This window comes from Scandinavium sp., assembly GCF_032012665.1.
Lineage (GTDB): Bacteria > Pseudomonadota > Gammaproteobacteria > Enterobacterales > Enterobacteriaceae > Scandinavium.
In genome coordinates, this window is the sequence record NZ_DALZVG010000016.1 from 1 (window position 1) to 56,816 (window position 56,816).

Here is a 56,816-nt window from a genome sequence, read left to right on the forward strand (position 1 = left end):
CGAACAGGCCTCGTCGTGAGGACAGAATTTGTCTACGGGCGTGGGGTCAGTCCACTTTTACTTTCTGACTCCTGCACGCACTGCCTGCCTCATGCCTGAGACCAGAAAGCCTCAAGCACCCGCCGCCATTCTACGCTGTGCTAAATCACCGGGAAGATAAGTCTGCTGATTTTACGAGCAAGCTCGGAAAGAATCGTAAGGGAAGGATTTTGCGGATAAAAAAACCTCCCACCGGGCGGTGAGAGGCTGGAGATCTTATGCTGCAACCAGGCTGTCGATAGCGGTTTTGGCATCGGTCTGCGCTTTGGTGGCGACTTCTGGCCCGTAAGCGATACCTTCAGCAAACACGAAGTTCACGTCGGTGATGCCGATGAAGCCCAGGAACAGCTTCATGTACGGTGCCAGCAGGTCGGTTGGGGTGTCTTTGTGGATACCGCCACGGCTGGAAACTACTACCGCACGTTTGCCTTTTACCAGACCTTCCGGACCGTTTTCGGTATAGCGGAAGGTCACGCCAGCGCGAGCCACCAGATCGAAATAGTTTTTCAGCTGAGTCGGGATGTTGAAGTTGTACATCGGTGCGGCAATAACGATCACGTCATGCGCCTGCAGTTCGGCAATCAGCTCATCGGAGAGCGCCAGCGCTTCCTGCTGACGTGGCGTCAGTGGTGCATCGCTCGGACGCAGTGCGCCAACCAGTTCACCATCCAGTACCGGGATTGGCTGTGCAGCCAGGTCACGAACGGTAATCTGATCGGCCGGGTGTTTTTCAGCCCACTGATCAACAAAATAGTCGGTCAGCTGACCAGACTGAGAGTACCCTGCCAGAATACTGGATTTGAGAACTAATACTTTGCTCATGGGTGTTTCCTTTTATGAGATTGACGGGCCCGTGCCCTGTTGCTTGTTGACACTCTATTCACAATCCTGTCGCAGGGATAGCGCAATATATCGAAGCCTTCGTTCAAATTTATTGATGAAGGAAAGCGAAGCCCCGATATGGTAATCTGACACAATCAAAACAGAGACACTTTCCCGGCAGTGCGCTGCCCGATAAGACTATGACAGAACAACATAAACTGACTTTTTCTCAGCTGCATGAACGACTCGACGGCCTGATGCTACGCGACAAAACGCGCTTCGCCCGCCGTCTGCATGGCGTGAAGAAGGTTAAAAATCCTGAATCACAGCAGGCCATTTTGCAGGAGATGGCGCAGGAGATCGCCCAGGCCGCAGGGAAAGTCCTGCTGCGCGAAGCGGCGCGCCCTTTGATTACCTATCCGGAAAACCTGCCGGTCAGCCAGAAAAAGCAGGATATTTTCAACGCCATTTGCGATAACCAGGTGGTGATTGTGGCGGGGGAAACCGGTTCGGGAAAAACCACCCAGCTGCCGAAAATCTGTATGGAGCTGGGCCGCGGGCTGAAGGGGCTGATTGGTCACACCCAGCCGCGTCGACTGGCGGCGCGAACCGTTGCTAACCGTATTGCTGAAGAGCTACAAACCGAGCCGGGCGGCTGCATTGGCTATAAGGTCCGCTTCAGCGACCACGTCAGCGATAACACGATGGTTAAGCTGATGACAGACGGGATCCTGCTGGCGGAAATCCAGCAGGATCGCCTGCTGATGCAGTACGACACCATCATCATCGATGAAGCTCACGAGCGTAGCCTGAACATTGATTTCCTGCTCGGCTACCTGCGCGAACTGCTGCCAAAACGTCCGGATCTGAAGATTATTATTACCTCGGCAACCATCGACCCGGAGCGTTTCTCAAAACATTTCAATAACGCACCGATAATTGAGGTTTCCGGGCGTACCTTCCCGGTGGAAGTACGCTACCGTCCGATAGTTGAAGAGGCGGATGACACGGAACGCGATCAGCTGCAGGCCATTTTCGATGCGGTGGATGAGCTGGGGCAGGAAAGTCCGGGCGATATCCTGATCTTTATGAGCGGCGAGCGAGAGATTCGTGATACCGCTGATGCGCTGAGCAAGCGCGATCTGCGCCATACCGAGATTCTGCCGCTTTACGCGCGCCTGTCGAACAGCGAGCAGAACCGCGTGTTCCAGTCACACAGTGGAAGGCGGATCGTGCTGGCAACCAACGTCGCCGAAACCTCGCTCACCGTGCCGGGTATTAAATACGTGATCGACCCGGGTACCGCACGCATCAGCCGCTACAGCTATCGCACCAAGGTACAGCGGTTGCCGATTGAGCCAGTTTCTCAGGCCTCCGCTAACCAGCGTAAAGGGCGCTGCGGGCGCGTCTCCGAAGGGATCTGTATTCGACTCTATTCGGAAGATGATTTCCTGTCGCGTCCGGAATTTACCGATCCGGAAATTCTGCGCACTAACCTGGCGTCGGTTATTTTGCAGATGACTTCGCTGGGGCTCGGCGATATTGGCGCATTCCCGTTCGTGGAAGCGCCGGATAAGCGCAATATCCAGGACGGCGTGCGTCTGCTGGAAGAGCTGGGCGCTATTACCACTGACGAACAGCAAACCGTTTATAAATTGACGACCATGGGTCGCCAGCTTGCCCAACTGCCGGTCGATCCGCGCCTGGCACGCATGGTGCTGGAAGCACAGAAACACGGCTGTGTGCGTGAGGCGATGATTATCACCTCCGCGCTGTCGATTCAGGATCCGCGCGAGCGTCCGATGGACAAGCAGCAGGCCTCTGATGAAAAACATCGCCGCTTCCACGACAAAGAGTCGGATTTCCTGGCGTTTGTGAACCTGTGGAACTACCTCGGCGAGCAGCAAAAAGCGCTGTCGTCGAACCAGTTCCGACGCCTGTGCCGCACGGATTACCTCAACTACCTGCGCGTGCGCGAGTGGCAGGATATCTACACTCAGCTTCGCCAGGTGGTGAAAGAGCTGGGTATCCCGGTGAACAGCGAACCGGCCGAATACCGCGAAATTCATATCGCTCTTTTGACGGGGCTGCTTTCCCACATCGGCATGAAAGATACCGATAAGCAGGAATTTACCGGCGCGCGTAACGCCCGATTCTCCATTTTCCCGGGCTCCGGCTTATTCAAAAAGCCGCCTAAGTGGACGATGGTGGCTGAACTGGTGGAAACCAGCCGCCTTTGGGGGCGCATTGCCGCACGCATCGATCCGGAATGGGTCGAGCCGGTGGCGCAGCACCTGATTAAGCGCTCATACAGCGAACCGCACTGGGAACGCTCACAGGGGGCGGTGATGGCGACGGAGAAAGTGACCGTCTACGGTCTGCCTGTCGTGGCGGCACGTAAGGTGAACTACAGCCAGATTGATCCGGCGCTGTGCCGTGAGCTGTTTATCCGCCATGCGCTGGTGGAAGGTGACTGGCAGACGCGTCACCCGTTCTTCCGCGACAACAACAGACTGCGCACCGAAATCGAAGAGCTGGAGCACAAATCCCGCCGCCGCGACATCCTGGTGGACGACGATTCGTTGTTTGAGTTTTACGATCAGCGCATCAGCCATGAAGTGATTTCCGCCCGCCATTTCGACAGCTGGTGGAAGAAGGCCAGCCGTGAAACGCCGGATCTGCTCAGCTTTGAAAAGAGCATGCTGATCAAAGAGGGGGCGGAGAGCGTCAGCAAGCTCGACTACCCGAATTTCTGGCATCAGGGCAACCTGAAGCTGTGCCTGAGCTATCAGTTCGAGCCGGGCGCCGATGCCGATGGCGTCACGGTGCATATTCCGCTGCCGCTGCTGAATCAGGTGGAGGAAGCCGGTTTTGAATGGCAGATTCCGGGTCTGCGACGCGAACTGCTGATTGCGCTTATTAAATCGCTGCCGAAACCCGTGCGCCGCAACTTTGTGCCAGCACCGAACTACGCCGAAGCATTACTGGGCCGCGTTACGCCGCTGGAACTGCCGCTGCTGGATGCCATGGAGCGGGAGCTGCGCCGCATGAGCGGTGTCACTATCGACCGTGAGGACTGGCACTGGGATCAGGTGCCCGATCACCTTAAAATGACCTTCCGCGTCGTCGATGACAAAAACAAGAAGCTTCAGGAAGGGCGAGACCTGACGGCGTTGAAAGACGCGCTTAAAGGTAAAGTGCAGGAGACGCTTTCCGCCGTAGCGGACGACGGTATCGAGCAGAGTGGTTTGCACCTGTGGAGCTTCGGTACGCTTGCCGAAAGCTATGAGCAGAAGCGCGGTAACTACAAAGTGAAGGCCTGGCCGGCGCTGGTGGATGAGCGTGACAGCGTTGCCATTAAGCTGTTTGATAATCCGCTGGAGCAGCAGCAGGCGATGTGGCGTGGTTTACGCCGCCTGTTGCTGCTGAACATTCCTTCGCCGATCAAATATTTACACGAAAAGCTGCCGAACAAAGCCAAGCTCGGTCTCTATTTTAACCCGTACGGCAAAGTGCTGGATTTGATTGATGACTGCATCTCCTGCGGCGTGGACAAGCTGATTCACGAGGCGGGCGGTCCGGTGTGGACGGAAGAGAACTTCGCGAAGCTGCACGAGAAAGTGCGCGCAGAGCTGAACGATACCGTGGTTGAGATTGCTAAACAGGTGGAGCAGATCCTGACCGCCGTCTTCAACATCAACAAGCGGCTTAAAGGGCGCGTGGATATGACCATGGCGCTTGGCCTTTCAGACGTGAAAGCGCAGATGGCGGGGCTGGTGTACCGTGGGTTTGTCACCGGTAACGGTTTTAAGCGGCTGGGTGATACGCTACGTTATCTCAACGCGATTGAGAAACGACTGGAAAAACTGGCTGTCGATCCCCACCGCGATCGCGCAAATATGCTGAAAGTGGAAAGCGTACAGCAGGTGTGGCAGCAGTGGCTGAACAAGCTACCGCCGGGGCGTCGGGATGACGACGACGTGAAGGAGATTCGCTGGATGATCGAGGAGCTGCGCGTCAGCTATTTTGCGCAGCAGCTCGGCACGCCGTATCCGATTTCCGACAAGCGTATTTTGCAGGCGATGGAGCAGATTTCTGGTTAAAAACCATGCCCGGTGGTGCTGCGCTTACCGGGCCTATGGAAGAAAATGTAGGCCGGGTAAGGCGTAGCCGCCACCCGGCTGATTATCGTTCCATAATTGCCAGCGTAAACCCATCCCAGCCTTTTACGCCCACGGTTTGCAGCGCCGTGCAGGTCAGGCGCGGATTATTGCCCATCATCTCGATGAATTTCCGCACGCCCTGAACGCTTTTATCAGAGCTTGCAGGATGGGTGACTTCGCCTTCGCGCACCACGTTATCGCCGACGATCAGCGTCCCCGACCGTGAAAAACGCAGCGCCCATTCCAGATAATGTGGGTTATTGGGCTTATCGGCGTCGATAAAGATCAGATCAAACGTGGTTGCCGGATCCAGCGCCGCCAGTGATTCCAGCGCCGGCCCTTCAATCACCTCCACCTTGTGCGCCACGCCTGCGCTTTGCAGATTCTGGCGGGCGACGGCGGCGTGATGCGGGCTGAATTCAAGCGTCGTTAGCCTGCCATTCTCGGGAAGCTCTCTGGCCATCCAGATTGTGCTGTATCCGCCGAGGGTGCCAATTTCCAGAATGCTTCTGGCGCCTGTCATCCTTACAAACAGCGCCAGCAGCTGTCCCTGATTGGCTGCCACGTCAATAGCGGGCAGGCCAGCCTTGTGGTTGTTCTCAAGCACGCTTTCCAGGACAGGATCGGCAGGCAGGAGCGCGTTGATCAAATAGTTATCGACAGCAGACCACGATTTTTGCATCTCTGAGCCTCACAGTGAGCGTCACCCTGACAGAGAAGACCAGCCGCCTCCCAGCGACCGGTAAAGATCGATTTGTGCCAGCAGCAGGTTGTTTTTCACCTGCACTACGCTCAGCTGCGTGGAAAACAGCGTACGCTGAGCGTCGAGCACGTCCAGGTAGGACGAATAGCCGTTGCGGTAGCGGTTTTGCGCGATGCGCAGCGTCTCTTCCGCCACCTGTTGCTGCTCTTGCAGGGCTTCCAGCTGTTCGCCGTAGCGGGTGATGGCGTCGAGGCTGTCGTTGACTTCGCTGAAGGCGCTCCGCACCGTTTTTTCATAGCTGTAAAGTGCCTGATTGCGCTGGGACATCGACACGTCCACCTGTGCATTCAGCGCCTGTCGGTTCAACAGCGGGGCGAGAATGCTGCCGCCGACGCTCCAAAGGCGCAGCGGATTATCGAGTAACCCCGACAGCGCATCGTCCTGATAGCTGCCGCTGGCGGTCAGGCTGAGGGAAGGCAACAGCTGTGCCTTTGATGAGGCGAGCGTTTCGTCAGCGGCCAGCAGCGTCCGTTCGGCCTGCACGATATCCGGGCGGCGGTTCAGCAGCGTGGACGGCAGTTGTGACGGGGCAGCCAGCGGCGTGAGCGTGGCAAACGTCTGGCGTTCCACCCTTGCCGGATTCTGGCCGAGCAGCGCGCTCAGCGCGTTTTCCTGCTGCGCTATCTGGTGCTTCACCTGTGGCACCTGGGCGCGCGTCCCGCGTAGTTCAGAGTCGGCCTGCATCAGCTCCAGTCGGGAGGTATATCCCGTTTCGTACTGCCGTTTTGCAAGGCGGTAAGCTTCTTCGCGAGATTTCAGTGTGTCCTCAGTGACCCTAAGCTGTTCGTCGAGCGACAGCAGGGTGACGTAACCTGCCGCTACGCTTGAAGCGACGGTCAGCTCGGCAGCGGAAGCCGCTGCTTTTTGCGCGTCAAGCGAGGCTTCAGCTGCTCGTGATGCGGCGCGATTCGCTCCCCACAGGTCCACATCATAGGTTGCGGTCAGGCTGCCTTTATAAAGCGTGCTGTGGATGGGTAAGCCCGTTGCTGCTGACTGAGCCCGCGCCCGGGTGCCGCTCAGCCCGGCATCGACGGAAGGGAACAGTGCGCCTTCCGTTGCATAAGCGCGAGCCTGATATTCATTCACGCGTTCCCGGGCAATCAGCACGTCGCTGTTATAGCGCAACGCCTGCTCAACGTACTGATTCAGCTGGCTGTCGTGAAAATTACGCCACCACACGCTCTCCGCCGGGCTTGCCGGACCCACGCTCTGCCGCCATGCGCCCGGAATTTGCAGGTGCGAGTCGGCTTTCTGAACAGCAACGGAGTGACATCCCGCCAGCAGCAGCGCGGCGGCAAGAGAGGATAAGCGCCTCATTTCTGTGCCTCACGGGTATCAATCGTCACCTGCACCGACATGCCTGGCCGCAGGCGTTCGGCGTTTTTCTGCCCCTCATCAACCGTAATGCGCACCGGAATACGCTGGGCGATTTTCACGAAGTTGCCGGTGGCGTTATCCGGAGAAATGGCACTGAACTCGACGCCGGTCGCCGGGGAGATGCTCTGGACCTTGCCGTGGAATTTTTCGTTATTGAGCGCATCAACGGTGAATGTCGCAGTCTGGCCAACCTTCAGCTCTGCAAGCTGTGTCTCTTTGATGTTGGCTATCACCCAGTGCTGCGGTGGCACAAGCGTGGTGAGATGCGTTCCGGCGGTGACGTAGGCGCCAAGACGCACGCTGATTTGCCCCAGTTGGCCGTCACGCGGCGCGATGATGCGGGTATTTTGCAGATCGATCTGCGCCAGCTCCAGTGAGGCTTCAGCATTGGTCACATCCGCTTCCAGCGAGGCACGGTTGACGATGGTTGACTGTAGATCCTGTCGGGACATCTCAAGCGTGGCGTTCGCCTGGGCGATATTGGCGTTGCCTTGCGCGGCGCTGGCAAGTGCTGCATCACGTTCGCGTATGGAGAGTGAACCGTCAGCGGTCAGCTCCTTCACGCGCTTCAGGTCTGCCTGCGACTTCAGGTTTTGCGCTCTGGCGTTTTCGAGCGCGGCGGCGTTGCGGGCAATGGCCGCTTCGGCGCTTTTTCGCTGCTGCAGGTTGTTGTTCAGCGCGGCTTTTTTCATGGCAAGCTGGGCCTGCGCCTGATGCACCCGCTGGCGGTAAATGCGGTCATCAATCTGGATAAGCACATTGCCTGACTTTACCTGGTCAAAATCTTTCACCTTCACGTCGGTGATGTAGCCATTGACCTGCGGGCTGATAAAGGTGGTCATGCCACGCACGTAGGCGTTATCGGTAAACTGGCTGTGGCGAGTGAACGGCGGCAGCTGCCAGGCGTAAAGAATGACCAGAACGCCGACCAGCCCGATGGCCGCAGCGGTAAACACAGAAACGATGCGCAGATTGTTGCGCGTGTGGGCCTGCTCGCTGGCGGCATCCTGCTGACTCATAACAACTCCCGTATAGCGGACATATTTATTTGTTTCCCGTCGCTTTTTTTAGCGCTAAATGTGCGGTGATACGCAGGCGCAACAGACGCCAGGCAATCCAGATTAGCGTCATGCCCGCAATGCAGGCGGTCAGCAGGTAAGTATCGTTGTAGGCCAGAATGTTGGCCTCCAGCGTGCTGACGGTCTGGAGCTGCGTCAGCGCCTGAGTGCCGAGCAGGGCGCTGTCGCCAATCTGGCTCTGAAAAAGCTGCGTATATTGCTGGATGCGCTCGGTCACCAGCGGGTTCAACGTTGTCAGCTGTTCTGCTATCAGCGCTGAGTGATATTTTTCCCGCCAGGTCTGGAAGGTGCCGAGGATCGCCGACCCCAGCAGGCCGCCGATGTTCTGGCTCATGCCAAACAGCACGGAAAAGCTGACCAGATTGCGCGGGTCGGCAATTACGCCGCCGATCCCGGCAAGCATGGAAGGGGCGAGGAAGAACGCGCTGGCGAAGCCCAACAGAAACTGACTGACCATCAGCTGTGCGGGGCGAGTAAGGCTGCTGGACTGGCTGTCCATCAGCGAGGCAACGATCATCAGCGCCAGCGAAATAACAATCGGCAACGCCAGCCGCTGCGGCTTGAGGGTCAGACAGCTGGCGACAATCCCACAGGCGATCCCGGCAAAAATCGACCACGCCAGCGGGATCATCTGCTCGTTTTGCAGCCCGACATACTGCAGCCAGCCGATAACGCCGGTGTTCTGCTCCGCCAACACAATGCGGATCAGCAGCATAATCAGCCCCAGGCGCAGAATACTCCCGCTGGAGAGCCAGCGGGTGTTGAGGAGCGGGTTGCTGCGGTTATGTTCAAAGACGATGGCGCTGATGATAAGCACTGTGGCGAGGGCGAGCGACCAGCCAATCCACGGCGCCTCAAACCACCAGTCAAGACGCCCCAGAGAGAGCACCGCGCACAGCAACGCCATGCCGGGAGCGAGCAGGAAAAACGTCACAAAATCTTTCTTTTCGAACACTTTTTTGCGATCGCTCGGCGGCAGCTTCAGGGCGATAACGCAGGCAAGACAAATCAGCGCCAGCCCCAGCTCAAAGAAATAGAGGCCGCGCCACTCGTCGAGCTGCAACAGTTCGGTAGAAAACAGGCGGGCAAGGGGGATCGCCAGCGATGAACCGGTGATGCCGATGGTCAGCCCCTTAAGGCGGTGACGCGCAGGCCAGGCCTGAATCTGGTAGTAAATCCCCAGCGAACTGAGCGCCGCGGCGACCATGCCGTGTGCCGCACGCACCATCAGGGCGCTGCTCAAATCGTTGACGAAAAGGTGGAAGAAGGTGACCAGCACGTACAGCACCAGAAACCCTTCGGTAAAGGCGCGCAGCCCGAACTGCTGGCGAAACTTCACCAGCAGCAGGTTGATGGAGACGTTGGTCATCACGTAAACCGCAGGAAGCCAGGCGATTTCCGTTGACCAGGCGGCAAACGTACCTTGCAAATTTTGCAGGTTAGCCGTCACAACGGCGTTGCCCAACGCACCGGTCAGGCAAACCAACAGACCGACAATCCCGTACGCGATACGTTTGGGGATGGGGTGTTCCGGCGTGGAAGGGGAACCGAGCAGGGCGGGCTTCTCATGGGGTGCCCAGTCGTGTGGCGCGTACGGGTCGCGTTTCGGCAGGCGCATCTTATCCCTCAGACCTTGCGGAAAATACATTCAAACCGTTAATCGTTAGTGTGCTAATGATTGTAGTCCTGTTACAAAACATTACTCAAGTGAATCGGTTAATACTGTCACAAAAACACCCTGAATAAAAAGAGCCAATCACCGCGCAGAGACAAAGCAACAGGCTCGCTTTCGGAGCCCTCTGCTGTCATCATCCGGCCAGGACGTTACCCTGACCGCTGACATACGAAAGAAGGGAGTATTATGCTGACCACCTTTCCACACCTGACTGATGCAACTCTGCAGGCCGCTAACTGCGTGGGTGAATGGCTGGCGCAAAACGATTATTCTGCGCCGCCAGTAAACGCTGAGGCGGATCTTGTGGTGCTCACAGGCAATGCGGTTATCCCGACGATTGACGCCGCGTGTCGCCTGGCCGCAGAGAACCGGACCCTGCTTATCAGCGGCGGCATCGGTCACTCAACCACGTTCCTGTATGCCGCCGTTGCCCGTCATCCGCGCTACAACACGCTGCGTACCACAGGGCGGGCAGAAGCGGCCATTCTTGCCGATATCGCGCATCGGTTCTGGAATATTCCCCGTGAGCGTATTGTTGTAGAAGATCGTTCGACTAACTGTGGCGAAAATGCCCGTTTTACGCGCGACGTTATGCAGTCATGCGGAATCGGGAGTCGCCACGCTATTGTTGTGCAGGATCCGACCATGCAGCGTCGCACTATGGCGACGTTTTCCCATGTCTGGCAGGACGATGCCAGCGCGCCACAGTGGCACAGCTATCCGGGCTATTTGCCCGTGCTGCGTAACGGCGAAACAGGCCTGACCTTTACCGATGAAGCGGAGAACGTCTGGCCCGTCGAGCGTTATTTGTCGCTGATCCTTGGCGAACTGCCGCGTATTCAGGACGATGAAAACGGCTACGGCCCGCGCGGAAAAGGCTTTATCGCACATGTTGACCTGCCTGAAAGCGTGCTGAGCGCCTGGCAGCACCTGCGCGACGATGCGCTGCTGCGTGAAGCGTTAGCCAGCCGTTCTCTTCTGTAACGTCTTATGCGTATGCCCGTTTGCGAGCCGCCGTGCTCAAACGGGCACTTCTTGTTAACGCGATGTTGCTGCTGAATCGCGTTCAGCCCGCCACTTTTATGAGATATCTCACAGATTCAGGATCATAGCGTTGGACCCTCGCCGCTGCATTTGGATATTTAACAATAAATTCACTTGTTAAAAACGATGCATTTACAGGAGCAGCGCATGACAGCACCCGTTCAACACCCTATGTATATCGACGGCCAGTTTGTGACCTGGCAAGGCGACGCCTGGATTGACGTGGTTAATCCCTCAACCGAAGCGCTGATCTCCCGTATTCCGGATGGCTCCGCCAAAGAAGCGCAGCAGGCCATTGAGGCGGCTGAACGCGCGCAACTCGCGTGGGAAGCGCTTCCGGCTATTCAGCGTGCGGGCTGGCTGAGGAAAATTGCGCAAGGTATTCGCGATCGAGCGGACGAAATCAGCGCCCTTATCGTCGCGGAAGGCGGTAAAATTCAGCAGCTGGCAGAAGTGGAAGTGGCTTTTACTGCCGACTATCTCGACTACATGTCCGAATGGGCGCGCCGCTACGAAGGCGAAATTTTGCAAAGCGACCGTCCGGGGGAGAATATTTTTGTCTTCAAGCGGGCGCTGGGCGTCACCACCGGCATTCTGCCGTGGAACTTCCCGTTCTTCCTGATTGCCCGCAAGCTTGCTCCGGCGCTGATTACCGGTAACACCATCGTCATTAAGCCAAGCGAATTTACGCCGAACAATGCCATCGCCTTTGCGCAAATTGTACATGAGATTGGTCTGCCAAAAGGTGTATTCAACCTGGTGCTGGGCCGCGGTGAAACGGTTGGGCAGGAGCTGGCGGGGAACCCGAAAGTCGCGATGGTCAGCATGACGGGCAGCGTCGGCGCGGGCGAAAAAATCATGGCGGCGGCGGCAAAAAATATCACCAAAGTGTGCCTGGAACTGGGCGGAAAAGCCCCGGCGATCGTGCTCGACGATGCCGATCTTGAGCTGGCGGTGAAAGCCATTGTGGATTCCCGCGTGATCAACACCGGGCAGGTATGCAACTGCGCCGAGCGTGTTTATGTCCAGAAGGGCATTTACGATCGCTTCGTCAATCGTCTGGGTGAGGCGATGAAAGCGGTACAGTTCGGTGACCCGGCGCAGCGTACCGATATTGCGATGGGCCCGCTTATCAACGCCGCTGCGCTTGAGCGCGTAGAGCAGAAAGTGGCGAAAGCGGTTGAGCAGGGCGCCAGAGTCGCCATTGGCGGCAAAACGCCGGAGGGCAAAGGCTATTTCTACCCGCCAACGCTGCTGCTGAACGTGCGCCAGGAGATGAGCATCATGCATGAGGAAACGTTCGGCCCGGTGCTGCCGGTGGTGGCGTTCGATACGCTTGAAGAGGCCCTGAAGATGGCGAACGACAGCGAATATGGCCTCACCTCTTCGGTCTACACCCAGGATTTGAATAAAGCGATGAAGGCCATCAAAGGGCTGAAGTTCGGTGAAACCTATATCAACCGCGAGAACTTTGAGGCGATGCAGGGCTTTCATGCGGGCTGGCGCAAATCCGGCATCGGCGGCGCCGATGGTCGCCACGGGCTGGAGGAGTATTTGCAGACGCAGGTGGTTTATTTGCAGTCGTAATTTTTAAGAGCGCCGGGTGGCGCTGACGCTTACCCGGCCTGTGAGACTGGCATAAATGTCATTTTCTGGGCAGGTCGGGTAAGGCATCGCCGCCACCCGACAAAAAGGGCTACGCTGTGCTACAACTTAGGGCGACTCTCTCCATGACGAGGTACGCCCATGACTGAAAAAGTGAATGCCCAATGCCACTGTGGCGCGGTGAAGTTTACGGTTGAGCTGGCGGACGGATTTAACACGATCCGCCGCTGCAATTGCTCTTTCTGTCGGATGCGCGGGGCGGTAGTGGTCTCCGCGCCTCTCTCCGGGATCCACATTACCCACGGCAAAGAAAAGCTGGCCGAATACCGCTTCAATACCCGCACTGCCGCCCACTATTTTTGTTCGGTCTGCGGGATTTATACCTTCCATCAGCGTCGATCCAACCCTGACCAGTATGGGGTGAACGTTGCCTGCATTGAGAATGTGTCGCCGTTTGATTTCAGCGAAGTAACCGTAGCCGATGGGGTTCATCATCCTTCTGATGGCGGTGGCGGGGTGGCCGGGATCTTACGCTATACGCCAACAAAACCCGCATGAGAGCGGGCGTTGTGGCCTTTATCTGAAAGTCGCTATCAGGCCTGGCTTTCTGACATTCTGTCACGGACATGTTGCTATGATGCTTTTTTAACGAGGTGATTATGGCAACGACTAAAAACTGGTCCCCGGAGCTTGAAGGTCTGCGCGGCGCGGCGTCGCTGTGGGTATTTCTCGGGCATATTGCGCTACTGGTGAACTGCAAGATACCGATTATTGCGGTGCCCAAGCTGGGCGTCGATCTGTTTATTTTGCTGTCCGGCTATCTGATGACCAAAAATTATATTGAGCGTCAGACGAAAGAACCGTGGGGGCAATGGCAGACCATCAAAACCTTCTGGCTGCGGCGCTATTTCCGTATTGCGCCGCTCTATTATGTGCTGCTGTTTGTTGCGCTGCTGGCCGGGCATTATCTTGGCGATATGCGTGAAATTATTGCGGGCGCCTTTCCCTCGACGGCCACCGAAACGTCGCGCTACAGCGACATCTCCTTCTTCAACGTGCTGGCGCACCTGACCTTTACGTTTGGCGATCTGCCGCAATATGCCTACAACACCGCGCTGCCGGACTGGAGCATCGGGCTTGAGATGCAGTATTACGTCCTGTTCCCGTTCATCATGCTGTTGACGCTCCGTTTGGGCTTTGCCCTGGCGATGGTCACCCTGATGATTTTTGTGCTTGCCGGGCGTTATCTGTTGCCCGATCTGTATACCGCGTTCCCGATGCCGTCGATGATCCTGATTAAGCTGCATATTTTCATTGCGGGCATGCTGGTGGCAGAGGCGGTCAGGCAGCGCCGCATTTTGTTTATTGCGCTTGCCCTGCTGGCTCCGGTGGTCAGCGCCATGATGAATATCCGTATGGACAGCATGCAGGTCTTTATTGAGGCGCTGATGATTCTGGGCATGACGGGCGTGTTGTGGCCGTGGCAGCAGCAAAATCTGATGCAACGCCTGTTCAGCGTGTTACGCGCCGTGCTGTGCCATCGCTTTTTCACCTGGCTTGGCGACGTCTCATATTCGGTTTATCTGCTGCACCTGCTGGTGGTGATGCCAGTGATTGGCCTGCTGCTCAAATATGCACACCTGGCAACGCACGGCAGCGGGGTGCGCTATCTGATTACCATCGGATTATGTTTCCCGGTCGTGTATCTCTTCGCCACCGTATTACATCGGGTTATTGAAATGCGCGGTATCGCGTTCGGGAAAAGGGTGATCCAGAACGGAAATAAAGCGGAAAAAGCGCTTAACCTGCCCTGAAATAAGAAAGGCATAAGGACAGCCTTATGCCTTTTCGCTTTATTCCTGCCTGCTTACAGCTTGACGAATTTTTCCAGCACGCGAATCAGCTGAGTCACAAAACCGTATTCGTTGTCATACCACGATACGGTTTTCACCAGCTGCAAATCGCCGACTTCGGTGATTTCAGTCTGAGTGGCATCGTACACTGAACCAAAATGACTGCCGATCACGTCGCCTGAGACAATTTCCTCTTCGGTATAGCCAAACGATTCATTGCCTTCGGCGGCCTTTTTCAGTGCCGCATTGACCTCATCCGCCGTGACTTTTTTACCCAGAATGGAGACCAGCTCCGTTACCGATCCTGTTTTCACCGGCACGCGCTGCGCATGGCCTTTCAGCTTGCCGCTCAGGGCGGGGATCACCAGACCAATCGCCTTCGCCGCGCCGGTGGTGTGCGGAATAATGTTTTCAGCCGCCGCGCGGGAGGCGCGTAAATCTTTTCCTCTTGGCCCGTCCACCAGCGCCTGGGTGCCGGTATACGCATGAATGGTGGTCATGGTGCCGACTTTGATTTCAAACGCGTCGTGCAGCGCTTTTGCCATTGGGGCGAGGCAGTTGGTGGTGCAGGATGCCACCGAAATTATGGTGTCGTTTGCATCGAGGGTATCGTCGTTGACGTTAAAAACGATGGTTTTCATGTCGCCTGCGGGGGCGGAAATCAGCACTTTTTTTGCACCTGCATCGAGATGCGCTTTGGCTTTGTCCGTGGCGGTGTAGAACCCGGTGCATTCAATCACGTACTCCACGCCTGCCGTTTTCCACGGGATCTGGCTGGCATCCTTCTGCGCATAAACTGCGATTTTTTTGCCGTCGACGATTAGCGCATCCTCCGTATGGTCCACGCTCCACGGAAAAGGGCCGTAGTTGGAGTCATGCTTCAGCAGGTACGCCAGCACCCTGGGCGACGTTAAATCGTTAATCGCCACCACTTCCTGCGTACTTTTGACTTCCAGCAGGCGGCGAAGTACCAGGCGTCCGATACGTCCAAAACCGTTAATGCCAATCTTACTCATTCATCTTCTCCTGTCGGGGTTGTCTTAATCGTCAATAAACTCCTCCAGGCTTAGACCAGTTGCTCTGCCAGGGCAACTGAACAACCGCAAATGGGCGTTAACAGTATGAAAATAGATACAGAAAAGTTAATGAATTTTTCAGGCAAGGCCGCTATGGTAGCGCTTTCATCTTCTTTCCGGAAATCAATAACGATGCGGGATAAATATTCTGGTCTGCAAATAGGCATTCACTGGCTGGTTTTTTTGCTGGTCATCGGCGCGTATTGCGCCATGGAGCTGAGGGGCTTCTTTCCACGGACTTACCGTCCGTACTTTAATATGGTGCACGTCTCCTGCGGCATCTCGATTCTGGTGCTGATGGTGGCGCGCCTGCTGGTGCGGCTGAAGCACAAATCGCCACCGATTGTGCCTAAGCCAAAACCGTGGATGACCGGAATGGCGCATCTGGGGCATCTGGTGATTTATCTGCTGTTCATTATTTTGCCGATTATCGGTCTGGTGATGATGTACAACCGAGGCAACCCATGGATTGCGTTTGGCATCACCATGCCGCACGCAGCGGAGGCCAATTTTGATCTGGCGGATAATCTCAAGGAATACCACGTGTGGCTGGCGAATTTTGGCTATTACGTGATTGGTCTGCACGCGCTGGCATCATTGATGCATCACTATTTCTGGAAGGACAATACGTTGCTGCGCATGATGCCGCGTAAGAAGTAACAGCAAGGTTGGGCGGTGTTGCGCTTGCCCGACCTGCTACCACAATATGCATTTGCAGGCCGGGTCAGGCGCTGGCCGCAGCCCGGCAAACGGAATTAGCTGCCCGGCATCGACTTACGAATCGCGCTCAGCAGGGTTTGGGCACCGCTCGACAGCGGTGAATCCACCCGGGTTAAAATCCCGATAGGTTCGCCCACACCCTGATTCGGCACCGGCAGCGCCGCCAGCGTGCCGCGGCGTAAATCATCTTTCACCGCGCCCGATGGCACAAACCACACGTAGTCAAAATCCACCGTCAGCTGGCGCGACAGCGAAGCCGACAGCGTTTCAATACAGCCTGAAGGAATTTTACAGCCCTGGCTCAGCACCAAAGCTTCGGCGTTCTGTCGTGGAACGGTGCCTTTCGGCGATACCACCACCGGCCACTCCATCACTTTGCTGAGCGTGACGGTTTCCTGCAAAAGAGGGTGGTTCGGACGGACAACCAGCTTGAGCGACTCGAGGAACAGCAGTTCGTAGTTGAGGCCGCTCATCAGCTCCGGGTCGGACATGCGCCCAATCCCCAGATCAATCTCACCTGATTTCAGCCCCGCCAGCAGCATGGTGTTATTCATGGTGGCAACCTGGAGCGTGATGTCTTTTTGCTGCTGATGGAACGGGCCTATCACTGCGGGAAGAATGCCGAGCGCGGCGGTTGGCAACGCACCAACCCGCACTACGTCACCGCTGAGGCCTTCTTTGCGGCTTAAGGCCTGCCCGGCGGTGTTCAACGCATCGAGCACTTTTACCGCGTGGGTCAGAAACTGTTCGCCGACCAGCGTCAGCTGCGCACCTAAACGCCCGCGATCGAACAGGCGCGTGCCGGTCAGCTGCTCCAGCTCGTTGAGAGTTTTAGAGAGCGCAGGCTGGCTAAGGTTGAGGGTTTCTGCCGCGCGCCCCAGCGTTCCCTGTTGAGCGACGGCGACGAAGGTATGCAAATGGCGCAAGCGAATGCGCTGACTGAAGAGACCGTTTTTTTCCATAACCGGATGTTAAAGAGAGTCAGAGATCGCAATCAAGACAACTTGTTTAAATTTGATAACTTGCTAGCAAAATATCATTAACATTTGTCCGGGCAGGGTGACGGTGAGTTATGGAAACAGCAGAAAAGACGACCCACGGCATAAGGGCATTGGACTAAAAGCGCATCAGAGATCGGAGAATACCGTTTTCGCTTCGCCCTGAAGGTGGATGGTAACGCGACAGACGACTTCATTGCCACGTGGTTTGCGCTGGCCGACAGAGGTTATCCGCGATCACAATTCAGAAATTCTTCCTACCGGGCGGAAAAGGCTTATGTACACTCCAGGTAATATTCACTGGAGACATGACATCATGGCGAACACCATCACGGCTGATGAGATTCGGGAAAACTTTTCGCAGGCTATGTCAGCGATGTACCAGCAGGAAGTTCCACAGTACGGCACGCTGCTGGAACTGGTGGCGGATGTGAACCTGGCAGTGCTTGAGAACCATCCTCAGCTACATGAACAACTGGCGAACGCCGATGAACTGGCGCGTCTGAACGTTGAGCGCCACGGCGCGATCCGAGTAGGGTCAGCCGAGGAACTGGCAACACTGCGCCGCATGTTTGCCGTGATGGGGATGTATCCCGTCAGCTATTACGATCTCTCGCAGGCGGGCGTGCCGGTGCATTCCACCGCGTTTCGTCCGGTGGAGGATGCTGCGCTGGCCCGCAATCCATTCCGCGTCTTTACCTCATTGCTTCGTCTGGAGCTGATCGAAAACGTTGAGCTGCGCAACAAGGCCGCTGAGATTCTGGCGAAACGACAGATTTTCACTTCGCGCTGCCTGGATTTGATCGCGCAGCATGAAGTGCAGGGCGATCTGACCGAAGCAGAAGCCAAAGAGTTTGTGAAGGAAGCGCTGGAAACCTTCCGTTGGCACAGTCATGCCACGGTGGATCAGGAAACTTATCTGGCGCTGCACAACGAACACAGGCTGATTGCCGACGTTGTATGCTTCCCCGGCTGCCACATCAACCATCTGACGCCGCGCACGCTGGACATCGATCGCGTTCAGCAGCTGATGCCGGAGTACGGCATCGAACCGAAGATTCTGATTGAAGGCCCACCGCGCCGGGAAGTGCCGATTCTGCTGCGTCAGACCAGCTTCAAAGCCCTTGAAGAACCCGTTTTGTTTGCCGGAGAACATCGCGGAACGCACACCGCGCGTTTCGGCGAAATCGAACAGCGCGGCGTAGCGTTAACCCCGAAAGGACGGGCGCTGTATGACGCGTTGCTGGCGGAAGCGGGCACCGGCAAAGACAACCTCAGCCATCAGCAGCATCTTTCGGAGATGTTCAAATCCTTCCCCGACAGTGAAATGTTCCTCAGGCGTCAGGCGCTGGCGTACTTCCGCTATCGCCTGACGCCTGCGGGTGAAGCGCATCGTCAGGCATTCCGTCCGGGTGACGACCCGCAGCCGCTTATCGAGCGAGGCTGGCTGGTGGCGCAGCCCATCACCTATGAAGACTTTTTGCCGGTGAGCGCTGCGGGGATCTTCCAGTCAAACCTCGGCAATGAAACTCAGGCCCGCAGCCGCGGCAATGCCAGTCAGGCAGCCTTCGAAGAAGCGCTAGGCTGCCCGGTGCTGGACGAGTTTGAGCTGTACCAGGAAGCCGAAGACCGCAGTAAACGCCGCTGCGGGTTGCTGTAAATCAGCCTTTGGCGGCGTTGCTAACGGGGCGCTAACCCGCATAAACTGGGATGAATGCGCGTAAAAGGAAGAAAACAATGCATCATCCTGCTACACCGCTGGCTCATACCCGGCAGGGTTCCCTGCTGGGTTTTACCGACGATAACACCCATTGCTATCGCGGCATTCCGTTCGCGGCTCCACCAGTCGGCGCTTTGCGCTGGCGTTCGCCGCAGCCCGTTACGCCATGGGAAGGCGTGCGTGATGCACAAACCTTCTCTCCGGCCAGCTGGCAAAATATCGACTACTGCCGCGAACTCGGCGGTGGCGATCCGGGGCGTTTCTCCGAAGATTGTCTCTATCTCAACGTCTGGACGCCTGCCGAACGCACTACTCCCTTACCGGTGATGGTCTGGCTGCACGGTGGGGGTTTTACGATTGGAGCAGGCAGTCTGCCGCCCTATGATGGAAAACGGCTGGCGCAGCGTGGTGTAGTACTGGTGACGGTTAACTATCGTCTCGGGCATCTCGGCTGCTTTGCGCACCCGGCGCTGGACGGTGAAGAGGGCGAACGCATCTGTAACTTCTCGCTGCTCGATCAGATTGCCGCGCTGAAATGGGTGCAGGAAAACATTGAAGCGTTTGGTGGCGAACGTGACAACGTCACGCTGTTTGGCGAGTCTGCCGGTGCGCGCAGCGTGCTCTCCTTACTGGCATCACCAAAATCTAAGCATTTGTTTCACAAGGCTATAGTCCAAAGCGGTTATACGTTGCCCGATACGCCGGTCGACAAAGCGCTGGCGCAGGGCGAAGCCGTTGCCGCCCATTTCGGTCTGCAAAACACGACGGCTGAACAGCTGCGTGAGATTCCTGCCGAAGCCCTCTGGCCGCTGGAAGGCGCGCTGAAGCCCGGTCCGGTTCCCGTCTGCGGCGATGCCGTTTTACCTGAGCCGATGCTGGAAACCTTCTTTACTGCACGCCAGCATCCCATGCCAGTGGTGATTGGTTCTAATAGCGATGAAGCGAGCGTCATGGCGGTGTTTGGCGTCGATCTGGCGGAGCAAATTCAGAAGCTTCGCCGCGAGCGTCGGCTGGGGCTGGGCCTGATTAAGCTGCTTTATCCCGGCGTAAAAGGAGACGAGGAGCTGGGTCGCCAGGTATGCCGGGATATGGCTTTCACCACGCTGGGATTTGTGGTGATGCAGGCGCAGCAGCGCATCGGCCAGCCGTGCTGGCGCTATTGGTTTGACTATGTGGCGCAGGCTGAGCATGACACCTACAAAAACGGCGCCTGGCACGGTAACGAAGTGCCTTATGTGTTTGATACGCTGACGCTCGCCGAGCCTGCCCGGCAGTACGTAAACGAACACGACCTTGCGTTTGCGAAGCGGGTGGCGGATTACTGGGTGAGTTTCGCCCGTGATGCGAGCACAGCAAACGACACGCTGCCCGGCCCGGTTCGCTGGCCTGCGTCGGTCAAAGGCCGCGACAGGTTGTTACGCATTGGACTGAATAAATATGCCGGTTTCAAAATGGAAAACCGCTTTATGCGCGCGCGGATGGTGCTGTTTCGGCGAGTGATGCGTCATCACGTGACGCTGGATTGAGCAGGCCGTCGCGAAACTGCGTCAGCCCGCTGGCTTTCGCAGAACTCTCGCGCAGCACCAGGCGATAGCTGGCCCCGGTTTTCACACTCATCGCGTAGGGGCGCACCAGCCTGCCGCTGAGTAAATCTTCCTGGACGAGCGTTTCGTCAGCAATCGCTACGCCAAAGCCCTGCACGGCGGCGGTGATAGCCAAATCCATAGTGTCGAAGTGTTGATTCTTTTGCATGGCAGAAGGCAGCGGTTCAGGCAATTTTGCCAGCCACAGCGACCAGTCGGTTTTATCGCGCGTGGGGTGTAAAAACGTCATGCCTGAAAACTGACTGTTTTCCGCCAGGCGGTGGCTGACGACCGGCGTCAGCGACTCCTCAAACAGCAGATCACCCGCGTTCATATGCGTGCCAAAGACAATGGCGGCATCGAACGGCTCGGTCCTGAAGTTGACCGAATGCTCGGTGGTGGTGGTCAGCGCAATCTGCATCTCCGGAAAGCGCTGTTCAATCTCAACCAGCCGCGGCACAAGCCAGCGCATTGCGCAGGTTGGGGCTTTAAGCCTGACCACGCTCTGCTGCTGGCGCGCCTGTTCGGCGACCAGCACCATCTGGTTAAACGACGTCATAAGCTCCGGATAGAGCGCGCTGCCCTGAGGCGACAGGCGCAGGCCGCGTGCCAGACGCTCAAACAGCGGAAACCCGAACCAGGCTTCCAGCGTGGCAATCTTGCGGCTCACCGCGCCCTGGGTCAGGCACAGCTCTTTCGCCGCGTGCGTCAGGTTCAGGTGCCGGGCGGTCACCAGAAAAGTTTCGATAGCGTTTAGCGGCAACTGGCTACGGGACATGCGGGCTCCAGCTATGCAATTTGGTCATGCCGAGTATGACACAGGGTCAGCGCTCAATAAACGGCAGACGTCGGCGCAGACGGCTCGTCGGTTGCGTCACCGTTTCAGCAATACGTTCGCCTATCTCTGCACAAACGACAATGCCCTGAATGAAGGGTTTATCGTGCATGAGATAAGGCAGTGCGCCAAACGCGATCCGCCCGCGCAGCGCTTCGGGTTCCGGCAGGGTGTAATCCTCCGCCACATTCGGAAAATCATCTCCGGTGGCGGCCAGCTGTTCGCGAAGATGAGGGAAGGGTAAATCTTTTATTTTCAGTGGCTTCTGTCCACGAGCGTCAATGAAGGTGTCGAACATCAGTTCGCCGTTCTGTCCGCGAATGCGCGTCCTGTCTTCCCTTTTCTCCAGCGAATAGTTTTCCCCAAGCGTCTGAATCGTCAGGATCCCTGCTTCCCGCAGCGCAAGAAGGCGGCGGATGGATTCTGAAGGGATTGCGGTATAGTTGTCGATGAACACCCGCGCCAGGCCTGCATTGAAGCGCTGTCGGTCGCGCTCATCAAAATGCGCCACGGCATCTTCAACCGCTTCATGCAGGCGAAGGATGGCATAACGCCACGGCACCGTATGCCGCTCTTGCTTGTTACGCTCGACTTCCCGCAGGTTCTCCTCCGCCCAGTCAAAGGGGTTGTGCTGCTGCCTGTCGGCAAACCAGGCGCTGGCAAAGGTGTCGGCATTCAGTTCAGATAACGTGATGTGGTCGCTCCACTGCGGGTCGGCAAGCGTAATCTCTTTTGCCATCAGCGCAAAAATACGGTCCAGCAAACCCTGACTTCCGGCGGCAATTTCCCGTGCTACGGCCTGTTCCGTTACCACTTTCAGCGGTTCGTAAGGGAGAGGGCAGTAAAAATCTGCCTCAGGCAAAATACCGGATCGCGACATCAGCGTCAGGTTCAGTGCAGTACTGTTTCTGTTGAGATTAAAAGTGACAGCGTGCTCATCCGTTTCATCGAATGCACCGTGCTGTGCCACGACGGCCATAGCAGCATCAATGGCGCTCAGCGAAAGCCCCATAATGCCGACGCAACCCGCAGGAATACGCGCCTCCAGCAGCCCCGACCACGGACTTGGGAAAAATGAACGGGTCGCCTCTTCGTCATCCGGCCAGACGTGCCCGGTGGCGATGACGGCAAGGTCGAACACGTCAGGTTCAGCAACGTTATTTATCCATAACCGGACGCCTTGCTCCGTTGCGTGCAGATCGCTCACTTCGCAGGATTCATGGACCTCAACCTGGTAGCCACGCTGTCTCGCTTTTTCCTCCAGGATGAGGAACTGCGCGCGAAAGTAGTCGCCCAGCAGAATGCGCGGCAGGAACTGGCGATCGTGCAGCGTGGACGCCTCAACGCCAAAATGTGCCAGGCGTTCCTGAGGCAGCGTTTTTAACCACTCCAGGTAGGTCATAAAGAGCGGTGGAATTTCAATGCTGGCAATGTTCGCCAGCATCAGGCGTGAATTGTCCTCGTCGGCATACGGCATGCCGACGCCGGCTTCCTCCGCGCGCTCATACAGCGAGATGGCGACGGGTGTGTTGTGCTTATAGAGCGAAAAGAAAGTGTATATCCCGGTCGGGCCGGTGCCGATGATGGCGATTTTTTTCATGGCGGTTCACCTGAGTTACCTGCATCAAGTGTAGTCGTCGATATCAGCTATGCAATTTCCTCATAGCTAGCATGACAACAATTCGATTGTCGCCGCAGAGGGCTTTCGCTTGAATAGTTATGCATATTTACTGAGAAAGGATTGGCGATGACTCTGCGTTCTCCGGTGAAAACCCGTACCAAGTTACCCGATGTGGGCACCACCATCTTTACCGTGATTGGCCAGCTTTCTGCACAGCATAACGCCATTAACCTTTCCCAGGGTGCGCCGAACTTTGCCTGCGATCCACGATTAGTACAGGGCGTAACCCGTGCGATGGAAGCGGGGCATAACCAGTACGCATCGATGACCGGCCTGCATGCGCTGAAAATCCGCATCGCGGAGAAAATTGCCGATCTCTATGGCACTCGCTACGACGTTGACAGCGAAGTGCTGATCACGGCCAGCGCCAGCGAAGGGCTCTATTCCGCCATCAGCGGGCTGGTGCATCCCGGCGATGAAGTGATCTATTTTGAACCCTCGTTCGACAGCTATGCGCCGATTGTGCGTTTGCAGGGCGCAACGCCGGTCGCCATTAAGCTGACGGTGCCGGATTTTACCGTTAACTGGGATGAGGTGCGTGCCGCCATCACGCCGCGCACTCGCATGATTATCGTCAACACGCCGCATAACCCCAGCGGCAAAGTCTTCGATGCTAACGATCTGCAGCAGCTGGCGGCGCTGACCCGAAACACCGATATTGTGATTTTGTCTGACGAAGTCTACGAACACGTCGTGTTTGGCGGCCAGCCGCATCACGGCATGGCAACGCATCCGCAGCTCGCCGAGCGCAGCGTGATTGTTTCATCCTTTGGAAAAACCTATCACGTCACCGGCTGGCGGGTGGGGTATTGTGTGGCGCCAGCCGAACTGATGGATGAGATCTGCAAAGTGCATCAATTTTTGATGTTTTCTGCCGATACTCCGATGCAGTACGCGTTTGCTGAACATATGATGGACCCGCAAACCTGGCTGTCGCTGGCGGCGTTTTATCAGCGTAAGCGCGATCTGCTGCAATCGCTGCTGGCAGAATCGCCGTTTAAGCTGCTGCCGAGTCAGGGCTCGTTCTTCCTGCTGGCGGACTACAGCGCGTTCAGTGACGAGCGCGACAGCGAAATGGTTAAAAGGCTGATTGTTGACCACGGCGTGGCGACGATCCCGCTGTCGGCGTTTTACACCGACGGCACCGATAACAAACTGATTCGTCTCTCTTTTGCCAAAGATGAGGCGACATTACGGGCAGGTGCTGCGGCCCTGTGTCAGGTTAAACCACGTTAAGGGGCGTTGGCGATGAAAGTAAAAGCACTGATCCTGGGCTTCGGCCTGATTTGCTCGGTTTCCTCTTTTGCGGCAGACGAGCTGCGCTTTGGCGTGGAGGCGGAGTACCCGCCGTTTGAAAGTCGTAACTCAGCGGGCGAACTACAGGGGTTTGATATCGATTTGGGCAACGCCATCTGTAAAGCGGCACAGCTGAAATGCAGCTGGGTGGAAAGCTCGTTTGATTCACTGATCCCGGGGCTCGTTGCGAAAAAGTTTGACGCGATCAACTCGGCGATGAACATCACCGAACAGCGGCGTAAAAGCATTGATTTCACTCAGCCGATTTACCGCATTCCGTCTCAGCTGGTCGGAAAAGAGGGCAGCGGCATGCAGGCCACGCCGGAAGGATTGCAGGGTAAAACCATTGGTGTGTTGCAGGGTTCCATTCAGGAAACCTACGCCAAAGAGCACTGGGAAAAGCACGGTGTCACCGTAGTGTCTTATAAAGATCAGAATATGGCGTGGGCGGATCTGCTGAACGGGCGTATTGACGCAAGCTTAGTGATGTCCGCCGCGGGCCAGGCCGGGTTCCTCAGCAAGCCGCAGGGTAAAGGCTTCGGCTTTATCGGCAAACCGGTGGCGGATGATACGATCCTCGGCAGCGGAATTGGCTTTGGTCTGCGTAAAGGCGACGAGGCGCAGAAAAAGCAGCTCGACGCCGCTATCGACAAAGTGCGTGCCGATGGCACCATCACCACGCTTGCGGCGAAATACTTTCCGGGTATTGACGTCAGCGTAAAATAATAACGAGAGTGTATTTTGGCCCCGGGAGTGATGTCGCTCGCCGGGTTTTTTTTCGAACGGCGTATGGGGCATCGTAGGCCTGGGTAAGGCGAAGCCGCCACCCGGCATAAAAGCCCTTCGCGCAAGCGTTCACGCAAATCAGCGATGAGCCTTTTTTATACAGACATTTACAACCGGAATCAGTCACTTCCGATCGCAATAATTTATTTCCCGGTTTGCGCGGGCAACAATTGGATTATCAGCGTTTTTTGTCTAGAGTGGGGCGCATCTTCGCGAAGTCGACATTTATAAGGACGCTGACTCAGGCATGAACCGCAGACACTTTATTAAATCCTCGATGGCTGTCGCCGCGGTGAGCGCGACAACCGGCATTGCCTCCCTGTTTTCCAAAGCCGCGCTTGCTGATGATTCGTCCATTGCCGACGGGCAAACGCGTCGTTTTGATTTCTCCGTATTGCAGTCGATGGCCCGTGACATTGCCAGCCAGCCATGGGGTGGCAAACCAAAAGATTTGCCGAAAACTCTCGCAGATCTGACGCCGCAGGCTTACAACGCGATTCAGTACGATGCAAACCAGTCGCTGTGGAACAACATTCCCGATCGTCAGCTCGATATTCAGTTCTTCCACGTCGGGATGGGCTTCCGCCGCCGCGTGCGCATGTTCTCACTGGATTCTGCGACACAGCAGGCGCGTGAAATCCACTTCCGCCCGGAGCTGTTCAAATACAACGATGCGGGCGTCGACACTAAGCAGCTGGAAGGGCAGACCGACCTCGGCTTCGCCGGTTTCCGCACCTTTAAGGCGCCGGAACTGGCACGCCGAGATATCGTGTCGTTCCTTGGTGCAAGCTACTTCCGCGCGGTGGACAGCACTTATCAGTACGGCCTGTCTGCACGCGGCCTGGCGGTGGATACCTACACCGACGGCCTTGAAGAGTTCCCGGATTTCACCTCTTTCTGGTTTGAAACCGTCAAGCCGGGCGCCACGGTCTTTACCGTTTACGCATTGCTGGACAGCCCAAGCGTATCCGGTGCCTACAAGTTCACCGTAAACTGTCAGGAAACGCAGGTGATCATGGATGTGGAAAACCACATCTTCGCCCGCAAGGACATCAAACAGCTCGGCATCTCGCCGATGACCAGCATGTTCAGCTGCGGCAACAACGAGCGCCGCACGTGCGACACCATCCACCCGCAAATCCACGACTCCGATCGTCTGGCGATGTGGCGCGGTAACGGCGAGTGGATCTGCCGTCCGCTGAATAACCCGCAGAAGCTACAGTTCAACGCCTACCAGGACAAAAATCCGCGCGGCTTTGGTCTGCTGCAGCTTGACCGCGACTTTTCGCACTATCAGGACGTGATGGGCTGGTACAACAAGCGCCCGAGCCTGTGGGTCGAACCGCGCAGCCAGTGGGGCGAAGGGGCCGTTTCATTGATGGAGATCCCGACCACCGGTGAAACGCTGGATAACATCGTCTGCTTCTGGCAGCCGAAAAAAACGGTGAAGGCGGGCGACGAACTGGACTTCAAGTATCGCCTCTACTGGGCCGCGCAGCCGCCGGTACGCTCTCCAATGGCCCGCGTGATGGCCACCCGTACCGGCATGGGCGGCTTCCCGGAAGGCTGGGCACCGGGTGAACACTATCCGGATAAATGGGCACGTCGCTTTGCCATTGACTTCGTGGGCGGGGACCTGAAAGCCGCCGCACCGAAAGGTATCGAACCGGTGATCACGCTCTCCAACGGCGAAGCAAAGCAGATTGAAATTCTCTACGTTGAACCGTTCGACGGCTACCGCATTCTCTTCGACTGGTATCCGACCAACGACTCCACAGACCCGGTAGATATGCGCATGTTCCTGCGCTGCCAGGGCGATGCGATCAGTGAAACCTGGCTGTATCAGTACTTCCCGCCCGCGCCGGACAAGCGTAATTACGTCGATGACCGCGTGATGAAGTAAGCGCCTGGCGGCACTGCGTTTGCTTGGCCTACAAAATACCGTAGGCCGGGTTAGCGCAGCGCCACCCGGCAAGCCTGTTTAGGGTTTGAGGACCAGTGGAACGAAAACGTATGCTAATCACAAGGATCCATGATGACACCTGAAAACCCGCTACAGGATGCATTGATTCAGGTTTCCGCTGAGTTAGCGCTGGAAGCCGCCAATGAGCGTTTTGTTCCCGCGCTGCACCAGCTGGTGCTTAAAAATCGCCAGTGGCTGCAGCACTCCCTGAACTGGCCGCAGTTTGTCGGTAGTGAAGAGGACACCCGGCAAAATATGCTGAGCAACCGGTTACTGCACCAGCGCGGATACGCCAAAATGTTCCTGATTGTATACAGCGGTGATGTCGTGGGCGTGCTGTCGTTTAACGCCATTGAGCCGCTCAATAAGGCCGGTTATATCGGTTACTGGCTGGATGAAGACCATCAGGGGCAAGGGATCCTGTCCGCCTGTCTTGAAGCGTTTATGCAGTACTACGCGCAACAGGGGGAAATCCGCCGGTTTGTGATCAAATGTCGCGTTGAAAATGAGCGCAGCAACCGGGTGGCGCTGCGCAACGGTTTCGTGCTGGAAGGGTGCCTGCGACAGGCGGAGTATCTCAACGGCCGCTACCAGGACCAGAATATCTACGCCCGCATTATTGAAGATGGCTTAAAGTGACCCGAGCAGCGGCGTGCGTGTGATCCGCTCGTCGCCGTTGATCACCTTGCGCCCGCGCAGGTGAATAGTGTCACCGTCATAAGCTTCGATCACTGCGTTACCGGTGATTTCAACCCGATGTTCAATCACCACATCTCCGCTGATGCGCGCGTGGCCTTCAACCAGGATTTTATCATCCAGCAGGATAGGGCCGCCGCGCAGCCAGGCGTGACCGCCAACCAGCACGTGATGTTTCAGCACGCAGTTGCCTTCCACCACGGCGTTTTCCGCCACCTGTGAACTGTAGCGCAGGGTGGGAATCGCGTCCTCGCCGCTCCCGGCCACCACGCGGGCGTTACCATAGACTTTCGCGCAGTCGCAGACCCAGACGTTGTTTACATCATTACCCTGGAGAAGTGCGGCATCGAACACTTCGGCGCGGTGCTCAATAAACGCCTGATCGACGATGGCATCGCCGTAAATTTGTGCCTGGTGAACAATACGTGAGCGACTGACGGTGGCGCGATCGTAGATTTGTAGATGCTGCAAGCTGTCACGGGTTAAGCCGATGGCGGCGATAATATCGCATTCGTTGAGAATGCGTGCATCGCCGAAAAGATGACACTCGCCGCGCACGCGGGATGACTGAACGGTGACGTTGTCACTTACTCTCGCCTGATGGCTAAGGATAGCGTTGTCTATCCAGGCATTACCTTCCACCAGCACGCCGTAAGAAAGCGTGCAGGGCTGCGTCACTCGCGCATCGCCCGTTACGCGGGCAGCGGCAAAAACCACGCTGTTCTCATCATAAATCCAGCAGTTGCCTGCCTGGCTTAGCGCTGATTCATCATCCACCCAGCCGCCCGGCGTGCCGGCTTTCACGTCGGCGAAATCTCGCAGGGCAATGATTTGCCGCAGTGAGACGCACTTTTTCTCACCATCTTCCTGATAGCTGTGGCTACGTGCGGAATCGCTCAGGCGGAATTTGTTCATCAGAATTCTCTTTATGAGGGGCTAAGATAAACGTAGCAAAGAATCTGCGTGACGCGGCGCAGAAGGTTCCTTTAAAATGCATCTTCAAATTTTTTTGAATGCTTAACATAAATGAACAATCCCTCCAGTAAACGTCCCGTTCTGCATCTGCCAGCCGGTTATTTCGGCATGGTGCTCGGTATCATCGGCATGGGGTTTGCCTGGCGCTATGCCAGCACAATCTGGCCTGTACCGTGGCTGATTGGCGACGCGCTGGTGGTACTGGCGATCGTTATCTGGGCGCTGCTGACGCTGGCGTTTTTACTGCGGCTGACGCGTTTCCCGCACAGCGTGCTCGCTGAGATGCGCCACCCGTTTGCCAGCAGCTTTGTCAGCCTGTTTCCGGCGACGACAATGCTGGTTTCTATTGGCGTAATGCCGTGGTGGCGGGAGCTGGCAGAAGGGCTGTTTGGCTTCGGCGTCGCGGCGCAGCTGTGTTACGCCGCGTGGCAAAGCGCCGGACTGTGGCGCGGAAAGCACCCAAATGAGGCCACAACGCCAGGCCTGTATCTGCCGACGGTGGCAAATAACTTTATCAGCGCAATGGCGTGCGGTGCGCTGGGTTATACCGACGTCGGGCTGGTTTTCCTGGGCGCCGGCATTTTCTCCTGGCTGAGCCTGGAGCCTGTTATTTTACAACGTTTACGCAGCGCCGGAGAGCTGCCCGCACCGCTGCGCACCTCGCTTGGTATTCAGCTTGCCCCCGCGCTGGTGGCCTGTAGCGCCTGGTTTGCCGTAAATGGTGGTCACGCGGATGTGCTGGCAAAAATGCTGTTCGGTTACGGCCTGCTGCAGCTGCTGTTTATGCTGCGTCTGATCCCCTGGTTCCTGGCTCAGCCGTTTAACGCCTCATTCTGGAGCTTCTCGTTCGGCATTTCAGCGCTGGCGACCACCGGGCTGCATCTGGGGCACGCCGCGCCTGACGGTTTTTTCCATTACCTGGCGCTGCCGCTGTTTATCTTCACTAACGCGATTATCGCTTTGCTGATGCTGTGGACCCTGAATTTGCTGGTCTGCGGCAAGCTGCTGACCCGCGTCGATCGTGACACTCTTTTACCCAACAAGGATCCCCAATGACTCTTCGTGACGAAAACTACTTCACTGACAAATACGGCCTGACTCGCACCCATTCAGAAGTGCTGCACGCGGCGACGAAAATTCAGCCCGGAAAAACGCTCGATCTGGGATGTGGCAACGGGCGTAACAGCCTTTTCCTCGCAGCGAACGGCTTTGATGTTACCGCGTGGGATAAAAACGCAATGAGCATCAATAACCTGGAGACCATTCGCCAGGCGGAAGGGCTGGAAAACCTGCGATCGAAGGAAGTGGATCTGAATGCGCTGACGTTCGACGGCGACTACGACTTTATTCTCTCCACCGTGGTGATGATGTTCCTGGAAGCGAAAACCATTCCGGGGCTGATTGCTAACATGCAGCGCTGCACGAAGCCGGGCGGCTGGAACCTGATCGTGGCGGCGATGGACACGGACGATTATCCGTGTACCGTCGGCTTCCCGTTTGCCTTTAAGGCGGGCGAGCTGAAGAATTACTACGAAGGCTGGCAGTTCGACCGCTATAACGAAGAGGTCGGCGAACTCCATCGCACCGACCCCAACGGTAACCGCATCAAATTGCGCTTTGCCACCATGCTCGCCCGCAAACCTGCTTAACGCGCGGCCAGCAGGCAGAGCTGCAGAGCGACGTTGTAAGAGGCCTCGAACGATTTCAGCGGCAAAAATTCAAACTTCGAGTGGAAGTTGTGCGCGCCGGTGAAGAAGTTCGGGGTCAGCAGCCCTTTGGCTGAGAGCGCCGCGCCGTCGGTGCCGCCGCGCATCGGCGTCGGTTTTGGCGTAATACCGAGGCTCTCCATGGCCTCAAACATCAAATCAACCGCACGACGATCTTCACCGATGGCATTGCTGATGTTGCTGTAGGTATCGCTTATCCGATAGTCCACTTTTGCCGTTGGGTAGAGCGCGGCAATCTTCCCGGCGACTTCGGCAATCTGCTGTTTACGGCGCTCGAAGCTCGCTTTGTCAAAATCACGAATGCTGGCGTGCAGCACCGCATTGCTCTGCACGGCTTCCATGCCATTAAACCAGACATAGCCTTCACGGCCTTCGGTGTGCTCCGGGGTTTCCAGACGATCGAAGTGGCTCATATAGTCCGTCGCCATCAGCAACGGGTTGACCAGCACGCCTTTGGCGGACATCGGGTGAGCGGTGACGCCGGTAAAGCGGATTTCTGCCGCAGCGGCGTTGAAGTTTTCATAAACGATCTCCCCGAGTTCACAGCAGTCGATGGTCCAGGCGAAATCAGCGTTGAAGCGACGTTCGATATCCAGCGCCTTCGCGCCGCGCAGGCCGACTTCTTCATCGGGCACGAAGGCTACCAGGATATCGCCATGGCGCTGTTCGGCCTTCAGGTTTTCCAGCAGCGTCATCACCACGGTAACCGCGGCTTTGTTGTCGGCACCGAGCACGCTGGTGCCGTCGCTGAAGATAATGTCTTCACCAGGGTAGGCCAGAATTTCAGGATGCTCTTTTACCCGCAGCCAGACGTCTTTTTGCGTATTCAGGCAGAGATCTTCACCAGTAAAACGCAGGATTTGCGGATGAATATCCGGTGACAGCCCGACGTCCACGGTATCAATATGAGTGATGAAACCAACGCGCGGCGCACCGGGAACATTGCCTTTTTTCACCGCGGTAACGGTGGCATGCTCATCAATTTCAATATTGTCCAGGCCCAGCTGTTCCAGCTCTTTTGCCAGGACTTGCGCCATCTCGTGCTGTCCTGCGGTGGTGGGTAAGGTGGTTGCGCTGGCGTCGCTCTGGCTGGTGATAGACAGATAGCGGAAGAAGCGCTGGGTTAATTGACTGGCGAGCGGCGATGGCATAGTGATTCCTTCTTTATTCATGTTATCAGGTGTTTGCAGTTTGTATTTGATGTTATCAATGGAAGGCTAAACCAATAAGAACAGGAAAAGGACATGAATTGCAAACTGACAACGCTAACGCTTGCGACGCTGGCCCTGACGGTAAGTTCCACCGTGGCGGCCAAACGCTGGTGTACTGTTCGGAAGGATCGCCGGAGAACTTCAACCCGCAGTTATACACCTCTGGCACCAGCGTGGATGCCAGCGCCGTACCGGTTTATAACCGCCTGGTGGATTTCAAACCGGGCACCACGGAGCTGGTGCCGAGCCTGGCGGAAAGCTGGGACGTGAGTGAAGACGGCAAGGTTTATACCTTCCATCTCAGGCCCGGAGTGAAGTTTCAGAGCAACAAAAACTTCAAACCCACCCGTGATTTTAACGCCGATGACGTTATCTTCTCGTTTATGCGCCAGAAGGATGAGAACAATCCGTATCACAAGGTTTCCGGCGGCAGCTATTCCAATTTTGAAAGCCTGGAGTTTGGCAAGCTGATTGAATCCATCGACAAAGTGGATGAGCACACCGTGCGCTTTACGCTGGCGCATCCTGAGGCACCGTTCGTGGCCGATCTGGCCTGGTATTTTGCCTCAATCCTTTCCGCCGAATACGCCGATGCGATGCTGAAAGCGGGCACGCCGGAGCGCGTCGATATGGATCCGATTGGCACCGGGCCGTTTAAGCTCGCGCAGTACCAAAAAGATTCGCGCATTTTGTTTACCGCAAACTCCGACTACTGGCAGGGCAAATCAAAAATCGACCGGCTGGTATTCAGCATTACGCCGGATGCTTCCGTCCGTTACGCCAAGCTCGAGAAAAATGAGTGCCAGGTGATGCCATTCCCGAACCCGGCGGATCTGCCGCGCATGAAGGCGAACAAAGACATCAACCTGATGAGTAAAGCTGGGCTAAACACCGGTTTTCTGGCATTTAATACGCAAAAGCCGCCGTTTGATAATGTGAAGGTTCGTCAGGCGCTGGCGATGGCGATCAACAAACCGGCCATCATTGACGCGGTCTTCCAGGGGACAGGCACCGCGGCGAAGAACATTCTGCCGCCGGGCGTGTGGAGCGCCGACAGCGAACTGAAGGATTACGATTTCGACCCGGAAAAAGCCAAAGCGTTGCTGAAAGAGGCGGGTTTTACTGACGGTCTGACCGTCGATCTGTGGGCGATGCCGGTCCAGCGTCCTTATAACCCGAACGCCAAGCGTATGGCAGAGATGATTCAGGCCGACTGGGCGAAAATCGGTGTGAAAACCACCATCACCACCTATGAATGGGGCGAATACCTGAAGCGCGTAAAAGACGGTGAGCATCAGGCGGCGCTGATGGGCTGGACCACCGCCACCGGCGATCCGGATAACTTCTTCGGCCCGCTGTTTACCTGCCAGTCGGCAGACGGCGGTTCAAACTCGGCGAAGTGGTGTTATGCGCCATTTGATAAGCTGATTGCTGAAGCGAAATCGATAACCGATCAGCAGAAACGCACCGAGCTTTATAAGCAGGCGCAGCAGATGATGCACGACCAGATGCCTGCGGTAATGATTGCCCATTCCACGATTTTCGAACCGGTGCGTAAAGAAGTCACCGGTTATGAAATCGATCCGTTCGGCAAGCATCTTTTCTGGCAGGTCGACCTGAAGTAAAACGCGCCATCACCTGTCGTAACGGCAGGTGATAGTTATTTTCCTGATATTTTCGCTACCGCTTTTTTTCCTACAACTTTTCCGCTGCCGTTTTGCTATAAGTTAAGAGCATTTTTGCACTGACAGGATTCTTTTATGCGTAGCAAAACTTTATGTAAAGTGGCCACCGTTGCGGCCATGTTAGCGTTGACAGGGTGCGCTTCCAAAATCGCTCAGCCCAATCAGTATTCCGGTTTCCTGAAGGATTATTCCAACCTGAAAGAAACCACCTCCGCCTCCGGCAAGCCAGAGCTGCGCTGGATCGATCCAAACTATAATCCGGCGAATTACGATAACGTGGTGTTCAACCCTATTGTCTATTATCCGGTGCCAAAACCGACAACGCAGGTTGGGCAGAATGCGCTGGATCAGATCCGCAACTACACCAACGTTCAGTTGAAAAAGGCGATTTCCGAGAAGAAACCGCTGGCGACTACCGTCGGGCCGCGTAGCCTGATTTTCCGCGGGGCGATTACCGGCGTGGACTCCAGCAAGGAAGGGTTGCAGTTCTATGAAGTGGTGCCAGTGGCAATGATTGTGGCGGGAACGCAGATGGCAACCGGCCATCGCACGATGAACACCAGCCTTTATTTCGAAGGTGAGCTCATCGACGCGAAAACCAATAAACCGGTTATCAAAGTTGTGCGTAAAGGAGAGGGGAAATCACTCTCGAATGAAAACACGCCGTTAACGGCGGATACGCTGAAAGCGGTGATTGACGAAATGGCGATTGACGCCGTGAAGTTCGACCCAAGCCAGAAGTAAAAAAATTGCCCGGCGGCACTTTATTTGCGTGGGCTTAAGGAAGGTTATGCAGGCCCGGTAAGCGCAGCGCCACCGGGCAACTATTCCGCTGATGACCAGGCTTACGCCACGCTTTTGCGTAACGCTCTGCGTTTGAACCAGGTTTCAGGCTTCGCAAACATCACTAAATTCCCTGTCAGAATCAGCGCCAGTCCAAATACCGCGTTGGCGTGCCAGACGTAGCCTTCATAGAACGTTGAAATAGTCAGCGCCACAAGCGGGAACAGCAGGGTACTGTAAGCGGCATTCGCAGGCCCGATCCGCCCGACCAGCGTGAAGTACGCGCCGAAGGCAATCACCGATCCAAACAGCGCCAGATAGAGCAGCGCACCCATATAGCTGAAGGTAAATTCAGGCATAAAGTTATCGCCGTGAATCAGGGCAATCGCGCCCATCACCAGTGTGCCGTAAAGCATTGCCCAGCTGTTCGTGGTCAGCGTTTCCAGGCCACGGCGCTGGTGGCGGATGCTCAGCATATTGCCCAGCGAGAAGCCGTAAGTACCGAGTGCGCTCAGGCCAATGCCCATCAGCAGTTCGGTGCTCAGGCCGCTCGCCTGCAAATCATCCCAGAACAGCGTCACGATGCCGGTCAGACCGAGCAGGGCGGCGAGGTAAAAGCGGCCCGGCGGCTGCTGACGATAAAACAGGAAGCTGTTGATGGCGTTAAACAGCACGGCCATGGAGAAAATGACCGATTCCAGGCCGGTGTTGATCCACTTTGCCGCGCTGTAGAAGCACCAGAAGTTGAAGCAGAACACGCAGCAGCCCTGAATGATGCAGAACAGGTGGTCACGCGCCTGTAGTTTGCGCAGACGACCCATCAGTTTGAGCACCACCATCAGGGTGATACTCGCCACCGCAAAGCGCCAGAAAATGGATACCGGGGCGGGCACCGGGCCCTGTTGCAGGAAAATGGCAATCCAGGTGGTTCCCCAAATCACCACTACCAGAAAATAGAGCAGTACGTTCATCGTTGTTTTCTCACTTCAGTCTTCAATGGGCGAAGTCTGGCAGAAGTGAGCGGACTGGCGCTTGCAGATAGTTGCCGGGGAGTTGCATATTCTTGCGCATTTTTTTGCTGTCCGACGCGCAGAAGGCTGGCATGCCGGGGCGACAATTCATAGACTATCGCTCTGACTCCCGGCTACAGCGAACACGATGCCTGAACAGTACGCTACGTTTAAAACCCTGCGCCAACAAAACGCCGTCCTGCGGGACACGGTGGCGCTGAACTCCGGCATTCAGCTGGCGGCCTGGTTTAATCAAAGCGATACCGTGACGGTACAAAGTGACCACCATACGCTGAGCCTGTACGTGGCGGATGGCTATGAGAGCTACCACAAAACGCCGCACGGCTGGAAAAACGGCGGCGGGCCGGACAGATTCTGCCTGATGCCAAAAGAGAGCGAGTCGAGCTGGGATATCCGCGACGATCTTTCGTTTGTGCACCTCTACTGCACCGACGAGCATCTGCGTGCCACCGGTGAGAAAATCTGGGACAAGAGCCCGGCGTCGTTCCGGCTGGATGAAAAAACCTTCGCCCAGGACGATAAAATCACCGCACTGTATCGCCATTTTCTGCTCGACTGCGACTGGCAGCAGCAGGCGAACCATCTGGCGCTGAGTTCGGCAACCACGTTGCTGCTAACGCATCTGATTCAGCACTACACCAACGTTCAGTGGCAACTGCCAAAAGTGACCGGCGGCCTTGCGCCCTTTGTGTTACGCAACGTGCTGGCGCTGATTGAGGCCAGGCTAGCCGAGCCGCTGACGCTCGCCGATCTGGCGCAGGAAGCGAAGTTAAGCGAATACCATTTTGCGCGGATGTTCAGCCTGTCGATGAATATGGCGCCTCATCAGTACGTGATGCAGCGGCGGATGGCGAGGGCGCAGGAGCTGGTGCGTCACACCTCGTTACCTCTGACCGACATTGCCCTGGCCTGCGGTTTCAGCTCTGCGAGCCATTTCAGCAACCGCTTTAAAAGCGCGCTGGGTATGACGCCGTCACAGCTACGTGCGGCGGGCCAGTGACAGTACACTGAAGCAAATTCCTCCGGCAATCAGCCCCCAAAAAGCAGAGCCAATCCCGAACAGCGTCACGCCGCTGGCGGTCAGCAGGAAGGTGACAATCGCCGCGTCACGTTCATTTTCTTTGCCCAACGCCTGCACCAGGCTACCGCCAATAGTGCCGAGCAGGGCGAGCCCCGCCAGCATCTGAATTCCCGCCGCGGGCAAAGCCGCCATGAGTGATGTGATGGAGTCGCCAAACACGCCCGCCAGCAGATAAAAAAATCCCGCTGCTGCCGCGGCTTTCCAGCGCTGCGACGGGTCGGGATGCGCCTCAGGGCTCTGACAAATCGCGGCGGTAATAGCGGCGATGCAAATCGAGAACACCCCAAACGGTGAGAACGCCAGCGCAATGCCGCCGGTGACGACCATCAGCATCGATATGGGGGCAGAGTAGCCAGAGGCTTTCATGGTGGCGACGCCAGGCGCATTTTGCGAGGCCATTGTGACCAGGAAAAACGGCACGCCGACGCTTAGCAGCAGAGAAAAATCAAACGCCGGAGCGACGTAACGTGGCATGACGAATGCCAGGTGCAGTGCGTTATGGTGCAGATTATCGGTAAAAATGGCGATCAGACAGCCCAAAGCCAGCGCTGCCACTACCGCATAGCGCGGGGCGAAAGCCTTGAGTACCAGCCATGCAGCAAGCATGCTGCCGCAGAGCAGCCCATCACTTTGCAGGCTGGTGAAGGCCTGTAAGCCAAAGCGCAGCAGGATCCCCGCGAGCATCGCGGCGGCAAGAGAGTGTGGGATGATTTTCATCAGCCTGGCAAACAGGCCGGTTACGCCGCACAGCACAATCAGCACATTGGCAAAGACGAAAATACCGACCGCCTGATTCAGCGTTACCCCTTGCAACCCCGTCACCAGCAGCGCCGCGCCCGGCGTGGACCACGCAGTCAGAACAGGGATCTTGCGCCACAGGGTCAATACCAGCGTGCTCACCCCCATTGCCAGGCCCAGCGCCGTCATCCAGCCAGCGATGGTTCGGGCATCGGCGCCAGCAGTGGCGGCAGCCTGCCAAATGATGGCGGCGGAGCTGGCGTAACCAACCAGTACTGCCACAAAACCTGCCAGCAGCGTTGAGAAAGGAAATGTGCGCATAGCGTCCTCTTGTGCGTTATAACGTCCGATGGAATGTAGCATTGGGCGTTATAGCGCACAAGTGATAAACTGCGTTCAACAAAGGAGCCGTGATGAATATTGCACACCACCTTGCCACTACCCTGAAAGCGCTGCGTCAGCAGCGGGAATGGAGCCTGTCGAAGCTTGCAGAAGAGACGGGCGTATCAAAAGCGATGCTCGGGCAGATTGAACGCCACGAGTCCAGCCCGACGATCGCGACGCTATGGAAAATCGCCACCGGGCTGAACGTCCCGTTTTCGCTGTTTATCACCCCGCCGGAAAGTGAAGATAAAGCTTACGATCCGCAGCAGCAGGCGATGGTGGTGACGCCAATTTTCCCGTGGGACCCGATTCTGCACTACGATCACTTTGCGATAACCCTCGCGCCGGGCGCGTTAAGCGAATCCACGCCGCACGAAAACGGGGTGATCGAACATGTTGTCGCCATCAACGGCACGCTCGAGATGTGCATTGACGGGCAGTGGCAGCAGGTGAAAGAAGGGGAAGGGCTGAAGTTCGCGGGGGACAGGCCGCACGCCTATCGCAACAGCACGGCGCAGGCGGTGCTGTTCCATTCGCTCATTCATTATCCCCACGCTAAGAAAGAAAAAGCCGCAGACTGAGCTGCGGCCAAACACGACGACTTACGACAAGAATAAACGCGACGAGGAAAAATCCGGAATACGCAGCCACTGTAATGCGTTGCCGCTTCGCCCGGAAATAGCAATTTCTTCAATGCTTTGCCGGAATGCAGAAAATGCCTCTCCGCGCGGTGTGGAAAATGATTTCGCCCCGCGCCGGTTCTGACTACAATAGCCGCCATTTTGATCCCAACGGATAATAACGATGCGCCTGCAAAACCATCATCTTGAACTCCTGAGCCCGGCCCGTGACGTCGGCATTGCCCGCGAAGCCATTCTTCACGGTGCGGATGCGGTCTACATCGGCGGCCCTGGCTTCGGTGCCCGCCACAACGCCAGCAACAGCCTGAGCGATATCGCCGCTCTGGTACCGTTTGCCCATCGCTACGGCGCGAAGGTGTTTGTGACCATCAACACCATTCTTCACGATGATGAGCTGGAACCGGCGCAAAAGCTGATTACCGACCTGTACCAGACCGGCGTGGATGCGCTGATCGTGCAGGATATGGGGATCATGCAGCTGGATCTGCCGCCGATTGAGCTGCATGCCAGTACCCAGTGCGATATCCGCAGCGTCGAAAAAGCGAAATTCCTGTCTGATGTTGGCTTCAGCCAGATCGTGCTGGCGCGTGAGCTCAACCTCCAGCAGATTAAAGCGATTCATGAGAATACCGACGCCACCATCGAGTTCTTTATCCACGGTGCGCTGTGCGTGGCCTATTCCGGCCAGTGCTATATTTCCCATGCGCAGACCGGGCGCAGCGCCAACCGCGGCGATTGCTCGCAGGCCTGCCGTCTGCCGTACACCCTGAAAGACGATCAGGGCCGCGTAGTGGCTTATGAAAAACACCTGCTGTCGATGAAGGACAACGATCAGACCGCCAACCTGGGGCAGCTGATTGACGCAGGCGTGCGCTCCTTCAAGATTGAAGGGCGATATAAAGACATGAGCTACGTGAAAAATATCACCGCGCACTATCGCCAGATGCTCGACAAAATTATCGAAGAGCGCGGCGACCTGGCGCGCGCTTCCCACGGTCGCACCGAGCACTTCTTCGTACCGTCCACTGACAAAACCTTCCATCGCGGCAGCACGGATTACTTCGTGAACGCGCGTAAAGGCGATATCGGCGCGTTTGATTCGCCGAAGTTTATCGGCCTGCCGGTGGGCGAAGTCCTGAAGGTCAGCAAAGATCACCTCGACGTGGAAGTGACCGAGCCGCTGGCGAACGGCGACGGCCTGAACGTGCTCATCAAGCGTGAAGTGGTTGGTTTCCGCGCCAATACGGTGGAGAAAACCGGCGCCAACCGCTATCGCGTATGGCCGAACGAAATGCCTGCGGATCTGCACAAGGCGCGCCCGCACACCCCGCTGAACCGCAACCTCGACCACAACTGGTCCCAGGCGCTGACCAAAACCTCCAGCGAACGCCGCATTGCGGTGGATATCGACATCGGCGGCTGGCAGGAACAGCTGATCCTGACGATGACCAGCGAAGACGGCGTCAGCGTGACGCATACGCTCGACGGCAATTTTGAAGAAGCATCCAACGCTGAAAAAGCCCTGAACAACCTTCAGGACGGCGTGGCGAAGCTGGGGCAAACCATTTATTACCCGCGCGACGTGCAGGTGAACCTGCCGGGTGCGCTGTTTGTACCGAACAGCCGGCTGAACCAGCTGCGCCGTGAAACGGTGGAGATGCTTGATGAGGCACGTCTGGCGGCCTACGTACGCGGTAGCCGCAAGCCGGTTTCCACGCCGGAACCGGTATACCCGGAAACGCATCTGACGTTTTTAACTAACGTTTATAACCACAAAGCGCGCGAGTTTTATCATCGCTACGGCGTCCAGCTGATCGACGCGGCATATGAGGCGCACGAAGAGAAGGGCGACGTGCCGGTGATGATCACCAAGCACTGCCTGCGCTTTGCGTTTAACCTGTGCCCGAAACAGGCGAAAGGCAACATCAAGAGCTGGAAGGCGACGCCAATGCAGCTGATGCACGGCGACGAAGTGCTGACGCTGAAGTTTGACTGCCGTCCGTGCGAAATGCACGTGGTCGGCAAAATCAAAAACCATATCCTGAAGATGCCGCAGGCGGGGAGCATTGTGGCGTCCGTCAGCCCGGACGATTTGATGAAGACCCTGCCAAAGCGCAAGGGCTTGTAAGCGCCATTGCCGGATGCGGCTTCGCCTTATCCGGCCTACGGATTTTGTAGGCCAGGCAAACAACGTGCCGCCCGGCAATGGAATGGTTAAGATTTAAATCCCGCGGCGCTCATCAGCAGGCGGAAAAACATGCTCACCGTCGCCAGCGTCAGCACGCTGCCGCCCCATAAGACAACCAGCCAGAAAAGACGTTGATAAAGTGGTCTTTGCATCAGTGATAACCCTCGCCGGTCTGCACTTTTCCGCGAAATACGTAGTAGCTCCAGAAGGTGTAGACCAGAATGATCGGCACAATCAGCAGGGCGCCAATTAGCATAAAGCCCTGGCTCTGCGGCGGGGCTGCCGCCTGCCATATCGTGATGTTGGGTGGGATCAGGTTCGGCCAGATGCTGATCCCAAGCCCGCTGAAGCCCAGGAAAATCAGGCCCAGGGTCAGCATAAACGGCGCTGCATGACAGGATACATTGCCCAGCGTTCGCCATAGCGCGACGGCTACAGCCAGCGTCAGAACGGGCACCGGCAGCAGATACCACAGATTCGGCAGGCTAAACCAGCGAGCGGCAATCGCCGGATGGGCGAGCGGCGTCCACAGGCTGATGGCGGCAATGATAATCAGCATTGCCAGCAGCAATCCGTGCGAAACCCGGCGCATTGTTGCCTGGAGCGGATTTTCACTTTTCATCACCAGCCACGTCGCGCCAAGCAACGCATAGGCTACAACCAGCCCGAAACCGCAGAACAGGGAGAACGGCGTCAGCCAGTCAAGCGGGCCGCCGGCAAAAGCGCGGTTGTGAACCGGAAAACCGTTCAGCACCGCGCCTACAACGATCCCCTGGCAGAACGTGGCGAGCAGCGAGCCGCCGAGAAATGCGCGATCCCAGAATGGACGGTGCGAAGGGGTGGCGTTAAAGCGAAACTCGAACGCGACGCCGCGAAAAATGAGCCCGATCAGCATTAACGTCAACGGAATGGTCAGTGCATCAATGATGACCGCATAGGCCAGCGGAAACGCACCAAACAGCCCGGCACCGCCAAGCACCAGCCAGGTTTCATTGCCGTCCCACACCGGGGCAACGCTGTTAATCATCACGTCGCGCTCTTCGGGTTTGCGCACGAACGGGAACAGAATGCCGATACCCAAATCGAAGCCATCCATCACGATGTACATCAGCGTGGCGAAAACGATGAGCACAAACCAGATAACCGATAAATCGATGCCCATTAGCGCACCTCCTGCTGATTAACGTCGATGGCCGCCGAAAGCGGACGAGCAGGCGTGCCGTGTGCGTCGGGAACAAAGTTCTGCGGGCCCTTACGAATCAGGCGAATCATATAGCTATAGCCCACGCCGAAAACCGATGAATAGACGATGAAGAACGCCAGCAGGCTCACGCTCATGTGCAAATCGCCGTGCGCGGACACGGCATCCCTGGTGCGCTGCAGCCCATAAACCACCCACGGCTGGCGACCGACTTCGGTGGTGACCCAGCCTGCCAGAATGGCCATCAGACCCGATGGCCCCATCCAAAGCGCGAAGCGCAGGAAAGGTCGGCAGGTGTAGAGCCGCTGGCGCTTACGCAGCCACAGCGAGAGCACCCCCAGCAGGAGCATCAGGCCACCAAGCCCGGCCATCATGCGGAAAGACCAGAACACTATCGTTGAGTTTGGCCTGTCTTCTTTGGCGAACGTTTTCAGCGCCGGAACCTGTTTATCAAGGCTGTGGGTGAGGATCAGGCTGCCGAGCGCCGGAATTTCTAAGCCGTAGCGCGTGCGCTCCTGGTTCATGTCCGGCCAGCCGAAAATAAGCAGCGGCGTTGGTTCACCGGGTTTGTTTTCCCAGTGGCCTTCGATGGCGGCAATTTTTGCAGGCTGGTGTTTGAGCGTGTTCAGGCCGTGCATATCGCCAATCAACGCCTGAAGCGGCGCGACGATCAGCGTCATCCACAACGCCATAGAAAACATCGCACGAACGGCAGGCGTATTGTTACCGCGCAGCAGATGCCATGCCGCAGAGGCACCAACGAAAAGGGCGCTGCTGAGGAACGCCGCCATGGACATATGGGCCAGCCGATACGGGAATGAAGGGTTAAACACGACAGCGAACCAGTCTACCGGCACCACCTGGCCGTTAACGACTTCAAAACCCTGAGGCGTCTGCATCCAGCTGTTCGATGCGAGGATCCAGAACGTTGAAACGATCGTCCCCAGCGCGACCATGCAGGTGGCGAAAAAGTGCAGACCGGGGCCGACCTTGTTCCAGCCGAACAGCATTACGCCGAGGAACCCCGCCTCGAGGAAGAACGCCGTCAGCACTTCATAGGTCAGCAGCGGGCCGGTGATACTGCCCGCAAACTGCGAAAAGCCGCTCCAGTTGGTGCCGAACTGGTAGGCCATCACCAGGCCGGACACCACGCCCATACCGAAATTGACGGCGAAAATCTTCGACCAGAACGCCCACAGCGAGCGCCAGACAGGATTTTTGGTCTTCAGCCACAGCCCTTCAAGCACCGCCAGATAGCTGGCAAGCCCGATGGTGATGGCAGGGAAAATAATGTGAAATGAGACGGTGAACGCGAACTGTATTCGCGCCAGGTGGAATGCGTCTAAACCGAACATGGACAACCTCGACATAAAACGGTGCTCGCAGTCATGGTAAGGATTGCTGCGAGGGAGTAGCAGAGACAGTCGGGGCTTATTTATGTATAACAGTTACAGTAAATATGATAATTTTTGACACTGTTATATTCGGCAGAGGCCGCAGCGATGAAAAAATACCAGCGCCTGGCGCAGCAGATCACCGAGCAGATTGCCCTTGGCGTCTGGCAGCCCGGCGACAGGCTACCGTCTCTGCGTGAGCAGGTGACCATCAGCGGGATGAGCTTTATGACCGTCGGCCATGCGTATCAGCTGCTGGAAAGCCAGGGGCGAATCATCGCCCGTCCGCAGTCGGGCTACTACGTTGCGCCGCGCCCGGTGAAAGCGCTTAAGGCAACGCCGCCTGCGCAGGTCATGCGCGACGAAGCCGTAGACATTAATACCTATATTTTTGGCGTGCTGCAGGCGAGCAGGGATGCGGCAGTGCTGCCTTTTGCCTCCGCGTTTCCCGATCCGCGACTTTTTCCGCTTCAGCAGCTCAATCGCTCCCTGGCGCAGGTCAGCAAAACCGCCAGTGCCATGAGCGTGATTGAAAATCTGCCGCCGGGTAACGCGGAGCTGCGCCACGCTATCGCCCGGCGCTATGCGTTGCAGGGGATGAATATCTCGCCGGATGAGATTGTGATCACCGCGGGCGCACTCGAGGCGCTGAACCTGAGCCTTCAGGCCGTGACGGAGCCGGGCGACTGGGTGATTGTCGAGAACCCCTGCTTCTACGGCGCGCTTCAGGCGCTGGAGAGGCTGAAGCTCAAGGCGCTGGCGGTGCCGTCGGACGTGAAAGAAGGCATTGATATGGCGGCGCTGGAACAGGCGTTGCAGGAGTATCCGGTCAAAGCCTGCTGGCTGATGACCAACAGCCAGAATCCGCTCGGATTTACCCTGAGCCCGGAGAAAAAAGCACAGCTTATCGCGCTACTGACTGCGCACAACGTGACGCTGATTGAGGACGACGTCTACAGCGAACTCTGGTTTGGCCGCGAGAAACCGCTGCCTGCTAAGGCCTGGGATCGCGATGACATGACGCTGCACTGCAGCTCGTTTTCCAAATGTCTGGTGCCAGGGTTTCGTATCGGCTGGGTTGCCGCCGGCAAACACGCGCAGCGCATTCAGCATTTGCAGCTTATGAGCACGCTCTCCACCAGCTCGCCCATGCAGATGGCGTTGGTGGATTACCTTGGCACCAAACGTTACGACTCGCATCTGCGCAGGCTTCGTCGCCAGCTGGCGGAACGCAAGCATCAGGCCTGGCAGGCATTGCTGCGCCATTTACCGGCGGAGGTGAAAATTCACCACAACGATAACGGCTATTTTTTATGGCTGGAGCTACCTGCTGGCATCGACGCCGGAGAGCTTGGCGCGCGGGCACTGGCGCATAAAATTAGCATCGCGCCTGGCAAAATGTTTTCAACCACCGACAGCTGGGCGTCGTTCTTTCGTTTTAACACCGCCTGGGGCTGGAGCGATCGCGAAGAGCAGGGGGTAAAAACCCTAGGGAATCTTATTCGTGAAATGATTAACGAATAGCCATTCTTATTTTCTGAATACCTTTTTCTCAAATTGAAAATAACCCGCTTATTATTTTGCTGATAATAAGCGGGTTATTTCTTTTGCTGTTTTCATAGGAAATATGCATACCTGGCTAAGCGCCGTAACGCCTTGTCTATACTCTGTTTAGTTCAGATATATCACTGGATTTTCAGCGTAATGCGCCCTTTGTCACAACCTGGTGAAATTTCCCCAATCTCACGGGTGCGTGTGCATTACGCCGTCTACGGTTATTAGGGGACATATTTTTACGGCACGGCTGCCGCCAGATTAATTCCGACAGGAGTAACAACACGATGAGCAAGCAATTTGCCCGCAGCAGCCTGTGCGCGCTGGGCCTGACTATCATGACAGCACAAGCCGCCGAACCGCCAGCGTCGCTCGGCAAAGCGGAAGGCCGCCTCGATATTATTGCCTGGCCGGGCTACGTGGAACGCGGCCAGACCGATAAAAACTACGACTGGGTGACCCAGTTTGAAAAAGACACCGGCTGTTCGGTGAACGTGAAAACCGCCGCCACCTCTGATGAGATGGTCAGCCTGATGGCGAAGGGGGGCTATGACCTGGTCACCGCCTCCGGTGATGCCTCACTGCGCCTGATCATGGGCAAACGCGTTCAGCCGATTAACACCGCACTTATCCCGAACTGGAAAACCCTCGATCCGCGTCTGGAAAAAGGCGCATGGTTCAACGTGGGCGGCAAAGTCTACGGCACGCCGTACCAGTGGGGCCCAAACCTGCTGATGTACAACACGAAAACTTTCCCGACGCCGCCGGACAGCTGGAAGGTGATTTTTGTCGAGCAAACGCTGCCCGATGGCAAATCCAACAAAGGTCGCGTGCAGGCCTATGACGGCCCGATCTACATCGCCGATGCGGCGCTGTTCGTCAAAGCCACCCAGCCGCAGCTCGGCATCACCGACCCGTATCAGCTGAACGAAGAGCAGTATGCCGCGGTGCTAAAAGTGCTGCGTACCCAGCATGCCCTGATCCACCGCTACTGGCACGATGCCACCGTCCAGATGAGCGACTTCAAAAACGAAGGCGTGGTGGCTTCCAGCTCCTGGCCTTATCAGGCTAACGGCCTGAAAACCGACAACCAGCCCGTCGCCACCGTCTTCCCGAAAGAGGGCGTCACCGGCTGGGCGGATACCACCATGCTGCACGCCGAAGCCAGGCACCCGGTCTGTGCTTACAAGTGGATGAACTGGTCGCTTACGCCGAAAGTGCAGGGCGATGTGTCTGCCTGGTTCGGCTCGCTGCCGGTTGTGCCGGAAGGCTGCAAAGCCAGCCCGCTTCTCGGTGACAAGGGCTGCGAAACCAACGGCTACAGCTTCTTCGACAAAATCGCTTTCTGGAAAACGCCTGTTGCCGAAGGCGGTAAGTATGTGCCGTACAGCCGCTGGACGCAGGATTACATCGCCATCATGGGTGGTCGTTAACGCCCGGGAGTGAAGCATGACGTACGCAGTAGAATTTCGGGATGTCTCGCGTCTGTATGGTGATGTTCGTGCGGTGGATGGCGTCAGTATCACCATCAATGATGGGGAGTTCTTTTCCATGCTGGGGCCGTCAGGCTCCGGCAAAACCACCTGCCTGCGGCTCATCGCCGGATTCGAACAACTTTCCGGCGGGGCAATCAAAATCTTCGGTAAAGAGGCAAGCGAGCTGCCGCCGTGGCAGCGCGACGTCAATACCGTCTTCCAGGACTACGCGCTGTTCCCGCATATGTCGATCATCGATAACGTCGCCTACGGGCTGATGGTCAAAGGCATCGGCAAAAAAGAGCGGCACGCGATGGCGCAGGAAGCGCTGGAAAAGGTTGCCCTGAGCCATGTACAGGCGCGTAAACCGTCACAGCTTTCCGGCGGCCAGCGCCAGCGCGTGGCGATTGCCCGTGCGTTGGTCAACAAACCGCGCGTGCTTTTGCTTGATGAACCGCTGGGCGCGCTTGACCTCAAGCTGCGCGAACAGATGCAGTTTGAGCTGAAAAAGCTTCAGCAGGATCTGGGTATTACTTTTATTTTCGTCACCCACGATCAGGGCGAAGCCCTGTCGATGTCTGACCGCGTGGCGGTGTTTAACAATGGTCGTATCGAGCAGATAGATACCCCGCGTGAGCTTTATCTGCACCCGCGTACGCCGTTTGTGGCCGGATTTGTTGGCACCTCGAACGTGTTCGATACCGGTATGACCGAAAAGCTGTGCGGTATGACGGGTCAATGGTCTTTGCGGCCGGAGCATATCCGGCTGGATACCTCGGGTGAGATACAGGTCAATGGTGTCGTGCAGGCGGTGCAGTATCAGGGGGCGGCGACACGCTATGAAATTCGCTTGCCCGGTGGGGAAAAGCTGCTGGTGAGCCAGGGGAATTTCAGCGGCGGCGCGCTGCCGGACGGCCCGACGCCCGGCCAGAACGTGCTGGCGTCCTGGTCGCGGGAGGCGATGGTGCCGCTGGACGGAGGGAGGTGAGATGGCCATGAGTATCGCACCGCTTCCTTCTCAACCGCGCGCTAACCGGCTTTCCGGTCTGTTCTGGCGCAGGCCGTCGCTGGCGCTGTTCCTGCTGCTGCTCGGGCCGCTGATGTGGTTCGGCGTGGTCTATCTCGGATCGCTGCTGACCCTGCTGTGGCAAGGGTTCTATACCTTTGACGACTTCACCATGTCGGTGACGCCTGATTTAACGCTCGCCAACCTGAAAGCGCTGTTCAACCCGGCGAACTACGACATTATCGTGCGCACGCTGGTGATGGCGATTGCCGTAACTATCGCCAGCGCGATCCTCGCGTTTCCGATGGCGTGGTACATGGCGCGCTACACCAGCGGGAAATGGAAAGCGTTCTTCTACATTGCGGTGATGCTGCCGATGTGGGCGAGCTACATCGTCAAGGCCTACGCCTGGACGCTGCTGCTGGCAAAAGACGGCGTTGCCCAGTGGTTTCTCACCCATATGGGACTGGAAGGGCTGCTGAACGACTTTCTGCAGCTTCCGGCAGTGGGCGGCAATACGCTCTCCACCTCCGGGCTTGGGCGCTTTCTGCTGTTCGTCTATATCTGGCTGCCGTTTATGATCCTGCCGGTACAGGCGGCACTGGAGCGCTTGCCACCGTCGCTGCTGCAGGCGTCTGCCGATTTAGGCGCTTATCCACGTCAGACGTTCCGCTATGTGGTTCTGCCCTTAGCTATTCCGGGTATCGCGGCGGGGTCGATCTTCACCTTCTCACTGACGCTCGGTGACTTCATCGTGCCGCAGCTGGTGGGGCCGCCGGGCTACTTTATCGGGCAGATGGTTTACTCACAGCAGGGCGCTATCGGCAATATGCCGATGGCGGCGGCGTTTACCCTCGTACCGATTGTGTTAATCGCCCTTTATCTGGCGTTCGTGAAACGTCTGGGAGCATTCGATGCACTCTGAAAGAGCACCGTGGTTCCTGAAGTTGGCGACCTGGGGCGGCGTGATTTTCCTTCACTTCCCGCTCGCCATCATTGCCATCTATGCTTTCAATACGGAAGACGCGGCGTTCAGCTTTCCGCCAAAAGGCCTGACGCTGCACTGGTTCAGCGTGGCGGCGGGGCGTAGCGATATTCTTGATGCGGTGACGTTGTCACTTCAGATTGCCGCGCTGTCGACCGTTGTTGCATTAGTCCTTGGCACGCTGGCTGCAGCGGCGCTATGGCGCAGTGAATTTTTTGGCAAGAGCGCCATCTCACTGCTGCTGTTATTGCCGATTGCGCTGCCGGGGATCATTACCGGCCTGGCGCTGCTGACGGCGTTTAAGGCCATCAACCTTGAGCCCGGCTTCTTCACCATCGTGGTCGGGCACGCGACCTTCTGCGTGGTGGTGGTCTTCAACAACGTAATTGCACGCTTCCGCCGCACCTCCTGGAGCCTGGTGGAAGCCTCAATGGATTTAGGCGCCGGCACCTGGCAGACCTTTCGCTACGTAGTGCTGCCGAATCTGGGCTCGGCGCTGCTGGCGGGCGGTATGCTGGCGTTCGCGCTGTCGTTTGACGAAATCATCGTCACCACTTTTACCGCAGGCCACGAGCGCACATTGCCGCTGTGGCTGCTGAACCAGTTGGGTCGCCCGCGCGATGTGCCGGTGACCAACGTGGTGGCGCTGCTGGTGATGCTGGTGACAACTATACCGATTCTGGGGGCCTGGTGGCTGACACGCGACGGCGAAACGGTCGCCGGAAGCGGTAAATAATTGAAAATGATGGAGCAGGATATGCAACACAACTTACTGATTAACGGTGAACTGGTCGCAGGCAAAGGCGAGAAACAGCCGGTCTATAACCCGGCCACCGGCGAAGTGATTCTTGAGATCGCCGAAGCCACGGCGGCGCAGGTGAATGAAGCCGTGCTGGCCGCCGATCGTGCTTTTGCTGAATGGGGACAGACCACGCCAAAAGCACGTGCTGAATGCCTGCTCGCACTTGCCGACGTTATCGACGAGCATGCTGAAACGCTGGCGAAGCTCGAATCCCTCAACTGCGGCAAACCGCTGCACTGCGTTATTAACGACGAATTGCCTGCGGTGGCCGACGTCTTCCGCTTCTTCGCGGGCGCGGCGCGCTGCCTGAACGGACTGGCGGCGGGGGAATATCTGGAAGGGCATACCTCAATGATTCGCCGCGACCCGGTTGGCGTGGTGGCCTCGATTGCGCCATGGAACTACCCGCTGATGATGGCGGCCTGGAAGCTGGCCCCGGCGCTGGCGGCGGGTAACTGCGTTGTTATCAAACCGTCTGAAATCACCCCGCTGACGGCGCTGAAGCTCGCCGAGCTGGCAAAAGATATCTTCCCGGCAGGCGTGATTAACGTGCTGTTCGGGCGCGGGCAAACCGTCGGCGATCCGCTGACGGGCCACGAGAAGGTGCGCATGGTCTCCCTGACGGGCTCCATCGCCACTGGCGAGCACATCATTTCCCACACCGCGCCGTCGATTAAGCGCACTCATATGGAGCTGGGCGGAAAAGCGCCGGTTATCGTGTTCGATGATGCTGACCTGGACGCTGTTGTTGAAGGTGTTCGTACGTTTGGCTTCTACAACGCGGGGCAGGACTGTACCGCTGCGTGTCGTATTTACGCGCAGAAGGGCATCTACGATGCGCTGGTTGAAAAACTTGGCGCGGCAGTGTCCACCCTTAAAATGGGCTCACCGAACGATGAATCTACCGAGCTGGGGCCGCTAAGTTCGAAAGCGCATCTGGACCGCGTGAGCGTAGCGGTGGACAAAGCCAAAGCCCTGAGCCATGTCACTGTCGTCACCGGTGGTGAAAAGGCGGCGGGCAACGGCTATCACTTCCAGCCCACGGTGCTGGCTGGTGCGAAGCAGGAAGACGACATCGTGCAGCGCGAAGTGTTCGGCCCGGTGGTGAGCGTCACGCTCTTTGACGACGAAGCGCAGGTGCTGGGCTGGGCCAACGACTCAGATTACGGCCTGGCATCTTCCGTGTGGACCAAAGACGTGGGCCGCGCCCACCGCATGAGCGCTCGCCTGCAGTACGGCTGCACCTGGGTCAACACCCACTTTATGCTGGTCAGCGAAATGCCGCACGGCGGCCAGAAGCTCTCCGGCTACGGCAAAGACATGTCAGTTTACGGCCTGGAAGATTACACCGTGGTGCGGCATGTGATGATTAAGCACTGATGAAGTGATAAGTGGCTGTAATACAATGTTATTGTGTTGCAGCCACTTTTTTTGGGCCGCCAGGGGGCATTCATTACGGATGATCCTTACAGGATAGCCTCATCGTAATGGCAGCGTCACAGCCTGATATCTCTACAAGAGGATATTCCTCTTATCCTGTTGTAGAGACACGGACCGATTAAGACGTCAGGTCAGGTTTTGAAAGTAGCGCCAGCACGCTCTCCCTGAGCCTTTCCTCGTAGTTTTGCTGGTCAGGATGGTTGAATGTCACCAGCGGGGCTGAACTTTTTACTTGTTCATACGAACTTACAAGCATGCCTGGCTCACTACTCATATCGCTTAACGCGCCGGACAAGACGGTGATGGCAACCTTCGATGCGTGGAGATTAAGGGTGAGTTCACCAATGGTTTTTTCAAGCATTTCAACTCGTTCACTTAAGTCAGTCATTTGAACTCCTGGAGATGTGAGGAGAAAGATTCAGATCGATGACTAAAAGCATCCTTTTAATTCTAGCCCGTAGTGGATAAGAAGGTTTTTGATGACCGATATTTACCCAATACCCAACGTCGGGCGGCGCTTCGCTTGCTCAGCCTACTCAACGGGCGTTCAATCATTCTGAAGATAGAGTGCGTCCGGCAAGCGTTACTTAACCGGTAAATCATGGTTCCAGAAATTTCCTAATCAGCACAATGAAAAGGCATGACATAAATCAAATGGTGATGGGAGAAGATCGCGGATATTGGCCGCGATTATCGCCTGCCGGCGAATGATGATAGCGAATACAATTAAAATGTTGTGAGGATGTATGAATAAAGTAATGATCTGCGCATTGCCGCTGCTGATGCTGGTGGGCTGCTCCAGCTCTTCCTCCCGTATGGCTGAGTGTGAGGCGCAGGGCGTTAGTCGTGACGCTTGCTACCTGGCGGAACAAAATCGCCAGTCGGCTATTAACAGTGCAGCGGAAAAACAGGCCCTGGAAAATGCGCAGGCGCTCTATCCGCAAAAGGCGCAGGCGGCCAAAAAATCCATGGCGTTCACTCGCCATTACGACGGAATGCTTATCAAGCGGGATGCTCTGGGTATTGTTACCGTTGACGGCAAACCGGCTGCTCAGGACGAGACTAACGCAGACGCGACGGTATATTCACAAGGGCTTTACACCATTATTGCCTATAAAACAGGCAAGGTGGCGGTGATGAAAAACGGTGTGTTTATGGGCTACGCAAAATAGCGTAAGCAAAACTGATTAATGTTCAAACAGCCATTAGTCCCTCTATTTGTAATGTTATTTATTCACGCGTAAAATAGATCGCCCAAACCGCCACTAGCTCAGCTGGAAGAGCAAATAACATTTTTATGTTGTCGTGTACGAGGTTCGAGGCCTCGGTGGCGGTCCAATTCTCAACAATGCTGGCTTATGCCAGCATTTTCAGTATCCTGCTCTGCACGACCGACTCAACAACTATTAAGGAGAGCGCGATGTTAGAAGGGTATTTCGATCACGATAACGCCACGGGCGCCGACGTTGCCGAAAACCGTAAGCGTTTGCTGGCGGTGCAGGCGGCTTTAGAGATTTCTAAGGCGTCAGTTTCAGCCTCAACGGCTAATTCCGGGATTCGCAGCCAGATGGATTTGCGTAACGTGGCACAGGAAGTTTCTGTCCTCGCAGACGCGATTCAGGATGCGCTGGAAGGGGACGCGTAAGGTCCACGCCGCATCAGGCCGCCGCTTAAGGCGGCTTTTTTATTCCTGAGCGTCTGAGCAAACCCGCCAAAACTGTCCATAATTCAGGATACCTTGATCGGTCTGGCCGGTTTCTCTGATTATGGAGCGATGACATCATTGACACGCACTCTCTCTTCTCCGAACGCCTGATCATCCGCCCGGTTTGCACCGCTGATGCAGGCGATTTATTTCGTATCTACGGCGATCCTGCCACCAATACGTTCAATCCCGCCGGGCCTTATCCCGATCTCGCTTATTCAAAAACGCGCCTGGCGCAATGGCTTGACGGCTGGCATTTGCACGGTATTGGGCAAATGGCGATTTATGACGCTGAACGGCCGCAGGAGATTGTCGGTTTCGGCGGCATCAGCCTGCGTCCGTTGGAGAAAGAACTCACACACAATCTCGGTTATCGCTTTGCGACCGGAGCGTGGGGAAAGGGGTTCGCCACCGAGTTTTGTCAGCGCATGCTGGATTACGCCTTCGACGAGCATCAGCTGCAGAGAGTGACGGCCGTGGTGCGCTCAAACCATCTGGCGTCGCAGCGCGTGCTGCTGAAAGCGGGGCTTGTGCTGCGCGGGCAGGTAGCCGACGTGGCCAACGCCATGCCGAGCCTGTTTTACGCGCTGAATATTGATGAGTGGCAGCGCCACCGGCAAGAGATGCTCCGGCATCCCACTTCCGGATTAATCGGGTTTTGACAGCTTGAAAGCAGATATGCGAGGATCGTCCGCTTTCAAACCTGGTCATTATATTACGTTGTTATGAAGAAACTGTTTATTTGCGCTTTTGCCGCGCTGGCTTTTTTGAGTGGTTGTACAAATTCTCCGGCGCATCGCATCGCCGAGTGTGAAAAGAAGGGTGGAACGGAAGCAGCCTGTACGGCGGCAGAATGGGATTATGAGAAAGTTAACCCACTGCCGAAGTACGATCCGACAAACTACGATAACGCGGCAGCGCTGCAGGCAGCCTACAATGCCAATGCCGCCAAAGTGAAAAGTGCATCAGACTGAATCTAAAAGCAAAAAGCAGCCAGGTAGCTGCTTTTTTGTTGTGCGTGATCCGATCTAAATCCAGCCAAAACGAAACGATAAAAGGCTAATCAGGGCAACGGCAGCAAAGAGATTAATCATAAACACGGTTTTACTGGATACTTCCATAACACCATCCTCTTTTAGTTGGCCTCTACTGATATAGCCTCTCGTCCACAGGTTCGCCATCAGACAAAGTGGGTTTTTGCATTTGGTTCGTGATTATTTCGTCACATTTGTAAAGATTTGATGCAGGTCAAAATTAGTGGCATAGTAAGCACGATTTTTTTTGACGTGGATCGGGTTTTTTCATGACGCTGTACCAGCATATGCTGATTTTTTACGCCATTATGGCCACCATTAGTGCCTTTATTACGTGGTTCCTCACTAAAGAGAGCAAGCGCATCCGCCTGATTGCCACCTTTCTGATTGGCGCAACCTGGCCCTTCAGCTTCCCCGTTGCATTGCTGCTGTCGCTGTTTTAAACCAGACTGGACTCGCCCTCGTATTTTTATTACTGTATATAAAAACAGTTAAAGGGCGATGCCATGAACTCACTCTTCTCGGCCATTGCGGGTGCCACGGTACGCTGGCACGATCTCCCCGGCAGCGGCCTGCCGGTGGTATTTATCCACGGTCTGGGCTGCGCTGCATCCTACGAATATCCTCGCATTGTTGCAGATTCCGCCTTTGGCCATCGGCGTGCGATCCTGATCGATCTTCCCGGCAGTGGATTCAGCGATAAGCCTCACGGCTACGCTTACACCACGACTCAACAGGCGGCCGTCGTCGTGGAGATCCTCGATTCCCTGAAGATAGCCATCTGCGATCTCTACGGCCACAGCATGGGTGGCAGTATCGCGATTGAAGCAGCAGATATGCTGGGTGAGCGGGTGCGCTCGCTTGCGGTTTCTGAGCCTAATTTCTATCCCGGTGGAGGATTCTTCAGCCGCCAGATTGCGGCGTTTTCAGAAGTAGAATTTACTGCTAAAGGTTTTGCGCAAATTCTGGCGCAGGAAGAGAGTCCCTGGAAGGGCTGCCTGCAGCTGAACGCCCCGTGGGCGCTGTGGCGTGCAGCGACAAGCCTTGTCACAGGCATTGCACCGTCATGGATGGATCGTTTTCGCAGCCTCCGCTGTGAAAAAACGCTTATTTTTGGCGCACATTCCTTGCCTGATGCGGATGCTGAAGCGGTTGCAGGTTCCGGAATACCGCTTCATATCATCCCGGACGCAGGGCACTCCCTGTCCTGGGAAAATCCCTCAGTGCTGGCAGGGGTACTGGGTGAGATTTTCGTGTTGCAGGCCCGGTAAGCGCAAGCACCACCGGGCAAGATAAGACCAACCTTGATGTTAAAGCAACACTGAAAGCTGCTTGCGTGACTGCGGGGAAACATCCTGCGGGTGGCGATAGTCCGGCGCTTCCGTTGCGCGCGTAAACAATGCGACGAGCCAGTCGTAAACGTAACGCGTTGCGGCATGAGCAGGGCGTTCGCCGAGCTGGGTCAGGCGCTCAAGGCTGCTGGCGGCAGGTGCAAACAGCGTGCTCCCTTTAACCACACGACTTTGCGGACGCGCGGCGACCGGCATATCCGCATAGCCGAGCCATGCGAGATAGTTGCTTATGATGGCCCGCAAATGGGCTGCGCTGGCGCGCTCGTCAGGAGTAATGGCCTGCAGCTGTGCGGGCAGCTCAAGGCGATAGCTGGTGGTAATCAGCATGTCCGCCAGCTGTTGCAGCACGGCGGTGCTGAGACCATAGCGTTGAGCACAGGCTTCGCTGCGGCTCCACTGGCGCAGATAGTTGACCCACACCGCATGGGCGCGAGTACCGCTATCCTGCAAAGCATGCTGGCCGGACTGCGTTTCTTCGGTCTGGGCGAACAGATCAACACTCTCGCTGAACAGACCGCTGACTTTCTCTTCGCGCTGCTGCTGAACTTGCCCTGGTTGCTCAAAGCTTGCGAGCGGCGGCAATAACCCCTCCAGGAGTTCGCCGAGAATGGCCGCGCGACCCTGAAGCTCACGCACGACCTGTTCCGCCTGCCGGCGCTGTTCTGTCGGAGCTGTTTTGCTGTCGTGCTGCCAGCCTGCCAGCAGCTGTCGGGTTTGCTGCCGCAGACGATCGGCTAGCCGCTGTAAACGCGCACTGCGTAATGCCGGTACGGTCGCCTGCGAAAGCCATTCGATCAGTCGTTGGAGACTGCTGCCATCGAGCGCCTGCAGGGTGCCCCAGCGCTGGCCGGGCTTTTCGATGAGATGCTGTACGGCTTCATCATAATTCACTTTGCGCACAAAGCGGTCGTCCTGCGGGGTGATCGCCCACACCAGACCCGGCAGCACACCGTCGTGCTGCGGCTGGGTATCGGTGACCCATTTTGCCAGCGTGCGGGCGCTGTCAGCGATTTGTCCCCGACTGGACGCTGCGTTGCAGACAAGCAGCAGATCGGGCTGATGCTGCTGGCGATAGCTTTCCAGCAGCCAGCGGCATTTGCTGACCCACAGCGCGTCGTCGGTTTGTACCGGGTGAGGAATGTCGATCACATCGACGTTATCCAGCATGCCGTTTTCCGTTGGCAGCACCAGCTCGACGGTCAGCAGCGCCAGCGCGCTCAACGGCAGGCTGATGGCATTCTGTAACCGATCTGCGGCCAGCGGGTGAACCAGGATTTCGCCTTCGGGTTCGCTTTCCGGCGTCAGGAAACCTTCGGCAGGGAGAGTAAAGCTGTCAATCAGCAGGCTCAGCGGCGCGGCGAGTTCGCGGACATTGCCGCACTGCTGGAGCACGTGGGCAAGTTCAAGCCACTGGCGCGTCAGCTCCTGCTGTTCGCCCCAGAGAAGCGCCCATGCCGTGGCGCGGGCGCTGAGGTCAAGGCAGGGCAGCAGTTGAATAAACTGCTGCCACAAATTATCGTCAATCTGTTGCTGACGAGCAGGAACATGCGCTTGCCAGAAGCTGGCGACGGCCGCTACGTCCTCTTCGCTCAGGCCCGGTACGGGCTGAGTCTGGCGCAACGATTGCCAGCTTTTCAGTCGTGCGGCGACCGTTGCTTTTACCACCGGGTGCATGCTGTTTTGCCGTAAGGCATGCGCGAGGAACACCTGCACCAGTTCTGCTTCCGACATCAGACGTAAACGCAGCGGGAAGGCATCGTCCGGAGACGCAACCGTATGGCTGAAGCGCAGCGCCATTCTTGTCAGAGCATGGCCCGGATTGAGATGGGTGAAATAGTCGAGCGTTTTGCTGCCGGTTTGCACCAGCAGACGACCGTTGCCGCTGCTGTACAGCGCGCCGAGCAGGTGCGCTTTGGCAGCCTGTGAATGGCCAAACAGACCGATGCTTGCCGGGGCGGTTTGTGCTTCACACAGCGCCGTCTCCTGCGATTTCAGCATCAGCAAGCGCGTGAGCAACGCGTCGGCATCGGTGTCGAAAAGGGCGGAGGTCTGACGGGTCGCGCGCGTCCAGTCAATTACAGGTTGAAGTCGGCTCATTTCAGGTAGACGCTCCCGCTGTCAATCCAGTAGTGGCTGCCGCTGTGACGGCGGTCGGCCAGCGTGTTCAGTTTCAACGTCAGGGCATCAGGTGGCACCGGCGTGCCATCCTGCAATTTTGCCTCTGCCAGGACGAAGGCTTCCGGGCCTTCCTGACGGCTACCGCCGGTCAGCTGCAGCCGAACCTGCAGTACGCCGTCTCCGGCAATGACTTTCGCCACCTCCGGGGAGTTGATGCTCAGCGTGTAGAGCGGCGTGGCGGGCCAGCGGGCGTTCGCCAGTTGGCGGAATCCGAGGGTAACGTTGCCGCGCAGCGGGAAGTGCAGACGGGCATCGACCTTCGCACCTGGTTTGTCCAGATCCAGGTCGGCATACCAGATATTCTCTTCACGCAGCGTGTTAACGGTGTTATCCAGCACGCCGAGATAGCGAACAGTGGAGTACGCACCGATGTCGGCGGCTTTAAAGTTAAAGCGCGGCAAACGCAGATCCAGCGCCAGGCTGCACAGCATTGCGCCGACGGCGGCGGTCGATTTCGGGTTACCGATACGTC

Annotated in this window: 50 protein-coding genes and 1 pseudogene (1 of these 51 running past the window's edge); 31 read left to right on the plus strand and 20 right to left on the minus strand. The window is 56.8% G+C overall.

Annotation, left to right across the window (positions count from 1 at the left end; all coding sequences use genetic code 11):
* Positions 1-255: 255 nt before the first annotated feature.
* A complete protein-coding gene (azoR, locus tag RTU33_RS13625) occupies positions 256-861 on the minus strand; it encodes an FMN-dependent NADH-azoreductase (protein WP_312628047.1) in 606 nt (201 codons plus the stop codon).
* Between the two features lie 200 nt (positions 862-1,061).
* Between azoR and hrpA the strand changes: the two genes are divergently transcribed.
* Positions 1,062-4,964, plus strand: coding sequence for an ATP-dependent RNA helicase HrpA (gene hrpA / locus RTU33_RS13630; RefSeq protein WP_312628048.1), 3,903 nt, complete (start codon positions 1,062-1,064; stop codon positions 4,962-4,964).
* An 82-nt stretch (positions 4,965-5,046) separates the two neighbouring features.
* On the opposite strand, the gene RTU33_RS13635 is transcribed toward hrpA, so the two are convergent.
* The 4 genes from RTU33_RS13635 to RTU33_RS13650 are packed head-to-tail and all read right to left on the minus strand — an operon-like array spanning position 5,047 to position 9,861.
* On the minus strand, positions 5,047-5,706 hold the full coding sequence (locus tag RTU33_RS13635; protein ID WP_312628049.1) for an O-methyltransferase: 660 nt from the start codon (positions 5,704-5,706) through the stop codon (positions 5,047-5,049).
* Between the two features lie 21 nt (positions 5,707-5,727).
* The gene (locus tag RTU33_RS13640; RefSeq protein WP_312628050.1) at positions 5,728-7,104 is read right to left on the minus strand and encodes an efflux transporter outer membrane subunit; all 1,377 of its coding nucleotides are present in this window, start codon (positions 7,102-7,104) and stop codon (positions 5,728-5,730) included.
* Entirely contained in the window at positions 7,101-8,183 is a 1,083-nt protein-coding gene (locus tag RTU33_RS13645; RefSeq protein ID WP_312628052.1) for an HlyD family secretion protein, read from the minus strand. The genes RTU33_RS13640 and RTU33_RS13645 overlap by 4 nt, the downstream gene beginning before the upstream one ends.
* Before the next feature lie 25 nt (positions 8,184-8,208).
* On the minus strand, positions 8,209-9,861 hold the full coding sequence (locus tag RTU33_RS13650; protein WP_409438249.1) for an MFS transporter: 1,653 nt from the start codon (positions 9,859-9,861) through the stop codon (positions 8,209-8,211).
* Between the two features lie 243 nt (positions 9,862-10,104).
* On the opposite strand from RTU33_RS13650, the gene RTU33_RS13655 reads away from it, so the two are divergent.
* From RTU33_RS13655 to RTU33_RS13670, 4 genes are all read left to right on the plus strand, one after another.
* On the plus strand, positions 10,105-10,902 hold the full coding sequence (locus RTU33_RS13655; protein WP_312628054.1) for a YdcF family protein: 798 nt from the start codon (positions 10,105-10,107) through the stop codon (positions 10,900-10,902).
* Positions 10,903-11,109: 207 nt separating this feature from the next.
* On the plus strand, positions 11,110-12,549 hold the full coding sequence (aldA, locus tag RTU33_RS13660; protein ID WP_312628055.1) for an aldehyde dehydrogenase: 1,440 nt from the start codon (positions 11,110-11,112) through the stop codon (positions 12,547-12,549).
* 159 nt (positions 12,550-12,708) lie between these two features.
* Positions 12,709-13,125: a GFA family protein gene (locus RTU33_RS13665; protein ID WP_312628057.1), complete on the plus strand. Its 417-nt coding sequence runs from the start codon at positions 12,709-12,711 to the stop codon at positions 13,123-13,125.
* Between the two features lie 101 nt (positions 13,126-13,226).
* Entirely contained in the window at positions 13,227-14,381 is a 1,155-nt protein-coding gene (locus RTU33_RS13670; RefSeq protein WP_312628058.1) for an acyltransferase, read from the plus strand.
* A gap of 53 nt (positions 14,382-14,434) precedes the next feature.
* On the opposite strand, the gene gap is transcribed toward RTU33_RS13670, so the two are convergent.
* Positions 14,435-15,436: a type I glyceraldehyde-3-phosphate dehydrogenase gene (gene gap / locus RTU33_RS13675; protein WP_312628059.1), complete on the minus strand. Its 1,002-nt coding sequence runs from the start codon at positions 15,434-15,436 to the stop codon at positions 14,435-14,437.
* A 192-nt stretch (positions 15,437-15,628) separates the two neighbouring features.
* Between gap and cybB the strand changes: the two genes are divergently transcribed.
* Positions 15,629-16,156, plus strand: coding sequence for a cytochrome b561 (cybB, locus tag RTU33_RS13680; protein ID WP_312628060.1), 528 nt, complete (start codon positions 15,629-15,631; stop codon positions 16,154-16,156).
* Positions 16,157-16,251: 95 nt separating this feature from the next.
* On the opposite strand, the gene RTU33_RS13685 is transcribed toward cybB, so the two are convergent.
* Positions 16,252-17,178, minus strand: coding sequence for a LysR substrate-binding domain-containing protein (locus tag RTU33_RS13685; protein WP_312628061.1), 927 nt, complete (start codon positions 17,176-17,178; stop codon positions 16,252-16,254).
* A 352-nt stretch (positions 17,179-17,530) separates the two neighbouring features.
* Here RTU33_RS13685 and RTU33_RS13690 point away from each other — a divergent pair, with 352 nt between their 5' ends.
* Together RTU33_RS13690 and RTU33_RS13695 are read left to right on the plus strand one after the other, a co-directional pair.
* Complete coding sequence (locus tag RTU33_RS13690) at positions 17,531-18,874, plus strand: VOC family protein (RefSeq protein WP_312628062.1); 1,344 nt, start codon at positions 17,531-17,533, stop codon at positions 18,872-18,874.
* Between the two features lie 77 nt (positions 18,875-18,951).
* Positions 18,952-20,460 (plus strand): carboxylesterase/lipase family protein, encoded by a 1,509-nt coding sequence (locus RTU33_RS13695; protein WP_312628063.1) that lies wholly within the window; start codon positions 18,952-18,954, stop codon positions 20,458-20,460.
* Here RTU33_RS13695 and RTU33_RS13700 read toward each other — a convergent pair.
* Both RTU33_RS13700 and RTU33_RS13705 read right to left on the minus strand, forming a co-directional pair.
* Entirely contained in the window at positions 20,399-21,295 is an 897-nt protein-coding gene (locus RTU33_RS13700) for a LysR family transcriptional regulator (protein ID WP_312628065.1), read from the minus strand. The two genes, RTU33_RS13695 and RTU33_RS13700, sit on opposite strands and share 62 nt — an antisense overlap.
* A gap of 46 nt (positions 21,296-21,341) precedes the next feature.
* Positions 21,342-22,952 (minus strand): FAD-NAD(P)-binding protein, encoded by a 1,611-nt coding sequence (locus tag RTU33_RS13705; protein ID WP_312628067.1) that lies wholly within the window; start codon positions 22,950-22,952, stop codon positions 21,342-21,344.
* A 147-nt stretch (positions 22,953-23,099) separates the two neighbouring features.
* Between RTU33_RS13705 and RTU33_RS13710 the strand changes: the two genes are divergently transcribed.
* The 4 genes from RTU33_RS13710 (at position 23,100) to rimL (ending at position 27,717) form a co-directional block, all read left to right on the plus strand.
* Positions 23,100-24,269 (plus strand): pyridoxal phosphate-dependent aminotransferase, encoded by a 1,170-nt coding sequence (locus RTU33_RS13710; RefSeq protein ID WP_312628068.1) that lies wholly within the window; start codon positions 23,100-23,102, stop codon positions 24,267-24,269.
* A 12-nt stretch (positions 24,270-24,281) separates the two neighbouring features.
* Positions 24,282-25,055 (plus strand): ABC transporter substrate-binding protein, encoded by a 774-nt coding sequence (locus RTU33_RS13715; protein ID WP_312628070.1) that lies wholly within the window; start codon positions 24,282-24,284, stop codon positions 25,053-25,055.
* A gap of 307 nt (positions 25,056-25,362) precedes the next feature.
* Positions 25,363-27,018 carry a glucan biosynthesis protein gene (locus RTU33_RS13720; RefSeq protein ID WP_312628071.1) on the plus strand — a complete coding sequence of 552 codons (1,656 nt, stop codon included), beginning with the start codon at positions 25,363-25,365 and terminating at the stop codon, positions 27,016-27,018.
* Positions 27,019-27,150: 132 nt separating this feature from the next.
* A complete protein-coding gene (gene rimL, locus RTU33_RS13725) occupies positions 27,151-27,717 on the plus strand; it encodes a 50S ribosomal protein L7/L12-serine acetyltransferase (RefSeq protein WP_312628143.1) in 567 nt (188 codons plus the stop codon).
* On the opposite strand, the gene ydcK is transcribed toward rimL, so the two are convergent.
* Positions 27,709-28,689 (minus strand): YdcK family protein, encoded by a 981-nt coding sequence (gene ydcK / locus RTU33_RS13730; protein ID WP_312628073.1) that lies wholly within the window; start codon positions 28,687-28,689, stop codon positions 27,709-27,711. The genes rimL and ydcK overlap by 9 nt on opposite strands.
* Before the next feature lie 111 nt (positions 28,690-28,800).
* Here ydcK and tehA point away from each other — a divergent pair, with 111 nt between their 5' ends.
* Entirely contained in the window at positions 28,801-29,805 is a 1,005-nt protein-coding gene (gene tehA / locus RTU33_RS13735; protein ID WP_312628074.1) for a dicarboxylate transporter/tellurite-resistance protein TehA, read from the plus strand.
* Entirely contained in the window at positions 29,802-30,398 is a 597-nt protein-coding gene (tehB, locus tag RTU33_RS13740) for a tellurite resistance methyltransferase TehB (RefSeq protein WP_312628076.1), read from the plus strand. Before tehA ends, tehB begins: the two co-directional genes overlap by 4 nt.
* On the opposite strand, the gene pepT is transcribed toward tehB, so the two are convergent.
* Positions 30,395-31,627, minus strand: a complete 1,233-nt coding sequence (gene pepT / locus RTU33_RS13745) for a peptidase T (RefSeq protein WP_312628077.1) — start codon at positions 31,625-31,627, stop codon at positions 30,395-30,397. The two genes, tehB and pepT, sit on opposite strands and share 4 nt — an antisense overlap.
* Before the next feature lie 93 nt (positions 31,628-31,720).
* Between pepT and RTU33_RS13750 the strand changes: the two are divergent.
* Together RTU33_RS13750 and RTU33_RS13755 are read left to right on the plus strand one after the other, a co-directional pair.
* A pseudogene (locus tag RTU33_RS13750) lies at positions 31,721-33,312 on the plus strand (ABC transporter substrate-binding protein).
* Positions 33,313-33,447: 135 nt separating this feature from the next.
* Positions 33,448-34,116 carry a DUF3313 domain-containing protein gene (locus tag RTU33_RS13755; protein ID WP_312628078.1) on the plus strand — a complete coding sequence of 223 codons (669 nt, stop codon included), beginning with the start codon at positions 33,448-33,450 and terminating at the stop codon, positions 34,114-34,116.
* Between the two features lie 101 nt (positions 34,117-34,217).
* Here the strand turns inward: RTU33_RS13755 and RTU33_RS13760 are convergent, their stop codons facing one another.
* Complete coding sequence (locus tag RTU33_RS13760) at positions 34,218-35,126, minus strand: DMT family transporter (protein WP_312628079.1); 909 nt, start codon at positions 35,124-35,126, stop codon at positions 34,218-34,220.
* 187 nt (positions 35,127-35,313) lie between these two features.
* On the opposite strand from RTU33_RS13760, the gene RTU33_RS13765 reads away from it, so the two are divergent.
* The gene (locus RTU33_RS13765; RefSeq protein WP_312628080.1) at positions 35,314-36,186 is read left to right on the plus strand and encodes an AraC family transcriptional regulator; all 873 of its coding nucleotides are present in this window, start codon (positions 35,314-35,316) and stop codon (positions 36,184-36,186) included.
* On the opposite strand, the gene RTU33_RS13770 is transcribed toward RTU33_RS13765, so the two are convergent.
* Positions 36,166-37,326 carry a benzoate/H(+) symporter BenE family transporter gene (locus RTU33_RS13770; RefSeq protein ID WP_312628081.1) on the minus strand — a complete coding sequence of 387 codons (1,161 nt, stop codon included), beginning with the start codon at positions 37,324-37,326 and terminating at the stop codon, positions 36,166-36,168. The two genes, RTU33_RS13765 and RTU33_RS13770, sit on opposite strands and share 21 nt — an antisense overlap.
* Before the next feature lie 92 nt (positions 37,327-37,418).
* Between RTU33_RS13770 and RTU33_RS13775 the strand changes: the two genes are divergently transcribed.
* Positions 37,419-37,970, plus strand: coding sequence for an XRE family transcriptional regulator (locus tag RTU33_RS13775; RefSeq protein ID WP_312628082.1), 552 nt, complete (start codon positions 37,419-37,421; stop codon positions 37,968-37,970).
* 223 nt (positions 37,971-38,193) lie between these two features.
* The gene (locus tag RTU33_RS13780; RefSeq protein ID WP_312628083.1) at positions 38,194-40,158 is read left to right on the plus strand and encodes a U32 family peptidase; all 1,965 of its coding nucleotides are present in this window, start codon (positions 38,194-38,196) and stop codon (positions 40,156-40,158) included.
* Between the two features lie 86 nt (positions 40,159-40,244).
* Here the strand turns inward: RTU33_RS13780 and RTU33_RS13785 are convergent, their stop codons facing one another.
* Genes RTU33_RS13785 through RTU33_RS13795 form a run of 3 tightly spaced genes read right to left on the minus strand, consistent with a single transcriptional unit; the run spans position 40,245 to position 42,774 of the window.
* A complete protein-coding gene (locus tag RTU33_RS13785; RefSeq protein ID WP_312628084.1) occupies positions 40,245-40,370 on the minus strand; it encodes a DUF2474 domain-containing protein in 126 nt (41 codons plus the stop codon).
* A complete protein-coding gene (gene cydB, locus RTU33_RS13790) occupies positions 40,370-41,380 on the minus strand; it encodes a cytochrome d ubiquinol oxidase subunit II (protein ID WP_312628085.1) in 1,011 nt (336 codons plus the stop codon). Before cydB ends, RTU33_RS13785 begins: the two co-directional genes overlap by 1 nt.
* Positions 41,380-42,774: a cytochrome ubiquinol oxidase subunit I gene (locus tag RTU33_RS13795; RefSeq protein WP_312628086.1), complete on the minus strand. Its 1,395-nt coding sequence runs from the start codon at positions 42,772-42,774 to the stop codon at positions 41,380-41,382. Before RTU33_RS13795 ends, cydB begins: the two co-directional genes overlap by 1 nt.
* Positions 42,775-42,921: 147 nt before the next feature.
* Between RTU33_RS13795 and RTU33_RS13800 the strand changes: the two genes are divergently transcribed.
* The 6 genes from RTU33_RS13800 to patD all read left to right on the plus strand — a co-directional run bounded on the left by RTU33_RS13800 (position 42,922) and on the right by patD (position 50,015).
* Entirely contained in the window at positions 42,922-44,337 is a 1,416-nt protein-coding gene (locus RTU33_RS13800) for a PLP-dependent aminotransferase family protein (protein ID WP_312628087.1), read from the plus strand.
* A gap of 317 nt (positions 44,338-44,654) precedes the next feature.
* Complete coding sequence (ydcS, locus tag RTU33_RS13805; protein ID WP_312628089.1) at positions 44,655-45,800, plus strand: putative ABC transporter substrate-binding protein YdcS; 1,146 nt, start codon at positions 44,655-44,657, stop codon at positions 45,798-45,800.
* 16 nt (positions 45,801-45,816) lie between these two features.
* Complete coding sequence (locus RTU33_RS13810; protein WP_312628090.1) at positions 45,817-46,830, plus strand: ABC transporter ATP-binding protein; 1,014 nt, start codon at positions 45,817-45,819, stop codon at positions 46,828-46,830.
* A gap of 1 nt (position 46,831) precedes the next feature.
* Positions 46,832-47,773 carry an ABC transporter permease gene (locus RTU33_RS13815; RefSeq protein WP_312628091.1) on the plus strand — a complete coding sequence of 314 codons (942 nt, stop codon included), beginning with the start codon at positions 46,832-46,834 and terminating at the stop codon, positions 47,771-47,773.
* A complete protein-coding gene (locus RTU33_RS13820) occupies positions 47,763-48,569 on the plus strand; it encodes an ABC transporter permease (protein ID WP_312628092.1) in 807 nt (268 codons plus the stop codon). Before RTU33_RS13815 ends, RTU33_RS13820 begins: the two co-directional genes overlap by 11 nt.
* A 21-nt stretch (positions 48,570-48,590) precedes the next feature.
* Positions 48,591-50,015, plus strand: a complete 1,425-nt coding sequence (gene patD / locus RTU33_RS13825) for an aminobutyraldehyde dehydrogenase (RefSeq protein WP_312628093.1) — start codon at positions 48,591-48,593, stop codon at positions 50,013-50,015.
* Positions 50,016-50,193: 178 nt separating this feature from the next.
* On the opposite strand, the gene RTU33_RS13830 is transcribed toward patD, so the two are convergent.
* Positions 50,194-50,463 carry a hypothetical protein gene (locus RTU33_RS13830; RefSeq protein ID WP_312628094.1) on the minus strand — a complete coding sequence of 90 codons (270 nt, stop codon included), beginning with the start codon at positions 50,461-50,463 and terminating at the stop codon, positions 50,194-50,196.
* A 358-nt stretch (positions 50,464-50,821) separates the two neighbouring features.
* Here RTU33_RS13830 and RTU33_RS13835 point away from each other — a divergent pair, with 358 nt between their 5' ends.
* From RTU33_RS13835 to RTU33_RS13850, 4 genes are all read left to right on the plus strand, one after another.
* Positions 50,822-51,247, plus strand: a complete 426-nt coding sequence (locus tag RTU33_RS13835; protein ID WP_312628095.1) for a hypothetical protein — start codon at positions 50,822-50,824, stop codon at positions 51,245-51,247.
* 248 nt (positions 51,248-51,495) lie between these two features.
* Entirely contained in the window at positions 51,496-51,720 is a 225-nt protein-coding gene (locus tag RTU33_RS13840; RefSeq protein ID WP_312628096.1) for a hypothetical protein, read from the plus strand.
* 173 nt (positions 51,721-51,893) lie between these two features.
* Positions 51,894-52,442, plus strand: coding sequence for a GNAT family N-acetyltransferase (locus tag RTU33_RS13845; protein ID WP_312628144.1), 549 nt, complete (start codon positions 51,894-51,896; stop codon positions 52,440-52,442).
* A gap of 63 nt (positions 52,443-52,505) precedes the next feature.
* On the plus strand, positions 52,506-52,754 hold the full coding sequence (locus RTU33_RS13850) for a hypothetical protein (RefSeq protein ID WP_312628097.1): 249 nt from the start codon (positions 52,506-52,508) through the stop codon (positions 52,752-52,754).
* A gap of 54 nt (positions 52,755-52,808) precedes the next feature.
* On the opposite strand, the gene yncL is transcribed toward RTU33_RS13850, so the two are convergent.
* A complete protein-coding gene (gene yncL, locus RTU33_RS13855; protein WP_312628098.1) occupies positions 52,809-52,961 on the minus strand; it encodes a stress response membrane protein YncL in 153 nt (50 codons plus the stop codon).
* Between the two features lie 122 nt (positions 52,962-53,083).
* Here yncL and RTU33_RS13860 point away from each other — a divergent pair, with 122 nt between their 5' ends.
* Both RTU33_RS13860 and RTU33_RS13865 read left to right on the plus strand, forming a co-directional pair.
* Entirely contained in the window at positions 53,084-53,257 is a 174-nt protein-coding gene (locus tag RTU33_RS13860) for a GhoT/OrtT family toxin (protein WP_097160954.1), read from the plus strand.
* A 63-nt stretch (positions 53,258-53,320) separates the two neighbouring features.
* Positions 53,321-54,085, plus strand: a complete 765-nt coding sequence (locus RTU33_RS13865; RefSeq protein WP_312628099.1) for an alpha/beta hydrolase — start codon at positions 53,321-53,323, stop codon at positions 54,083-54,085.
* A 39-nt stretch (positions 54,086-54,124) separates the two neighbouring features.
* Here the strand turns inward: RTU33_RS13865 and RTU33_RS13870 are convergent, their stop codons facing one another.
* Complete coding sequence (locus RTU33_RS13870) at positions 54,125-56,263, minus strand: virulence factor SrfC family protein (RefSeq protein WP_312628101.1); 2,139 nt, start codon at positions 56,261-56,263, stop codon at positions 54,125-54,127.
* Positions 56,260-56,816 carry the final stretch of a virulence factor SrfB gene (locus tag RTU33_RS13875; RefSeq protein ID WP_312628102.1) on the minus strand. The gene runs 2,425 nt beyond the window's last position, so only the last 557 of its 2,982 coding nucleotides appear in the window; its start codon lies off the right edge, out of view — the gene reads right to left on this strand; the stop codon is at positions 56,260-56,262. The genes RTU33_RS13870 and RTU33_RS13875 overlap by 4 nt, the downstream gene beginning before the upstream one ends.

What these genes read in the sequence shown, in the direction of transcription:
- azoR (WP_312628047.1), bottom strand. Translation starts at nt 861, where the DNA reads ATGAGCAAAGTATTAGTTCTCAAATCCAGTATTCTGGCAGGGTACTCT.
- hrpA (WP_312628048.1), top strand. Translation starts at nt 1,062, where the DNA reads ATGACAGAACAACATAAACTGACTTTTTCTCAGCTGCATGAACGACTC.
- RTU33_RS13635 (WP_312628049.1), bottom strand. Translation starts at nt 5,706, where the DNA reads ATGCAAAAATCGTGGTCTGCTGTCGATAACTATTTGATCAACGCGCTC.
- RTU33_RS13640 (WP_312628050.1), bottom strand. Translation starts at nt 7,104, where the DNA reads ATGAGGCGCTTATCCTCTCTTGCCGCCGCGCTGCTGCTGGCGGGATGT.
- RTU33_RS13645 (WP_312628052.1), bottom strand. Translation starts at nt 8,183, where the DNA reads ATGAGTCAGCAGGATGCCGCCAGCGAGCAGGCCCACACGCGCAACAAT.
- RTU33_RS13650 (WP_409438249.1), bottom strand. Translation starts at nt 9,861, where the DNA reads ATGCGCCTGCCGAAACGCGACCCGTACGCGCCACACGACTGGGCACCC.
- RTU33_RS13655 (WP_312628054.1), top strand. Translation starts at nt 10,105, where the DNA reads ATGCTGACCACCTTTCCACACCTGACTGATGCAACTCTGCAGGCCGCT.
- aldA (WP_312628055.1), top strand. Translation starts at nt 11,110, where the DNA reads ATGACAGCACCCGTTCAACACCCTATGTATATCGACGGCCAGTTTGTG.
- RTU33_RS13665 (WP_312628057.1), top strand. Translation starts at nt 12,709, where the DNA reads ATGACTGAAAAAGTGAATGCCCAATGCCACTGTGGCGCGGTGAAGTTT.
- RTU33_RS13670 (WP_312628058.1), top strand. Translation starts at nt 13,227, where the DNA reads ATGGCAACGACTAAAAACTGGTCCCCGGAGCTTGAAGGTCTGCGCGGC.
- gap (WP_312628059.1), bottom strand. Translation starts at nt 15,436, where the DNA reads ATGAGTAAGATTGGCATTAACGGTTTTGGACGTATCGGACGCCTGGTA.
- cybB (WP_312628060.1), top strand. Translation starts at nt 15,629, where the DNA reads ATGCGGGATAAATATTCTGGTCTGCAAATAGGCATTCACTGGCTGGTT.
- RTU33_RS13685 (WP_312628061.1), bottom strand. Translation starts at nt 17,178, where the DNA reads ATGGAAAAAAACGGTCTCTTCAGTCAGCGCATTCGCTTGCGCCATTTG.
- RTU33_RS13690 (WP_312628062.1), top strand. Translation starts at nt 17,531, where the DNA reads ATGGCGAACACCATCACGGCTGATGAGATTCGGGAAAACTTTTCGCAG.
- RTU33_RS13695 (WP_312628063.1), top strand. Translation starts at nt 18,952, where the DNA reads ATGCATCATCCTGCTACACCGCTGGCTCATACCCGGCAGGGTTCCCTG.
- RTU33_RS13700 (WP_312628065.1), bottom strand. Translation starts at nt 21,295, where the DNA reads ATGTCCCGTAGCCAGTTGCCGCTAAACGCTATCGAAACTTTTCTGGTG.
- RTU33_RS13705 (WP_312628067.1), bottom strand. Translation starts at nt 22,952, where the DNA reads ATGAAAAAAATCGCCATCATCGGCACCGGCCCGACCGGGATATACACT.
- RTU33_RS13710 (WP_312628068.1), top strand. Translation starts at nt 23,100, where the DNA reads ATGACTCTGCGTTCTCCGGTGAAAACCCGTACCAAGTTACCCGATGTG.
- RTU33_RS13715 (WP_312628070.1), top strand. Translation starts at nt 24,282, where the DNA reads ATGAAAGTAAAAGCACTGATCCTGGGCTTCGGCCTGATTTGCTCGGTT.
- RTU33_RS13720 (WP_312628071.1), top strand. Translation starts at nt 25,363, where the DNA reads ATGAACCGCAGACACTTTATTAAATCCTCGATGGCTGTCGCCGCGGTG.
- rimL (WP_312628143.1), top strand. Translation starts at nt 27,151, where the DNA reads ATGACACCTGAAAACCCGCTACAGGATGCATTGATTCAGGTTTCCGCT.
- ydcK (WP_312628073.1), bottom strand. Translation starts at nt 28,689, where the DNA reads ATGAACAAATTCCGCCTGAGCGATTCCGCACGTAGCCACAGCTATCAG.
- tehA (WP_312628074.1), top strand. Translation starts at nt 28,801, where the DNA reads ATGAACAATCCCTCCAGTAAACGTCCCGTTCTGCATCTGCCAGCCGGT.
- tehB (WP_312628076.1), top strand. Translation starts at nt 29,802, where the DNA reads ATGACTCTTCGTGACGAAAACTACTTCACTGACAAATACGGCCTGACT.
- pepT (WP_312628077.1), bottom strand. Translation starts at nt 31,627, where the DNA reads ATGCCATCGCCGCTCGCCAGTCAATTAACCCAGCGCTTCTTCCGCTAT.
- RTU33_RS13755 (WP_312628078.1), top strand. Translation starts at nt 33,448, where the DNA reads ATGCGTAGCAAAACTTTATGTAAAGTGGCCACCGTTGCGGCCATGTTA.
- RTU33_RS13760 (WP_312628079.1), bottom strand. Translation starts at nt 35,126, where the DNA reads ATGAACGTACTGCTCTATTTTCTGGTAGTGGTGATTTGGGGAACCACC.
- RTU33_RS13765 (WP_312628080.1), top strand. Translation starts at nt 35,314, where the DNA reads ATGCCTGAACAGTACGCTACGTTTAAAACCCTGCGCCAACAAAACGCC.
- RTU33_RS13770 (WP_312628081.1), bottom strand. Translation starts at nt 37,326, where the DNA reads ATGCGCACATTTCCTTTCTCAACGCTGCTGGCAGGTTTTGTGGCAGTA.
- RTU33_RS13775 (WP_312628082.1), top strand. Translation starts at nt 37,419, where the DNA reads ATGAATATTGCACACCACCTTGCCACTACCCTGAAAGCGCTGCGTCAG.
- RTU33_RS13780 (WP_312628083.1), top strand. Translation starts at nt 38,194, where the DNA reads ATGCGCCTGCAAAACCATCATCTTGAACTCCTGAGCCCGGCCCGTGAC.
- RTU33_RS13785 (WP_312628084.1), bottom strand. Translation starts at nt 40,370, where the DNA reads ATGCAAAGACCACTTTATCAACGTCTTTTCTGGCTGGTTGTCTTATGG.
- cydB (WP_312628085.1), bottom strand. Translation starts at nt 41,380, where the DNA reads ATGGGCATCGATTTATCGGTTATCTGGTTTGTGCTCATCGTTTTCGCC.
- RTU33_RS13795 (WP_312628086.1), bottom strand. Translation starts at nt 42,774, where the DNA reads ATGTTCGGTTTAGACGCATTCCACCTGGCGCGAATACAGTTCGCGTTC.
- RTU33_RS13800 (WP_312628087.1), top strand. Translation starts at nt 42,922, where the DNA reads ATGAAAAAATACCAGCGCCTGGCGCAGCAGATCACCGAGCAGATTGCC.
- ydcS (WP_312628089.1), top strand. Translation starts at nt 44,655, where the DNA reads ATGAGCAAGCAATTTGCCCGCAGCAGCCTGTGCGCGCTGGGCCTGACT.
- RTU33_RS13810 (WP_312628090.1), top strand. Translation starts at nt 45,817, where the DNA reads ATGACGTACGCAGTAGAATTTCGGGATGTCTCGCGTCTGTATGGTGAT.
- RTU33_RS13815 (WP_312628091.1), top strand. Translation starts at nt 46,832, where the DNA reads ATGGCCATGAGTATCGCACCGCTTCCTTCTCAACCGCGCGCTAACCGG.
- RTU33_RS13820 (WP_312628092.1), top strand. Translation starts at nt 47,763, where the DNA reads ATGCACTCTGAAAGAGCACCGTGGTTCCTGAAGTTGGCGACCTGGGGC.
- patD (WP_312628093.1), top strand. Translation starts at nt 48,591, where the DNA reads ATGCAACACAACTTACTGATTAACGGTGAACTGGTCGCAGGCAAAGGC.
- RTU33_RS13830 (WP_312628094.1), bottom strand. Translation starts at nt 50,463, where the DNA reads ATGACTGACTTAAGTGAACGAGTTGAAATGCTTGAAAAAACCATTGGT.
- RTU33_RS13835 (WP_312628095.1), top strand. Translation starts at nt 50,822, where the DNA reads ATGAATAAAGTAATGATCTGCGCATTGCCGCTGCTGATGCTGGTGGGC.
- RTU33_RS13840 (WP_312628096.1), top strand. Translation starts at nt 51,496, where the DNA reads ATGTTAGAAGGGTATTTCGATCACGATAACGCCACGGGCGCCGACGTT.
- RTU33_RS13850 (WP_312628097.1), top strand. Translation starts at nt 52,506, where the DNA reads ATGAAGAAACTGTTTATTTGCGCTTTTGCCGCGCTGGCTTTTTTGAGT.
- yncL (WP_312628098.1), bottom strand. Translation starts at nt 52,961, where the DNA reads ATGGCGAACCTGTGGACGAGAGGCTATATCAGTAGAGGCCAACTAAAA.
- RTU33_RS13860 (WP_097160954.1), top strand. Translation starts at nt 53,084, where the DNA reads ATGACGCTGTACCAGCATATGCTGATTTTTTACGCCATTATGGCCACC.
- RTU33_RS13865 (WP_312628099.1), top strand. Translation starts at nt 53,321, where the DNA reads ATGAACTCACTCTTCTCGGCCATTGCGGGTGCCACGGTACGCTGGCAC.
- RTU33_RS13870 (WP_312628101.1), bottom strand. Translation starts at nt 56,263, where the DNA reads ATGAGCCGACTTCAACCTGTAATTGACTGGACGCGCGCGACCCGTCAG.